The following is a 55969-nucleotide window of genomic DNA, read 5'->3' as shown; positions in this document are numbered from 1 at the left end:
GCTACGTCGCAGGGGAGCGCGCCGGTGAAGAGCGCATCGTCCGGGCGAAGTACGTGGTCGGGTGCGATGGGGCGCGCAGCGGCGTGCGACAGGCGATCGGACGCACCCACGTCGGTGCCAGCGCCGCCCATGCATGGGGCGTCATGGATGTGCTCGTGAACACCGACTTTCCCGATTGGCGCACCAAGTGCGCGATCAACTCGGAGGCGGGCAACATCCTGCACATTCCGCGCGAGGGCGGATACCTCAGCCGGATGTACATCGACCTCGGCGAGGTCGCGGACGACGACGATCACCGTGTGCGGCAGACGCCGATCGAGGAGATCATCGCGAAGGCCAACGCGATCCTCACCCCCTACACGCTCGATGTGAAAGAGGTCGCCTGGCACAGCGTCTACGAGGTGGGTCACCGGGTCACCGACGGCTTCGACGACGTGATCGACGGTTCCGGCCGCACTCCGCGGGTGTTCCTCACCGGCGATGCGTGCCACACCCACAGCGCCAAGGCGGGGCAGGGCATGAACGTGTCGATGCAGGACGGCTTCAACCTCGGGTGGAAGCTCGGATCCGTGCTCACCGGACGGGCGCCTGAGGCACTGCTCGCGACCTACGGGGCCGAACGTCGACCGGTGGCTCAGCAGCTCATCGACTTCGACCGTGAGTGGTCGAGTCTCATGGCCCGCAAACCCTCGGAGATCACCGACCCCAACGATCTCGCGACCTACTACCTCGCCACGGCGGAGTTCCCCTCGGGGTTCATGACGCAGTACACCTCGTCGATGATCACGGGAACGGATGCCCATCAGGCGCTCGCCGCGGGCTTCCCGCTCGGCAAGCGCTTCAAGTCCGCCGAGGTCGTGCGGGTGGGCGACGGCAACGTCATCCATCTCGGCCACCATGCCAAGGCCGACGGGCGCTGGCGCGTGTACGCATTCGGCGGTCGGGATGCGGCGACGCTCGACGCCTGGGCTTCGGAGGCGGGGCCGGTGCTGGCTCGCTTCACGCCGGCGGATGCCGATCAGGATTCCGTCTTCGACGTGAAGGCGATCTACCAGCAGCCCTACGAGGACGTCGAGGTCACGTCGGCTCCCGCGCTGTTCCAGCCGAAGACCGGGCCGCTCGGACTCACCGACTGGGAGAAGGTATATGCCGCGGGGCCGTCGAAGTGGACGGAGACCGACATCTTCGAGGCGCGTGAGCTGTCGCGAGACGGCGTCGTGGTCGTGGTGCGCCCCGATCAGTACGTCTCCGCGATCCTGCCGCTCGATGCCGTCGATGAGCTGGCGTCGTTCTTCGAGGGAGCACTGCTGCCGGCATCCTGAGCGCCCGCGGCATGACACGTGTCATGCCGAGGAGATGACACCGCACTCCGGCGCCGTCGTCGCCTCTTCGGAAGGCTGGAGGCATGAACAACACCTCCGTAGGTCGTCCGGTGGCGCAGGCCGCCGCTCGTCCGGCATCCGACGCCTCGAACGATGATCCGGTCGTGCTCGAGCTGCGCGGCGTCACTCGCCATTTCGGCTCGGGCGACAGCCGCGTGCAGGCCGTGGCCGGAGTCGATCTGTCGATCCGCCGCGGGGAGGTCGTGGCACTGCTGGGGCCGAACGGCGCAGGCAAGACGACCACCCTCGATATGCTCCTGGGGCTCACACGACCCAGTACCGGCACCGTGCAGGTGCTGGGGGTCACGCCGGAGCGGGCCACGTCGAGCGGCGCGATCGGCGCGGTGCTGCAGACCGGCGGTCTGCTGGGCGACCTGACCGTGGGCGAGACCGTGCACCTCATCGCCTCGCTGTACGGAGCAGAAGCCGCCGCACGCATGCCCGAGGTCATGGCCCGTGCCGATCTCGAGAACCTCGCCCGCCGTCGGATGTCGAAGTGCTCCGGTGGAGAGCAGCAGCGGGTGAAGTTCGCACTCGCCATGGTCTCCGACCCCGACATCCTCGTGCTCGACGAGCCGACGGCAGGCATGGACGTCACCGCCCGGCGGCATTTCTGGGACGTCATGCGGGCGGATGCGGATGCCGGGCGCACGATCGTCTTCGCCACCCACTACCTGGAAGAGGCGGAGCAGTTCGCGCGCCGGACGGTGGTGATGCACCGCGGCGCGATCGTCGCGGACGCCCCCACGGCGCTGCTGCGCGCGAGTCTGGGCGAGCGGAGCCTCTCCGCGACCGTCGACTCGGCCCATGCGGTGCTCGTCGCGACCCTGAAAGACACGGACGGCGTCGTCGACGTGCGACTGGACGGGGACCGGCTGAGCCTGCGCGCAGCGGACTCGGACGCCGCTGCCCGCATTCTGCTCGACAACGGCGCCCACGACCTCGAGATCGCCGCAGCCACCCTCGAAACCGCCTTCACAGCATTGACGGAGAACTGACATGCTCGTCTCACCCACCATGCTGCGCATTGAAGGCATCCGTCAGCTGCGCAACCCGTACACGCTCGCTTTCACGCTGGCGATGCCGGTCGCGATGTACCTGCTGTTCGGCGCGGGGATGGGCTATGGCTCGCTCTCTGCCGGCCATGGCAACGTCTCCTTCTACGTGATGACGTCGATGGCCGCCTACGGCACGGCGGTCGCGATGAGCTCGCTGACCTCGCTCGCGGCGACTGAGGCGAAGCAGGGGTGGGGTCGTCAGCTCGCGATGACCCCGCTGACGACCGCGGGCTACGCACTGACGAAGCTGCTCACATCGGTCGCTTTCGCGGCGCTGGCACTGGTCGCCGTCTTCTCCGCCGGCATGATGACCGGCGCACAGGTCGAGGATGCCTGGCGCTGGGTGGCCACCGCGGCCATCATCCTCGGGATCGGCCTGATGTACGGGCTGTTCGGACTCGGCGTCGGCCTGTTCTTCAGCTCGGACTCCGCCGCGGCGCTGGCCTCGATCTCGATGACGTTCTTCGCGTTCTTCGGCAATGTCTTCATGCCGCTCGACGGGGTGATGCTCGACATCGCCCGCTTCACGCCCCTATACGGTTTCGTGGCCCTCAGCCGCTGGCCGTTGACCGACGGTGTCCTCACCACGGGGCAGACGGATGAGCTGTGGATGCTCTTCCTGAACGTCGTCGTGTGGCTGGGACTGTTCGCGCTGCTGGTCACCATGGGTATGAAGCGCTCCCGGTCGCGGCAGTAGGAACCCGGGATCCCTCGGCGTCGATAGGTTGGACGGATGACGCAGCACTCGAAGCGGTTCTCCTCGGAGGCATCCGGGGAGGTGCGGCGATTCGCCGCCCTGGGGGCGCCGACGGCGGCATGGTCGGCTCCGGGAGCGCGCGCCCCACGTGGACCGGTGGGGAAGGATCCCTGGTCGCGGTTCGGCTGGCTGATGGCCGTGATCTGGCTGGTCTTCCTCGTCTATCCGGTGCTGGCGCTGCTGCGCTCCGAGGCGCCGCCCGCGTGGATCGTCGTGGGCTGGATCGCGCTGATCTCCTTCGTGGTGCTGTACGTCACCGGATTCATGCACGGGATGCGCGGCGGCGGCGGGTTGGGGCGACCGCCGTCTGTGCGGCAGTGGGTCACGTTCGTGCTCCTCATCATCTGCGCACTGATCTCCGTGCCGGCAGAGGGCGGATCCGCGCTCAGCTTCCTGCCCTTCATCATGTCGTTCGCCTCCTACGGGCTGACGCGTGTGTGGCATTGGATCACGTCGGTCGCCGCCCTGACGGTCGCGGCGCTGTGCGTCTTCTTCCTCCCCGGAGGCCTCAGCTATCTGTCGGTGCTGGCGATCATCGGACTGCTGGGCGTCGTCAACACGGTGTCGACCTGGCTCATCATCCGTTCGGGTGAGGCCGAGCAGCTCGGACTCGAGTTGGCGACGAGTGCGGGGCGCGAAGCCGTTGCACGCGACGTGCACGACCTGATCGGCCACTCGCTGACGGTCGTCGGTCTCAAGGCTCAGCTCGTGCGCCGACTCATGGACTCCGATCCGGAGCGCGCGAAGGCGGAGCTCGCCGACATCGAGCGGCTGACAGCGGAGGCGATCGCCGGGGTGAGGTCATCGGTGTCCGGTGCGCGGGCGACGACGCTCGTCGAGCAGCTCGCGTCGTCTCGGGACTCGCTCCGCGCCGCCGACATCGAGCTGCGGGTAGACGGCGAGGCCGATGCCCTCTCACCGGTGCAGGCGATCACCGCGAGTTGGATCCTGCGGGAGGCGACGACCAATGCGCTGCGTCATTCACAGGCTCGCACGGTGGGAGTGCTGCTGGCGCCCGGACGGCTGGTCGTCGACGACGACGGGATCGGCATGGCGGAAGGAGCAGGTGACGGCGCGGGCAACGGCATCCGTGGCATGCGCGAGCGTGCGGCGGCAGCAGGAGCAGGTTTCGTGATCACCGGAGCGCGTGACGCCGAACGCTCGGGGACCAGGGTGGAGGTGACCTGGTGACGACCGCGAGCGAGGGCGAAGGCATTCGTCTGCTGATCGCCGACGATCAGGCGCTGGTGCGCGGCGCACTGGGGGCACTGCTCGACCTCGAGCCCGACCTCACAGTGATCGGCATGGCATCAGACGGTGCAGAGGCGCTGCGGCTCGCGGAGGAGCTGCGGCCGGATGTCTGCCTGATGGACATCCAGATGCCGGGCATGGACGGCGTGGAGGCGACGCGTCGGATCCGCGAGGCGAGCCCGACGACGCAGATCCTCATCGTGACCACCTTCGCGCGCCCCGGATATCTGCGGTCGGCCTTGGATGCAGGAGCCAGCGGGTTCATCGTGAAGGACACCCCCGCCGAGCAGCTGGCGGAGGCGGTGCGTAGGGTGAATCGAGGCGTGCGCGTGCTCGACCCGGCGCTCGCCGCAGACAGCCTGTTCGACGGTGCGAACCCACTGAGCGAGCGGGAGCGCCAGGTGCTCCGTCTCGCTGCTGACGGCCGATCGGCCGCTGCCGTGGCGGCCGAGGTGTTCCTGTCGGCGGGCACCGTGCGAAATCATCTCTCCTCGGCGATCGGGAAGACGGGCGCGGCGAACCGGGCGCAGGCCGCGCGGATCGCGCTCGACAAGGGCTGGATCTGACGCTCATCCCTCCGCAGCGGATGCTGTGCGCGCCCGCTGGGCCGCTGCCTGCTTCTGCCGAGCGAGCCAGGTGTGATCGGCGATCGCTGCTCGGATTTCGGAGGAGTAGTCCCTTCCGTCGTCGGGGTATAGGCGGAGGTTCCGCAGGTGGAAGGGGGATCCTTCCCGACGGGGTCCGCTGCTGTCGATGCGCCTGGCGAGGTCGGTGAGGCTGTCGCGGCCCGCTTCGTGGTACTGGCGGCGCTCGGCGTCATCCAGGCGGATCAGACACGAGTCGTCGAGCATCGAGCTGATCGTGTATCGGGAGTCCAGGTACAGGTCGCCGTGCTGTTCGACGAGGAACCATGAGCCTGGCTCGTGGTCGACGTATCGCATCGCCTCTCGCGCCGCGGCGATACGAGCGGCATCGCCCCAGTGCTCGACGGGAGGGATCGCTTCGTGGGGTCGTCGCAGTGCGGCATCCAGAGGGAGATGGTCGAATGTCGGTGAGGAGTCGCGATACAGGGTGAGACATGCGACCCGACCGCACGCGGTGCACGTGACCTGGCTCTCCACCCGCTCCAACAGGGCGGAGGCGTGCAGAGTGAGGAGATCGGCGAGAGGCACGGGCCCGTCCCTGCTCGTGAGCACTCCTGCCTCGATGCCGTCGATGAGGCGGTGGATCGTGCCGTCCAGATCGAAGAGATCGTCTTCGGTGCGTGCGACCAGCTCGCGGCACACCGGGCAGCCGTCGTGGACCGGACGGCACGTGTCTTTCGGGTCTTCCACGGTGAAGGCCACCCGCTGGAGATCACCGGCTCGGCGGCCTCCGTACTTCACGAACTCCGGGCGCAGGTAGGCGGCGTCGAGCACGAAGTAGCGGTCGCCCTCTGCGAACCTCCACGAGACGTCGAAGCTCGCTCTGAAGTCGGCGAACGTCGCGCTGTTGCCGATCCCGGGGATCCACACGTCCAGGTCGAGTCCCCGCGAGGCGAACGGAGTGGGGGTGAGGTGCAGGATCACGGCCGTGACCGTGTCGTCATGCAGCACAATCTCACCACCGGATCCGAATCGCAGGTGCCGCGAGATCACAGCCGGCTCCCCGATGCGATACGCGGCGGTCTCTACCGGTCTGGTACCGAACGCAGCGATCAGATCTCTCACGGCGGCGTCCCCCTCGGGTTCGCCGAGTGCCTCGAGGAGCACCTGCATCCGGTCATGCTCTCGTCGTCGCGTCACCGGACCAGTATCCGTCACCGATGAGCACACGCGCGGCCAGTCATCGGGTTCGTGAGGCGCCACCGCTCTGGCGGGTGTCGGAAGCCCCGCGTACTCTGAGGGCCGATGGGCGAAGGCGCCCACAGCGAGGAGCGCATGATGACTTGGAAGATCGAGCTCATCTTCGTGCCGGTGACCGACGTCGACCGCTCGAAGGAGTTCTACACGAAGATCGGATTCAACCCCGACCACGACCAGGTTCCGTACGAGGGGCTGCGCTTCGTGCAGATGACTCCGCCGGGGTCCGCCTGCTCGATAGCCTTCGGCACGGGGCTCGAGATTCCTCTCGAGCCGGGGCAGCAGAAGACGATCCAGGTGGTGGTGCCGAACGCTGATGAGGCGAAGGCACAACTAGAAGCCGTGGGCGTGACGACCAAGGGCGTCGAAGACCTGGGCTGGGGGCGCTTCGTCTGGTTCGACGACCCCGATGGCAACACCTGGACGCTTCAGGAACTGCCGGACTACAGCGCGCAGGCCTGACGCGGCGGGCGGCCGGCGGTCAGCGCGCGGAGCGTCAGCGTGCGGAGATCGTGCGCAGCCCCTCGGGCGCGCCTACCGGGAACAGCACGCGGATGCCGGACTCGATGTCGGTGATCGGCACCCAGCGCACCGGGCTGCCCTCATCGAGGATGCGGAGCTCGGCGTCGAGAGGCACGGCGTCGAGCTCCGCACAGGTCACCGCGAAGACGTGGGCGATCTCGTGCCCGGGTTCGCCCTCGTAGATGAAGATGTTCTCGAAGACGCCGAGAGGCTCCGCGTCCTGGAGCGAGACGCCGAGCTCTTCCATGAACTCTCGCCCGAGCGCTTCCACCGCGGTCTCGCCGAACTCGATGCCGCCGCCGATCGCGCGGAGGAAGTCGAGTCCGCGCGAGCGGTCGTGTCCTTCGAGGGCGAGCACATGCCCGTCTTTCACGGGCAGACCGACGGCGATGTTGCGGATGGCAGGCATCCCGGAAGGCTAACGCAGGAGGACGGGCGCGCGGCTCAGGGTAGTCGGAACGCCCCGCCGGACACCACGATGCCGCCGGTCGGCGGGATCGTCACGGTGAGCAGACTCGGGCGACGAACGTGCGCGCCCTGGTGGATGCGGACGGCCTGCTCCGCATGGCCGAGATCCCGCAGGTATGCGCCCACGGATGCCGCCGCTGACCCCGTCGCCGGGTCTTCGGTGATGCGGCCGACCGGGAACAGGTTGCGCGCGTCGAAGTCCGCAGGGCTCACCGCGTGCAGCACCGTCACGGTGCCGAGCCACCCCTGTTCGCGCATGAGCGCGGCGACGTCGGCGGGGGAGAAGCGGAACTGATCGAACAGCTCTCGGTCGCGGAGAGTGACGACCGGATGCCAGTTGCCGGCGAACGCCTCCTTCGGAGGGAAGCGCTCGTCGAGATCCGCGACGTCGACGCCCAACAGGCTCAGGAGTCTCTCGAGCACCGAGGGATCGAGATCGCGCACCTGGGGCTCGACGCTCGTGAACGACACGATGATCCGTCCGTCTGCGTCGGCGACCGATCGCAGCGTGACGGCCCCGGCATCGGTGTCGAAGACCACGTCGCCGGTGCCGTCGCGCTCGGCGAGGGCGACGGCGGTGGCCACCGTCGCGTGCCCGCAAAAAGGCACCTCCGCCGCAGGCGACCAATACCGCACACGATAACGAGGAATCGGCGCATCCGCGGCCCGGCCGACGACGAACGCGGTCTCCGAGTATCCGACGTCGGCGGCGATCCGCTGCATCTGCTCGTCGGTCACCCCGCCGGCGTCGAGGACAACCCCTGCGGGGTTCCCGCCCTCGGGGGTTGCCGCGAACGCGCTATAGCGCAGGACACCGTCGAGTTCTGTCATGACGAGGAGCCTACCGAGCACGCGGAGTCACGAGTTCACGCGGATGATCTCCTGCTGGTACGGCGCGATGACGTCGCCCGAGATGCGGAGGTCCAGCAGCAGGAACCGCCGGGTCGCGGCATCCTCCTGTGTCCAGGAGTCGAGCCGGTCGAGATCGGCGAGCGCCTTCACGACGACGCCTTCGGCGCCGACGGCGGCCGCGAAGGCGGCGAAGTCGACCTCGGGGATGCGCATCGGGCCTTCGGCGAGTCCCTTGAGACCGTAGAGGTTCACCTCAGCGCCGTAGGCCGCGTCATTCCAGATCACGGCGATGCCACGGCCCTGAGCGGCGCGGACGGCGGACTCGAGGTCGGCGATCGCCATCAGGCCTCCGCCATCGCCCGACGTCAGTACGACGGTCGACTCTCGGCGGGCAAGCGCCGCGCCGACCACACTCGGCCAGCCCTGTCCGATCGATTGGAACGCGGTGCCGACCATCATCATGCGGTCCGGGGCCTCGACGGGCCAGTACATGTTCGCCCAGCCGATGAAGTGCCCGCCATCCGAGACGACGACGCGATCGCTCGGAAGGAGTTCGGCGATGCGGCGTGCGGCCGATCGGGGATCGAGACGACCATCCGGGGCGAGGGCGTCGCCCTCGTCGTACGTGCGTGCGGCGGCGACGTCGACGGTCTCGCGCCACGGTGCCGTCGTCGTGGCGGAGCCGACCCGGGCGACGAGTTCCTCTGCGGCGAGACGGGCATCCGCTCTGACGAAGCCGCCGACGTGCGGGTGCGTGGCCGCCGGAGCGATGTCGATCTGGAACACGCGGGTGCCCGGCGCGAACAGCTCGCCGAACCGCATCGTGAACTGGTTGAGCGAGGCGCCGAACACGACCGCGACGTCGGCGGTGCGGATCAGCTCCATGGCGCCGTCGGCACCGAAACCTCCGGTCACCCCGAGGTCGTACTGCGTCTCGGCGAAGACCCCGCGACCGAGTGCGGAAGACGCCGTCAGGGCGCCGGTCAGGCGGGCGAGCTCGCCCAGCGCCGGGCCGGCGCCGGCCAGCCAGGCACCTCGGCCGGCGAGCAGGAACGGGCGGGATGCCCCGGTCAGCGCCGCGGCGATCTCGCTCAACGTGCCTTCGGCGAACTCTCCGCGGGGAGCGAGCGGCGCGGGGATGCGCGGCATCGGCGCCTCGGGCACCGCTCCCGCCTCGAAGGATGCGACGTCGTAGGGGATCGCCAGCACCACGGGCACCCGATAGGTCAGCGCGTGCTCGATCGCGATCACGGTAGTCGCTGCGGCATCCGCATGCCCGACGGTATAGGTCCGGGCGCCGACGGCCGAGGCGAGCGCGATCTGGTCGACATCCCACGGGCGCGGTCCGGAGGTGGGCTCGTCGCCCACCACGAGCACGAGCGGCACGTGCGCCTGCACGGCCTCGGCGAGAGCGGTCAGCGTGTTGGTGAAGCCCGCACCGTAGGTCGAGGTCCCGGCGGCGATGCGTCCGGATGCGCGGAAGTGCGCGTCGGCGGCGACGACCGCACCCTGTTCGTGGCGGACGGCGGTGAAGACCGCATCCGTCTGCGTCTCGATGGCATCGAGGAAGTAGGCGTTGCCGTTGCCCATCACGCCGAAGACGGCGTCGATGTGCTGGGCGAGCGTGAGGGCGACGTGCGCGGAGACGGTGGGCATGGGGAAGCCTTTCGAGACAGGGACGGAGAACGTGCGATTCCGTATGTGTCTCGCCCCCGCGTCATCGTGGAGTGCTTCGTGCCTCTTTTTCAGGCACCGGCGCCAGAGTGCGCCGGACGAGTCGATCCTACCGCCGTGGTCGCTGTCGCGGCTCCGTCTCGTGCGCGTAACACCGCCGAAACGGTGGCAGGGAAACATGCGGTCATGGAGTCGCTGTTCAACGGATACACCTCGCGTCGATCACCCGAGCGGGCGGGGGCTGCTCCGTGGGACGAGATGTTCCCCGCAGATGGCTTGCGCGACGGAGGCGGCGTGAGGCTCCCGTACAAGGACATGTATCCGGCGCTCGCCGGCATGGACGATGCCGAGCTGCGGGCCCGCACCGATGCACTGGCCAGCTCGTACCTCGCGCAGGGGGTGACGTTCGACTTCGCGGGGGGAGGAGCGGCCGTTCCCGCTCGATGTGGTCCCGCGCGTGATCGCCGCGGACGATTGGACCTACGTCGAGTCCGGGGTGAAACAGCGGGTGCGGGCGCTCGAGGCCTTCCTCGCTGACGTCTACGGGACCCAGCTGGCTGTGCAGGACGGCGTGATCCCGGCATCGCTGATCAGCTCGTCCTCTCATTTCCACCGTCAGGCGGCGGGGATCGTCGGCGCGAACGGCGTACGCATCCATGTCGCGGGCATCGACGTCATCCGCGATGAGGCCGGGGCCTGGCGGGTGCTCGAAGACAATGTGCGCGTGCCGAGCGGAGTCAGCTACGTGCTCGCCAACCGGCGGGTGATGGCGCAGACGCTCCCCGAGCTGTTCACGAGTCTGCGGGTGCGTCCCGTGGTCGACTACCCCGGACGGCTGCTACAGGCGTTGCGCGCGGCCGCGCCCGCGGGTGTCGACGATCCGACGGTGGTGGTGCTGACCCCCGGTGTGCACAACTCGGCCTACTACGAGCACACGCTGCTGGCCCGCATGATGGGCATCGAGCTGGTCGAGGGACGCGACCTGTTCTGCTCGGGCGGTCGCGTGTGGATGCACACCACAGCGGGCCCGACCCGCGTCGACGTCATCTATCGACGGGTCGACGACGAGTTCCTCGACCCGCAGCAGTTCCGGCCGGACTCCGTGCTCGGGGCGCCCGGGCTGATGCTCGCCGCCCGTCTCGGCAACGTGACGCTCGCGAACGCCGTCGGCAACGGCGTCGCCGACAACAAGCTCGTCTACACGTACGTGCCCGACCTGATCCGTTACTACCTGGGGGAGGAGCCGGTGCTCCCGAACGTCGACACCTGGCGGCTCGAGGAGCCGGATGCTCTCGAGGAGGTGCTGGATCGGCTCGATGAACTCGTCGTGAAGCCGGTCGACGGTTCGGGCGGCAAGGGCCTGGTCGTCGGGCCCGACGCTTCGCGCGAGACACTGGAGGAGCTTCGCAAGACACTGCTCGCGGATCCGCGAGGGTGGATCGCCCAGCCGGTCGTGCAGCTGTCGACGATCCCGACGCTCGTCGAAGACGGCTTCCGGCCGAGGCACGTCGACCTGCGCCCGTTCGCGGTCAACGACGGGCAGGACATCTGGGTGCTCCCCGGCGGGCTCACGAGAGTCGCGCTGCCCGAGGGGCAGTTGGTCGTGAACTCGAGCCAGGGCGGAGGGTCGAAGGACACCTGGGTGCTCGACCCGTCTCTGTTCACCGGGCCCACGACGACCGTGACGGGGGAGGCGGACCCCGCCGCCGACGAGGTGTCGCTCGCCACCGGGGCGATCGCGATCGTGTCGCCATCGCGAGAGGAGCCGCATCAGCCGTTTCTCTCGTCGCCGCAGGACGAGGACCTCGAACTGCGTCACCACCAGCAACAGCAACAGCAGCAGCAGCAACAGCAGCAGCAACAGCAGCAGGGGGGTGCGACGTGCTGAGTCGCATCGCGGAGGCGCTGTTCTGGATCGGGCGATACGTCGAGCGGGCGGACGGCACCGCGCGCATCCTCGACGTGCATCTGCAGATGCTTCTCGAGGATCCCTGGGTCGAGGAGGACACCGCCTGCCGTGCGCTGCTCTCGGTCATGGGCACGACGGCCGATGACGACGCGGTGCTGAGCCGTGACGACGTGGTGCGGCTGCTCGCACTGGATCGGGACCACTCCGCCTCGATCGCGCACTCGATCGCCTCCGCGAGGGAGAACGCGCGCCGCGCGCGCGAGATCATCTCGACGGACCTTTGGGAGACGCTCAATGAGTCGAACGCACGGATGCCGCGGCGGATCGCGTCCGACAAGACGCACCCGTTCTTCCGGTGGGTGCGTGACCGGTCGGCGCTGGCCTTCGGGGTGGTGGACTCGTCGACGAGCAGAGACGAGGCGTGGCACTTCTTCGTGCTCGGCCGCTCGATCGAGCGCGCCGACATGACGGCTCGGCTCTTGGCCACGCGGTCTCTGACGGAGGCAGGGGGCCCGAGCTGGACGACGCTGCTGCGTAGCTGCGGCGCGTACGAGGCCCACCTGCGCAGCCACCGGGCTGTACCGACAGCCGCCTCCGCGGTGGAGTTCCTGCTCGTCGATCGGCTGTTCCCCCGCTCGGTGCTCTCGAGCATCCTGCAGGCCGAGGACTGCCTGCGCGGGATCGATCCGGCCGCCGCATTCGGAGCCCCGGACCGCGCTCACCGTGTGCTCGGCCGCATGCGGTCGGAGCTCGAATACCGACCGATCGGCGACACCGTGCATCGCCTGTCGGAGAGCATGGAGGAGGTCCAGGTGGGGATGTCGATGGCGAGTGACGCGATCAGGGAGCGGTACTTCCCGTCGATCGCGATGCCGGTGTGGATCGGAGAGGCGCTGTGAGCCGGCTCCGGATCGTGCACCGCACGGGCTTCCGCTATGAGCAGCCGGCGACGGCCTCGTACAACGAGGCGCGGATGCTGCCGCACTCGAGGGAAGGGCAGTTCGTGCTGCAGGCGACGCTCGACATCTCGCCGACGGCGACCCAGCACTCGTACGCGGACTACTGGGACACGCGCGTCTCGACGTTCGAGGTGCTCACCCCGCACCAGGAGCTCTCCGTCACGGCGACCAGCGTGGTCGATGTCCGGCCGTCGCCCCACGCGGGTGCCGGGATCGACTGGGACGAGCTCGCCGCGCGCATCCCGCAGTCGCTGACCCTGGCCGAATGCGTGACGCAGACACCGGCCACCGACCCGGATGAGGAGATGCGCGACCTCGCTCTGCGGATCGAGGCAGAGGGCGGAGGGGTCGACGAGACCGCGTTCGAGATCTGCACGACAGTGGGGGAGGCGATGGAGTACCGCAGCGGTGTGACCGGGGTGAGTTCCACGGCTCGTGACGCGTGGCCGACGCGATCGGGCGTGTGCCAGGACATCGCGCACGTCGCGCTCGGCGTGCTCCGGGCGGCAGGAATCCCGGCGCGGTACGTCTCGGGCTATCTGCACCCCGACCCGACCGCGGCGATCGGACAGCCCGTGACGGGGGAGTCGCACGCCTGGGTGGAGTGGTACTCCGGCGAGTGGCGGGGCTACGACCCGACCAACCTCGTCGAGGTAGGGGAGTCGCATGTCTATGTCGGGCACGGACGCGATTATGCGGATGTCGCGCCGCTGCGCGGGGTGTACGCCGGCCCGAGTGCATCCGAGCTCTTCGTGTCGGTCGAAGTCACGCGCCTCGGATGACTCCGGCCCGCGACCGCGGGAGGCTCGGCGGTGGGGAAGAATGAGACGATGACGGATGCTTCGATCGAGCGCGAGACGCTCACCTGGGACGGCTTCGGATCCGCGACGCGAGACCTCGCGCGCCGCATCCTCGACAGCGGCTTCGTGCCCGAGGTCGTCGTGGCGATCGCCCGCGGCGGTCTGCTGCCGGCCGGCGCGATCGCGTACGGCCTCGGTGCGAAGAACTGCGGCGCGATCAACGTCGAGTTCTACACGGGCATCGGCACGGTGCTGGATGCGCCCGAGGTGCTGCCGCCCGAGCTCGACATGGCGTACCTCGACGGGCGGCGCGTGCTGCTCGTCGACGACGTCGCCGATTCGGGGCGCACCCTCGCTTTGGCCGTGCAACTGTTGAAGGACAAGGGTGCCGATGTGCGCTCGGTCACCATCTACACCAAGCCGTCGACGATCATCCAGCCCGACTATGCGTGGAAGGACACCGATCTCTGGATCAACTTCCCGTGGTCGTTCCAGGGCACCGTCCGCGAAGAGGACCTCGGGCTCGCACCGAGCGCCTGAGCTCTTCTCACGCTCGCAGCAACGCGCGCAGCGTCTGGATCGTGTCGGCTCCTGACGGCGTCTTGTCGGGTCGGTAGCCCTTCACGCGAGCGAAGCGCAGCGCGATGCCACCGGGGTAGCGGGGCGATCGCTGCACGCCGTCGATGGCGATCTCGACCACGAACTCGGGGCGCAGGAACACCGTGCTCTGGGTGCGCCGCGTCTCGAACGGCGGAAAGTTCTCGGTCTGCCAGCGCAGCAGATCGTCGGTGAGTCCCTTGAAGGTCTTGCCGACCATCACGAATCCGCCCGGCTCGCCGAACTCTCCGTCGGGATCGAGCGCGCCGAGATGGAGGTTCGACAGCCACCCCTGGCGACGCCCCGAACCCCATTCGGCGGCGAGCACGACGAGGTCGTACGTCAGCACGGGTTTGACCTTCACCCAGGACTTGCCGCGGCGACCCGCGGAGTAGGGGGCGTCGACGCCCTTGACGAGCACTCCCTCGTGCCCGGCTGCCAGAGCATCTCGGGAGAGCTGCTCGGCGGCTGCGGGATCGTCTGTCACGATGCCCGGCATGCGCCATTCGCCCACCACCCTCTCCAGCTCGGTCAGGCGGGTGGAGAGGGGCTCGTCGAGCAGGTCGCGACCGTCGACATGCAGCAGGTCGAAGAACCAGGGCCGCAGCACGAGGTCGCGCGAGACGTCGGCTCCGAACCGCGACATGGTCTCCTGGAACGGGCGGGGGCCGCCGTCCTCATCGAGCGAGAGCGTCTCGCCGTCGAGGATCAGGTCGTCAGCGGGGAGGCCTCGCACGATCTCGACGATCTCGGGCACACGGTGTGTGATGTCGGCGAGGCTGCGGGTGTAGATGCTCACGGCGTCGCCGCTGCGGTGCACCTGGATGCGCGCTCCGTCGAGCTTGTACTCGACCGAGGCGCGTCCTGTGATCTCGAGCGCAGCGGTCGGGGTGGCCGCGGTCGAGGCGAGCATCGGCAGCACCGGGCGCCCGACCACGAGGCCGACCGCGTCGAGCTCGGCCTCGGTGCCGGTGAGGGCGAGGACCGCGGTGTCGCCCAGGTCACCGGACAGCATCGCGGCACGCCGCACGGATGCCGCAGGGCGATCGGAGGCGCGGGCGATCGCGTCGAGCAGCACGCCGCCGAGTGCGCCCGTGCGCAGTTCTCCGAGCATCGCGCGCGACAGGAAATCCCACTCCTCGACGGTGGCACGCGCCGCGAGAGCGGAGAGCAGATCGGTCCGGGCCGCTGCAGACCCTGATCCCGATGAGCCGGCCAGTGCCTCGAAGGCCGCATCGACGTCGCTGATCGACAGTGACGACCCCTCGGCGTGCTGCACGTCGAGGGCGGTGATCCCGCGCCAGCCCACCCCCAGGCGGCCCTGACGCGGTGTCGCGAGCAGCAGGCCGACGAGGGCGGGCACGTCATCGGCCTCCACTCGTGCGAGCAGCCGCGAGACCGCGTCGATCTTGGCGAGACGTGATGAGGTGGCGGCGACCTCTTCGGCGGTGGAGACGAGCTCCGAGAGCAACATGGATGCAGTCTGGCATCGGCATCCGACATCGGCGACGGGCTTGCCTTCGCTCGTTCCGTCGCGGTAGGCAGGTCGGCTCAGCGCCCGCGGAACTCGGGCTTCCGCTTCTCCTGGAACGCCGTGAAGCCCTCGCGGTAGTCGTCGGTGTCGCAGAGTGCGGCCTGCGCGGCGTTCTCGACCTCGATCGAGTCCCACAGGGCGAGCCGCTCGTCGCGGATCCTCGCGACCAGCTGCTTGCTTGCGAGGAATGCCGCCGTGGCCCCTCGAGCCGCACTCGCCGCGGCATCCGTCGTCATCTGCAGCGCCTCGTCGTCGGGGAGAACCCGCGAGAACAGTCCCGACGCCACCGCCTCGGCGCCGCTCATCAGCCGCCCCGTGTAGATGAGGTCGAGCGTCTTGTGCGCTCCGAGCCGCTCGACGAAGAGCGCATGGCCTCCGGAGTCGAGGGTGGCCCCGAGCGCGGCGAACGGCGAGCCGATCTTCGCCGACTCCGCGACGTAGACGACGTCGGTGGCGATCAGGAGTCCGAGTCCGACGCCCAGGCAGGCGCCGTGCGCGACAGCGAAGGTCGGCGCGGGAAAGCGCGACATCCTCTGCAGCAGGGGCGTGACGAGGCCACCGAGATAGCCGATCACGTCATCGTCGCGAGGGTCCACCGCGGAGATGTCACGGCCGGCGCAGAACGCCCGGCCCTCGCCGCGGAGCACGAGCGCCCGCACTCCCGCGGCATCGGCTTCGTCGTAGGCGCGCCCGAGATCGCGCAGCGCCTGCTCGTCGAGCGAGTTCAGCTTCGCCGGTGCGTTCAGAACGACCGTCGCGACGTCGTCCTCGATGGTGAGATCGATCATCGGATGCTCCTCAGACGTCGTAGTCGACGACGACGCGGTCGCTCGTCGGGTGGGACTGGCAGGTCAGGACGTAACCGCGGTCGAGCTCGTCGGGTTCGAGGGCGTAGTTCTCGGTCATCGTCACGCTGCCCTCGATGACGCGGGCGCGACACGTGCCGCAGACGCCGCCCGCGCACGCGAACGGGGCGTCGGGGCGCACCCGCAGTGCGGCGTTCAACACGGACTCGTGGGCGTCGGCAGGGCTTTCGACGGTCGAAGAGACGCCGTCGAGGTTCACCTCGATCCGAATCGTCTTCTCACCGGCCCGCACCTCGACGGGTCGGGCCGCACGTACCGGCTCATCCCCGGTCGTGAAGAGCTCGAAACGGATGTGCTCCCGCGGCACGCCCACGTCGGCGAGCACCTCGCGGCACAGGTCGACGAGCGAGAGCGGTCCGCACAGGAACCACTCGTCGACATCGGTCGGGTCGATGAGCATCCCCAGGATGGTGCGGAGCTTCTCTTCATCGATGCGTCCGGACAGCACCGGGGCCGTGCGCTGCTCGCGCGAGAGCACGTGGTGCAGAGTCAGGCGCGTCGGATAGCGGTCCTTCAGGTCGGCGAGGTCCTCGAGGAACATCACGTCCAGCGTCGAGCGGTTCGTGTAGAGGAGCGTGAAACGGGAGGTGTCTGAGCGCGTCAGCACGGTGTGCGCGAGAGCCATGAGCGGTGTGATGCCCGAGCCCGCGGCGATGCCGACGACGTGGCGCTGATCGAGGTCGTCGAGGCCCGAGGTGAAGGTGCCCTGCGGACTCATCACGTCGATCTCGAATCCCGGGTGCAGCCCCGTCTGCGCCCAGGTGGAGAAGAGCCCGCCTTCGTCGCGCTTCACGGCGACGCTGAGGCGGGTCGGCATCCCGGCTGCGATCTGCTCGTCCGTGCGATGCTCGGGCGCGCGGCACAGCGAGTACGACCGGCGCACCTCGGTGCCTTCGAGCGTCGTGCGCAGCGCCACGTACTGGCCGGGCTGGTGGTCGTAGTCATCGGCCAGCTCGGCCGGAACGGTGAAGGTCACCTCGACCGAGTCGTCGGTGAGCGGCCGCACCTCTTCTACCGCCAAGGTGTGGAAGCGCGCGCGCTTCTTCGTGGCCGACACGGCGGAGCGCGGAGAGGCCGCCGGCGCGGGGCGGGACACAGCGAACAGCGACATCAGTGCACCTTGAAGTGGTCGAAGGGCTCGAGGCAGGCGCGGCATTCGAAGAGCGCCTTGCACGAGGTGGATCCGAAGCGTGAGACCTCGCGGGTGTCGAGCGAGCCGCACCGGGGGCAGCGCACGCTGATGGTCAGGCGGATCGGGCCGGAGGAGATCGCCGACCGTCCGGTCGGCGGGGCGATGCCGTACTGCGACAGCTTCTGCTTGCCGGCATCCGACATCCAGTCCGTCGTCCAGGCGGGGGAGAGCACGAGACGGACCTCGACCTGTGCGTATCCGGCTGCGGTGAGCGCCAGGATGACGTCGTCGCGGATCGTGTCCATCGCCGGGCATCCGCTGTATGTCGGGGTGATGTCGACTCGCACGGTCTCGCCGTCGACGGCGACCGCGCGGAGCACGCCGAGGTCTTCGATCGTGAGCACCGGCACCTCGGGGTCTGCCACGGCTGCGGCGATCCTCCAGGCGGCGGCCTCGGTGTCGTGGTGCAGGATGTCGGTCACCATGATGCTCCCGGATGCCGCCTGGCGAGCACCTGCATCTCGGCGAGCAGGTGGCCGAGGGGTGTCGCGTGCGCTCCCCGTCGGCCGCCGGCGGACGATGCCGCGACGGTGGGCGTCTCGAGCTCCGCCTCGGTGAACACGGTGTCGACGACCGCATCGAAACCGGTGCGCAGAGTCGACGGCCGTACAGCCGCGTCGCCGAGGCGATCGATGAGGGGCTCATCGCGGAAGAGTTCGTCGACGTAGGGCCAGACATCGCCGAGCGCACGGAGGATCCGCCGCCTCGATTCGTCGGTGCCGCCGGCGAGGCGAAGCACCCACTGCACCGCGTGATCGCGGTGGTAGTCGACCTCTTTGAGGGACTTCTCCGCGATCGCGGCGAACGTCTCGTCCGTGCTCGCCCGCAGGGCGGAGTAGAGCTCGAACATGTAGGTCGACACGATGAACTGACGTGCGATGGTCTGCGCGAAGTCGCCGTTGGGCTGCTCGACGATCCAGGCGCTACGGAACTCGGGCTCGTCGCGGAAGTAGGCGAGTTCGTCTTCGGAGCGTCCGTCGTAGGACCCCGCGAAGTGCAGGAACGAGCGGGCGTGGCCGAGCAGATCGAGGGCGATGTTGCCGAGCGCGACGTCTTCTTCGAGCTCCGGTGCACGGGCGATCCACTCGCCGAGCTGCTGCGAGAGGATCAGGGCGTCGTCGCCGAGCCACAGCGCGTACTCTGCGATGTCGGCGGATGCTGCGGCGGCGCCGGTTCCGATGAGCTCCTCGCTCAGCCGCAGCTCATCGACCGAGACGTCGCCGTGCGGGTCGCCGTGCGAACCGGTGGGTTCCTGAGCCTGTCGAAGGGTCACAGGTGCGGCACCCCTTCGGACGCCGTGTAGTAGACGGCATGCCGGTAGTTCTTGCCCGCGGGGCTCTCGAAGTAGGCGCCCTTCGCGTCGGGGTCGCTGGTGGTGATCGCATCCGCCGGAACTGCCCAGATCGACACGCCCTCGCCGCGGCGCGTGTACAGGTCACGGGCGTTGCGGATCGCCATGTCGGCATCCGGAGCGTGCAGGGATCCGACATGCACATGACTCAGACCGCGGTTCGCTCGGACGAAGACCTCCCAGAGTGGCCAGGGCTCGCGTTCGTCGGCTCCCGGCGTCGCCATCACGCCACCGCCTTCGTCTTCAGCGCCTGCTTGCGGGCATACTCGGCCGCGGCCTCGCGCACCCAGGCGCCCTCCTCATGTGCCGTGCGGCGGCGCTCGAGACGCTCGGCGTTGCACGGACCGTTGCCGCGCAACACCTCGAAGAACTCGTCCCAGTCGATCTCGCCGATCACGTACTGGCCGGTCTCGTCGTCGAACCGCAGATCGGGGTCGGGAAGGGTGACACCGAGGATCTCGGCCTGCGGCACGAGCATCCCGATGAACCGCTGACGCAACTCGTCGTTGGTGAAGCGCTTGATCTTCCACTTCATCGACTGGGCGGAGTTGGGGGACTGGTCATCCGGCGGGCCGAACATCGCCAGACTCGGCCAGTACCAGCGGTTCACGGCATCCTGTGCCATCTGCCTCTGTTCGTCGGTGCCCTGCATCAAGGAGAGCAGTATCTCGAAACCCTGGCGCTGGTGGAACGACTCCTCTTTGCAGACGCGCACCATCGCGCGGCCGTAGGGCCCGTACGACGCGCGGCACAGCGGAACCTGGTTGCAGATCGCGGCTCCGTCGACGAGCCATCCGATCGCACCCATATCCGCCCATGTGGGGGTCGGGTAGTTGAAGATCGACGAGTACTTGGCCTTGCCGCTGATGAGCTGGTCCATCATCTCGTCGCGCGTGATCCCGAGGGTCTGCGCGGCGGAGTAGAGATAGAGGCCGTGCCCGGCCTCATCCTGCACCTTGGCCATCAGGATCGCTTTGCGCTTGAGGCTCGGCGCCCGGGTGATCCAGTTGCCCTCCGGCTGCATGCCGATGATCTCCGAGTGCGCGTGCTGCGAGATCTGACGGATCAGCGTCTTGCGGTACGCGTCGGGCATCCAGTCGCGAGGCTCGATGCGCTGCTCGTTCGCGATGAGCTCGTCGAACAGGCGCTCGTCATCGGAGAGCTCGTCTGCGACGAGGGAGAGATCTGCGGGGCTGGTCATCATCGACTCCTCGGTGTCTCACCGGCTTTACTGACCGGTCGTTAGGTAATTCTGACACGGAGGTCGTCGGCGCGCAAGGCAGGGCGATCAGCGCGAGCGCGAGACGAGGTCGAGAAGCGCTCGACCGTAGGCCTCGGAGGGGTCCGGATGCTCGAACCGCAGTGTCTCTCCGGCGATCTCCACCTCGACGACGAACGCATCGGAGACGCGGGTCAGGGCGCGGAAGGTGCCTCGCAGCAGCTCGCGCAACTGGTCCTCGCGGGGGAGCCAGACGGCATCGGCGAGGGTGACGGCATCGAGAGCCCACTCGGTCGTACCGTTGAAGGCCAGATCCGTGCCGCTGGGCGTCTGGCGAGCCTCGATCGTCATCTCGCTGACCGTGAAGACGTCGGCCTCGGCCTCGAGCTCGACCTCGTTCGGCAGATCGAGCTGAAAGCGATCGCCCTCGGTCGGATGCCACACGAGACCGGCGTCGCGCAGAGATACGGCCAGTTCTCGGGTGATCATCTCTCTACGGTAGACGACGTCGTCGAGGGCCGGCGCGGATCCGGCTGTGGATGAACGGGGCCAGGCTGTCGGTGGCATGAGGCACAGTGGAGACATGACTTCCCCCGCCGCTGTCGACACCCGCACCGCTGCGCTCTCGGCGCTCCGCGAGCTGGTCGGTCGTCCCGATGCCGACTTCCACGACGGTCAGTACGAAGCGATCGAGGCCCTCGTCGAGGGTCGGCGCCGGGCGCTCGTCGTGCAGCGCACCGGGTGGGGCAAATCGGCCGTGTACTTCGTCGCGACGCTACTGCTGCGGCGGCAGGGCGCCGGCCCCACCGTGCTGGTCTCGCCGCTGCTCGCACTGATGCGCGATCAGATCGCCGCGGCCGAGCGTGCGGGCGTTCGTGCCGTCGCGATCAACTCGACCAACGCGCATGAGTGGTCGGAGGTGATGGAGCAGCTCGACCGAGACGAGGTCGATGTGCTGCTCGTGTCTCCCGAGCGACTCAACAATCCTGCGTTCCGCGAGCAGCAGCTGCCGGCGCTCGTGCGAAGGATCGGGATGCTGGTGGTCGACGAGGCGCACTGCATCAGTGACTGGGGGCATGACTTCCGTCCCGACTATCGGCGGTTGCGCGACCTGATCGAGCAGATGCCGCCTCAGGTGCCGGTGCTCGCCACCACGGCGACGGCGAACAGCAGGGTCGTGGCAGACGTCGCAGAGCAGCTCGGCACAGGCGGGGCGGAATCCGTGGACGACCGACCCGAGGTTCTGACGATCCGCGGCCCGCTCGCCCGCACCTCGCTGCGGCTGGGCGTGCTGCGCCTGCGTGATTCGGCGAGCCGTTTGGCGTGGTTGCTGAGCCACATCGACGACCTCCCCGGCTCCGGGATCATCTACACGCTCACCGTCGCCGCGGCGGTCGACACCGCGAGGCTGCTGCGCGATCACGGCCACGAGGTGCGCGCCTACACCGGGCAGACCGACACCGATGAGCGCACCGAGTCCGAGGGGATGCTGAAGCGCAACGAGGTCAAGGCGCTCGTCGCCACGAGTGCACTCGGCATGGGGTTCGACAAACCCGACCTCGGATTCGTGCTGCACCTCGGCGCTCCGTCATCACCGGTCGCGTACTACCAGCAGGTCGGTCGTGCGGGTCGTGCGAGCGAGAGCGCGGATGTGCTCCTGCTCCCGGGCGTCGAAGACCGCGACATCTGGCACTACTTCGCGACGGCGTCGATGCCCGATCGTGAGCGTGCCGAGCGCGTGATCGGGGCGCTCGGAGACCAGCCGATCTCGACCCCCGCTCTCGAAGCGATGGTCGACATCCGGCGCACGCCTCTCGAGCTGCTGCTCAAGGTGCTCGACGTCGATGGTGCGGTACGCCGAGTGCAGGGTGGGTGGGTCGCGACCGGGCAGCCGTGGACGTACGATGCCGAGCGCTACGAGCGCATCGCGGTCGAGCGCCGGGCCGAGCAGCAGCACATGATCGACTACGAGCAGACCGACGGATGCCGGATGGAGTTCCTCCAGCGCTCCCTCGACGACGACACCGCGGCACCCTGCGGCCGGTGCGACAACTGTGCGGGTATCTGGTTCCCGAGCGAGATCGGCGAGTCAGCCACCACGCAGGCCGCGGAGTCGCTCGATCGTGTGGGCGTCCCCGTCGAACCGCGGCGTGCCTGGCCGACAGGGGCCGACAAGCTCGACATCCCGGTCAAGGGGCGCATCGCGCCGGGGGAGCAGGCGGGCGAGGGGCGTGCTCTCGCCCGACTGACCGACCTCGGCTGGGGCGGCACCCTGCGGGAGCTCTTCGCCGCGGGGGCGCCCGACGCAGCGGTGACCCCGCAGGTGCTCGGCGGGTGTGTGCGCGTCCTCGCCGGCTGGGGGTGGACGGAGCGCCCCGTCGCGGTGGTCGCCATGCCGTCGCGGTCGCATCCGCTGCTGGTCGACTCTCTCGCCCGCGGGATCTCCGAGATCGGGCGGCTGCCGTACCTCGGTGCGCTCGATCTCGTGAACGGCGGACCGACGGGGCAGCCCGGCGGCAACAGCGTCTTCCGTCTCGCCGGTCTGTGGGACAGATTCAGCGCGCAGGGCCTCGACATTCCCGAGGGCCCGGTGCTCCTCGTCGACGACCTGGCCGACAGTCGGTGGACCCTCACCGTCGCCGCACGCGCGCTTCGTCAGGCCGGTGCCACCGAGGTGCTTCCGTTCGTGCTCGCGCTCCGCGGCTGAGGTCGGTGTCAGAAGCATCCGTCAGTGCTTCGTCGATGCGTCCGTTTCTCTCGACTTCATCCGCCGAACAGCTGTGGCAAGCAGCGGGATATCGGTGCGCGCTGTCGTCATGACGATGGCGTGGGTGGTGTCGAAGTAGCGGTGCGCGAGGTAATCACGCATCCCGGCGATCTCCGCCCACGGGATGCCGGGCTCAGTGGCGGTCGCGGCTTCACTGAGATCCTTCACCGCCTCGCCGATCTCGATGAGCCGGGCGCGTATGGCATCGAAGACGATCTCGTCATCGCTGTCCATCCGTCGCTCATAACGAGCGATCGCGTCACAGGCGGCCTCGATGTCCTGAAGCCTCTCGGAGGTGTGCCGGTTCACAACGTGACGGCTTCACGTTCGACTGCCTCTGCCACTGCGGGTTTGAGGCCGTCGAAGGGGACGAGGTCGACCGGCCGGTCGAGGATCCGCTCGGCCACTCGCCTCATCCGCAGCAGATCGAACACGCCGACAGTCGGCGCGACATCGACGGCCAGATCGATGTCGCTCGATGCGCTCTCGTCGCCGCGAGCGACGCTGCCGAAGAGGCGGATGCGTCGCGCCCCGAGCGGCTCGAGTGCGTGCCGGAGTTCGCCGGACAGCGCGATCACGTGGTCGCGCGCGCTGTGCTCCTCCGCAGTGCGCGGGGTGACCTCGACGACAAGCCCGGCGGCCGAGATCAACCTGTCGACGGCGTCGAACGACGGTTCGCGCCTGCCGTTCTCGTATTCGCTCACGACGCTCTGCGTCACGCCGGCGAGCCGGGCCAGCGCGGATTGTGTCAGCCCACTCTTGCGGCGGGCGTTGCGGATCAACTCGGCGGCGCGACTCATGCAGTGATGATATCGCTTATCCGCGATATCGCGGTTAGGCGATTGACCTCTCAGCGCAGGTCGTACACGCGCTTGTACTTGCCTTCGCTGCGGGGCAGCGTGCCGGGCTCCTCGACCTTGACGTCGACGCTCGTGCCGATGTGCATCTTGATGCGCTGGTGGAGCACCGCGGCAGCGGCATCGCACTCCTCGGCGCTCAACGACGGATGCCGCTCGATGCGCACGGTCATGGTGTCGAGCTGCGCGACGTGGTGCAGCTCGAGCACGAAGTGCGGCGTCAGCGTCTCGATGCCCATCACGAGCTCCTCGATCTGCGTGGGGAACAGGTTCACGCCGCGCAGGATGATCATGTCGTCGTTGCGCCCGGTGATCTTCTCGATGCGCCGCAGCGCGGGGTAGGTCGTGCCGGGAAGGAGTCGCGTGAGGTCGCGTGTGCGGTAGCGGATGACGGGGAACGCCTCCTTGGTGAGCGAGGTGAACACCAGCTCACCGAGCTCGCCGTCCACGAGCCGCCCACTGGTGTCGCCGTCGATGATCTCGGGCAGGAAGTGGTCCTCCCAGATGTGCGGCCCGTCCTTCGTGAGCACGCTCTCGCTCGCGACACCCGGCCCCATGACTTCGCTGAGTCCGTAGATGTCGACCGCGTCGATGTTCAGCCGACGTTCGATCTCGCGCCGCATCTCGTTCGTCCAGGGTTCGGCGCCGAGCACCGCCACCCGCAGCGAGGTCGTCGTCGGGTCGATCCCTGCCGCCTCCATCGCGTCCGCGATCGTGAGCAGGTAGCTGGGGGTGCACAGGATGGCATCCGGCTCGAAATCGGTGATCAGCTGCACCTGCCGGGCCGTCTGGCCGCCGGACACGGGGATCACCGTGGCACCCAGGCGCTCGATACCCGCGTGCGCGCCGAGTCCGCCGGTGAAGAGTCCATAGCCGTACGCGTTGTGCACCTTCATCCCGGCGCGGATGCCGGCCGCGTGCAGCGACCTCGCGATCAGGTCGCTCCACCTGTCGAGGTCGCCCTCCGTGTACCCCACCACGGTCGGACGCCCGGTCGTCCCGGATGACGCGTGGACGCGGCGGACGTCGGCCATCGGCACCGCGAACATCCCGAACGGGTAGCTCTCGCGCAGGTCGGCCTTCGTGGTGAACGGAAGCTTCTGCACGTCGTCGAGGGTGCGGATGTCGTCGGGGCGCACGCCATGCTCGTCGAACTTGCGGCGATAGGTCGGCACGTTCTCATAGGCGTGGTGCACCGTCCACTGCAGACGCTCCAGCTGGAGTCGAGCGAGTGCGTCCGGCGAGTGCAGTTCCCTCTCGGTCCCGATCTCCGTGCGTTCCTGGTTCATCGTCGACTCCTTCGTCGCGGTCATGAGCATGGGTCGGGTCGCCCCTCCTGCGAGCGGTTCGTCGTGAGCGAGCGGCCGCGCACCTCGGCGACGACGTCACCGGACTCGTCGGTGACCGACACGTCGTACAGCCCGTTCCGGCCGCTGACGACCCGACGCACGGCGCGTGCCGTCAGCCGCTGGCCCGCGGTCGTGGACTTGAGGAACGTGATGTCGGCGCCGCCGGCGACGGTGACGCGCTCGTCCTCATTGCAGGCGATCGCGAAAGCGGTGTCGGCGAGTGTGAAGACCAGCCCACCGTGCGTGATCGCGAAGCCGTTCAGCATGTCGTCGCGCACCGTCATTGAGACCACCGCCTCTCCTGGCTCGTCGAGCTCGACGACCATGCCGAGCATCGCCGAGGCGGCGTCGCGCTGCATCATCGGCCTCATGCGGCCACACCCTCCGGTGTCTGCTGCTTGTTCACCAGCGTGAGCACGTCGTAGGTCGCCACGAGCTCGTCGCTCTGGTTGCGGATCACTGCGTCCCAGCGCACCTCGCCGTACTCGTCGGTCTCGCGCGGGGTGATCTGCTTGGCCGTGAGCTCGACGCGGATCGTGTCGCCGGGGGAGACGGGGGTGATGAACCGCAGGTTCTCCAGGCCGTAGTTCGCGAGCACCGGCCCCGGCTCGGGGTCGACGAAGAGGCCGGCCGCCCACGACACGAGCAGGTAGCCGTGCGCCACGCGTCCGGGGAAGAACGGGTTCGCGGCGGCGGCAGCCTCATCCATGTGCGCATAGAACGTGTCACCTGTGAAGTGCGCGAACGTCTCGATGTCTGCCAGCGTCACCTCGCGCGATGCCGAGACGATCTGGTCGCCGATCCGCAGCTCCGCGAGCGACTTGCGGAACGGATGCCGCCCGTCGCTGTGCGCGGCGGCCCCCGCGTGCCATACCCCTGTCAGTGCTGTGAGCATCTCGGGAGAGCCCTGCACCGCGGTGCGCTGCATGTGGTGGAGCACCGCTCGGATACCGCCGAGCTCCTCGCCGCCGCCGGCCCGGCCGGGGCCGCCGTGCACGAGGTTGGGGAGCGGGGAGCCGTGACCGGTCGACGATCGCGCGTCGTCGCGGTCGAGCAGCAGCATGCGGCCGTTGAAGGGCGCGATGCGTGCGGCCAGGTCCACTGCCTGCGCCGGGTCGTGCGTCGCGATGCTGGTGACGAGCGAGCCGCCGCCCCGAGCGACGAGCGCTGCGGCGTCGGCGGTGGTGTCGTACGTGAGAAGCGATGACACCGGACCGAAGGCCTCGATCGAATGCGCCGCGTCGGTCTGCGAGTCGTCGAAGCGCAGCAGCAGCGGCGAGACGAACGCCCCGTCGGGAGAGAGGCCCGTGCTGCCGTCGGTGAGCCGTACCTCGGGAGCATCCGTCGATCCCACGACGATCTGTCCCCCCGCCGACTGCAGCCTGCCCACCTGCCGCAGCACCTCGTCGCGCTGCGCGGTCGAGGCGAGAGGGCCCATGGTGACGCCCTCGGCGCGCGGGTCGCCCAGCACTGTCCTGTCGGCGATGCGCGCCTGCACGGCGGCGATCACGGCATCCGCCGATCCGGTCGGAACGATCGCGCGGCGGATGGCCGTGCACTTCTGGCCGGCCTTGGTGGTCATCTCGGTGACGAGCTGGCGCACGTACGCGTCGAACTCGGGCGTGCCCTCGATGGCGTCCGTGCCGAGCACCGAGGCGTTGATCGAGTCGGTCTCGGCCGTGAAGCGCACCCCGCCGGTCTGCACCGCCGGGTGGGCCTTGAGACTCTCCGCGGTCGACGCGCTGCCCGTGAAGCCGACGATGTCGCCGAGTCGCAGGTTCTCGAACAGGTCGGGCACACTGCCGCTCACCAGCTGCAGAGATCCGTCCGGCAGCAACCCGGATTCGACGAGGATGCGCACCATGGCCTCGGCGAGATAGCCCGTGGGGGTCGCGGGCTTCACGAGGGTCGGCATGCCCGCGAGGAACGCCGGCGCGAACTTCTCGAGCGATCCCCACACCGGGAAGTTGAACGCGTTGATCTGCACGGCCACGCCGGGCAGCGTCGTGTAGACGTGGCGACCGAGGAACGAGCCGTCCTTCGAGAGCGGTTCGACCGGGCCGTCGACGTGCACGCGACTGTTGGGCAGCTCGCGCCGCCCCTTGCCGGAGTAGGAGAACAGCACCCCGATCCCGCCGTCGATGTCGACCCACGAATCGTTCTTCGTCGCGCCGGTGCGGGCGGACAGCGCATACAGCTCGTCTTTGCGCTCGGTGAGGGCGAGAGCGAACTGCTTGAGCAGCACCGCTCGTTGGTGGAACGTCAGCGCGCCGAGGCTCCGCTGTCCGACCGCGCGCGCGTGCTCCAGGGCCCCCGAAAGATCCAAGCCCTCGGTGGAGACGAGCGTGACGACGTCGCCGGTAGACGCGTCGCGGACCTCGGCGGAGCGTTCGGGCGACGACGGCGTCCACCACTCGCCCTGGACATAGCTCGGCAGATACTCGGTCATCTCTCCTCGTTCCATGTGTAGAACCCTTCGCCGCTCTTGCGGCCGAGCTTTCCTTCGGCGACCATTCGTCGCAGCAGCTCCGGCGGGGCGAACCGCTCGCCCAGTGCGCGCTCCAGCTCCTCGGCGATGCCGAGCCGCACGTCCAGACCGACCACGTCGGTGGTGCGCAAGGGGCCCATCGGGTGTCGGTATCCGAGTGTCATGGCCGCATCGATGCCGGCCGCCGACGCGACGCCCTCCTCGAGCATCCGGATGGCCTCGAGGCCGAGCATCACACCCAGTCGCGAAGACGCGAAGCCGGGGGAATCGCTGACCACGATCGGTGTCTTGCCGAGCGCGGACACCCAGCCGCCGGCGCGGTCGGTCACCGCGGGGGCAGTCGCCGTCCCGTGAACGATCTCGACCAACGCGGAGGCGGGAACCGGGTTGAAGAAGTGCAGGCCGAGGAAGAGCTCCGGGCGCAGGCGGTTCGCGGCCAGGTCATCGATCGAGATCGACGACGTGTTGCTCGCCAGCGTCGCATGTGCGGGCATCGCCGCTTCGGCGCGGGCGAGGGCCTGCTCCTTGAGTTCGCGATCCTCGGGCACCGCCTCGATCACGAGATCGATGTCGGCGAACGACGCGATGTCGCTTCCTGTGGTGAGACGGCCGACGATGTCGGCCTCCTGAAGGGAGAGGTCGCGGTCGACGGATCTGCGGATGCTGTCGCTGACGCGTGCCAGGGCTGCATCCGCGCTCGCCGCGTCGCGCTCGACCACGGTGACGTGCGAGCCGGCGAGCAGGAACGCGTGCGCGATTCCGGCTCCCATGCGCCCTCCGCCGAGAACCCCGACCCTGCGCGGTGCCTCCGCTGGCTCGCTCATCGGTTCTTCCTCTCGAGGAATGCGGTCATGCGGCGGTGCTTCTCGGGCGACTCGAACAGCTCGGCCTGCAGCTCGAGCTCGATCGCCGGATGCTGCGCGCGTGGCGCGCGCAGTGCGCGTTTCGTGTACTGCGTCGCGAGCGGGTCGTTCGCCGTGATGCGGTCGGCGATCGCATGCGCCGCCGAAAGCAGCTCGTCGGAGGGATGCAGCGACGAGACGAGTCCCCACCGCAGCGCCTCTTCGGCGTCGAGGGCGCGCCCGGTGAGAAGCAGTTCGCTCGCCCGTGCGTCGCCGACGATCTCGGGCAGGCGCCATGTCGCACCTGCTGCGGCGATGATCCCGAGTCCGGTCTCGGGATTCCCGATGCGCGATGACGGCGTGGCGATGCGGATATCGGCCGCGTAGGCGAGTTCGGCGCCGCCTCCGAGCGCATAGCCGTCGATCGCCGCGATCACCGGCATCGGCAGTTCGCGCACGCGGATGAAGGCCATCGCGTTGATGCCGCGCCTGGCGTCGTCCGCAGTGCGGTCGCGCAGCTGGGCGATGTCGGCGCCCGCCGCGAAGATCCCGTCGGAGCCGGTGACGATGAGTGTCCGCGGCGACGCCTCGAGCGCGGCGCACAACTCGTGCAGGGCGTCGATGGTCTCCTGGTCGATCGCATTGCGCTTCTCGGGGCGGTCGAGCGTGGCGACGACCCGGTCGTCGCGCTCCTCGATGTGCAGGGTCACGTCAGACGCTCCACGATCATGGCCGTGCCCTGCCCGACGCCGACGCACATCGTGGCGAGTCCGTATCGAGCCCCTTCGCGTTCGAGTCGGCCCAGCAGGGTGACGATGAGCCGTGATCCGCTCGAGCCGAGCGGGTGACCCAGCGCGATGGCTCCGCCGTCCGCGTTGACGATCGCGGGGTCCAGCCCCAGGCGGCGGATGCAGGCGAGAGACTGCGAGGCGAAGGCCTCGTTCAGCTCGACGGCTCCGAGGTCGCCGATCTGCAGGCCCGCCTTCGCGAGCACCTTCTGCGTCGCCGGCACCGGGCCGAGGCCCATGATCTCGGGAGCGAGCGCGGCGCTCGCCGACGCGATGATCCGCGCGCGAGGCCGCAGTCCATGCCGATCGACGGCCTCGGCGCTCGCCACGACGATCGCCGAGGAGCCGTCGTTCAGAGAACTCGAGTTGCCGGCTGTCACGACCTCGCCGCCGGCGACCACAGCGCGCAGCGTCGCGAGCGCGTCGAGAGTGGTGTCCCGCCGTGGCCCCTCGTCGGTGTCGACGAGTCCGCGGCTCGTCTCCACTCCGACGATCTCGGGGGCGAAGCGCCCCGCGTCGATCGCGGCGATCGCTCGCTGATGGCTCCGAAGAGCGAAGGCGTCGGCATCTGCGCGGCTGATCCCGTCGACCCTGGCCACCTCTTCGGCTGTCTCGGGCATCGAGAAGGTCGCCTTGTCTCGAGCGCTCAGTCGCGGGTTCGTGAACCGCCAGCCGATCGACGTGTCGAAGGCGGCGCCGGGTTTCGCCCACGCGCGCTCCGGCTTCGCCTGCACCCAGGGTGCCCTGGTCATGGATTCGACGCCGCCGGCGACGATGAGATCGGCATCTCCCGCGCGCACGGCGTTCGCGGCGAGTGCGATCGCCGACATTCCGGAGGCACAGAGGCGGTTGACGGTCAGGCCGGGGATCGAATCGGGGAGCCCCGCGAGCAGCACGGCCATGCGTGCCACGTTGCGATTGTCCTCACCGGCCTGGTTGGCGGCACCGAGGATGACCTCGTCGATCGCCTCGGCGGGTACGCCCGCCCGACGGACGGTCTCACCCACCACGAGGGCGGCGAGGTCGTCGGGGCGGACGGACGCGAGCGCGCCTCCGTACCGGCCGACGGGGGTGCGGACGCCATCCACGAGATAGGCCTCGGACATCGTCATCCTCTCGATCACCAACGCTGGCGATAATTTCAGACCGATCGGTCAGGAATACGATCTCAGATCGCAGAGCGAATGGCAACTCACCGGGAATGACAGACTTGGCCCATGGTGCAGCCCCGATCCGACGCGCCGGCCCCCAGACGAGGCCGGCCAGGTTATGACCGCGAGCAGGTGCTCGCGGTCGCCGTCAAGGTGTTCAACGAGCAGGGCTACGACGCGACCAGTGTCGCGGACCTCAGCGCGACGCTGGGGCTCACCAAGTCCGCGCTCTACCACCACTTCGAATCGAAGTCCGCGATCCTCGAACTCGCACTGAACGACGCCCTCGACGCGCTCGAGGCCGTCGTCGACGACGCGACAGCCCGGCATCCGCTCGCCTCCGACCGTCTGCGATCGATCATCCGCGGCGCGGTGCGCGTGCTCACCGAGAAGCTCCCGTCGGTGACGCTGCTGCTGCGGGTGCGTGGCAACGGAGAGGTCGAGACTGCGGCGCTCGTGCGTCGTCGCGCGTTCGACCAGCGCGTGACCGCGATCGTCACCGAGGCGCAGACCGAGGGGCTGATCCGCGACGACGTGGATGCCGCCGTCGCGACGAGGCTCATCTTCGGCATGATCAACTCGGTCGTCGAGTGGTACCGGCCCGGTGGACCGGTCGACCCCGACGAACTGGGCGAGGACATCCTCCGCGTGAGCCTGGACGGGCTGCAGTCGCGCTGAGTCCTGATCCGTGGCGTTCAGTCGTCGGCGGGCGCGACGCGCGGCGGCCAGGACGTCGCGCCGAGCTCCCGCGAGATGTTGCGCGCCGTCTCGCGCAGCGCGTTGAGCACGGCGTCGGATGCCGGTGTCTGCGACGTCGGCATCACGACGGCGACCGCCGCGACGATGTCGTTCGACGCGTCGGCGACGGGGGCGGCGATCGAGGACTCGCCGAGCACGGCCTCGTCGGTCTCCGAGGCGCTGCCACGTTCGGCGATGGCGGGCAGTTCGAGTGTGAGCCGTGCGACGTCGGTGATCGTGTCGCCCGTGAGGCTGGGCAGCGGGCGCTCGAAGACGGTGCGCTGGAAGCCGAGATCGTGTGCGAGCAGCACCTTGCCCATCGCCGAGGCGTGTGCGGGGATCGCGACGCCGGTCTCGAGCATCTGCTGACTGTCGTCGGGACGCAGATCATGATGGATGACGAGGACTTCGTGGAAGTGCGGGGCGCCGAGACGCACCGGCAGGTTCGTGCGACGCGCGAGCTCCTGCGTCCACCGCATTGCCCGGGCCCGTACGTCGAGCGTGTCGAGGTACACATTGCTGAGCCGAAGCAGCGTCGGACCGAGCATGTAGCGCTGCCCACCGCGCTCCTTCGCGACCAGCCCGTGCTCGCGCAGGGATTTGACGATCCCGTGCACGGTCGACGGGGGAAGGCCGAGCGCGAGCGAGAGATCGGTGATGCCGAGATGGCGTGCGCCCTGCAGCAGTTCGAGCACTTTCGCGGCGCGATCGATGGCCTGGATCACGATGGCCTCCTCCTCCGGTTCGTCGTCGAGCCGGGCAGTCGCGTCGGTCGTCTGAGTGGACCTTGACAACTCGACTGCGCCCGAGCATATTCGACATTGACGAATAACTTTCCAATATTGCGAAAGTTCGCCACCGCAGAGATCAAGGGAGATCGAACGATGAAGAAGCTCATCAACAACCCCGCCGATGTGCTGGCCGAATCGCTGCGGGGCGTCGCCCTCGCGCATCCGGAACTGTCGGTGGACTTCGATAATCACGTCATCACGCGCGCGACGCCGAAGGCGGAGGGAAAGGTCGCCGTGGTCTCGGGCGGAGGATCCGGGCACGAGCCGCTGCACGGCGGATACGTGGGCGTCGGGATGCTGGACGCCGCCGTCGCGGGCGAGGTCTTCACCTCTCCGACGCCTGACCGCGTGCAGGCCGCCACCAAGGCCGTCGACCGCGGCGCGGGCGTGCTGCACATCGTCAAGAACTACACGGGTGACGTGTTGAACTTCGAGATGGCCGCCGAGCTCGCCTCGATGGAGGGCATCGACGTCGGCACCGTCATCGTCGACGACGATGTCGCGGTGCAGGATTCGCTCTACACCGCCGGACGCCGAGGCGTCGGGCTCACGGTCCTGCTCGAGAAGCTCGTCGGCGCGGGCGCGGAGGAGGGGCAGGACCTCGCATCCGTCGTGGCACTCGCGAGGCGGATCAACGCCCAGGGCCGCTCGATGGGCATGGCGCTCACGAGCTGCACAGTCCCCGCCGCCGGCAAGCCCACGTTCGATCTCCCGGAAGATCAGATGGAGATCGGCATAGGCATCCACGGCGAGCCGGGGCGCCACCGTGAACCGCTGGCGCCGGCATCCGAGATCGCCCGTCAGCTCGTGGAGCCGATCCTCGCTGACCTCGACATGTCGGGGCCGGCGATCGTCATGCTGAACGGCATGGGTGGATCGCCCCTGATCGAGCTGTACCTGATGTACGGCGAGGTGGCCGCGCTGCTCGAGAACGCCGGAGTGCAGATCGCCCGCAACCTGGTCGGCGACTACATCACGTCGCTCGACATGGCCGGCTGCTCGCTCACGGTGCTGAAGGCCGACGATGAGCTGCTGCGGTTGTGGGATGCTCCGGTCAACACTCCCGGCTTGCGGTGGGGAGCATGATGGCGAGCATCGACACCGCAGCACTCGTCGACTGGATCCACCGTTTCCGTGACGCCGTCACCGAGAAGCGGGACTGGCTTACCGAGCTCGACTCGGCGATCGGCGACGCCGATCACGGGGCGAACATGGCCCGAGGGATGGACGCGGTCGTGGCGAAGCTCGATGCGGGAGCGCCGGCCACCGTCGACGAACTGCTGAAGACCGTCGGGATGACCCTGGTGAGCTCGGTCGGCGGCGCGAGCGGTCCGCTGTACGGGACTCTGTTCCTGCGCATGGGGATGGCAGCCGGGCCGGTCACGGAGCTGGATGCCACCGCGCTCGCGGCATCGTTGCGAGCAGGACTCGACGGCATCGTCGCTCGCGGCAAGGCCGAAGCAGGCGACAAGACCATGTTCGACGCGATGGCGCCGGCGGTCGACGCGCTCGACGCGGCCATCGCCGGGGGTGCTGATCTCGGCGCGGCGACGCAGTCGGCCGCTCAGGCGGCGGCCGGCGGCCGCGACGCGACTCTGCCTCTCGTCGCCCGCAAGGGGCGCGCGAGCTATCTGGGAGAGCGCAGCGCGGGTCACCTCGACCCCGGGTCCGCATCGACGACGCTGCTGTTCGAGACGCTCGCGCAGGCGACCGCGGAATCGTCCTGATGATCGGCATCGTCGCCGTCTCCCACAGCGCTCGGCTCGGAGAGGCGGCGCTGGAGCTCGCCCTGCAGATGGTTCAGGGTGGGGGAGCCCGGGTGCGGGTGGCCGCCGGTGCAGGATCGGATGCCGAGGGCACGCCGATCCTCGGAACGGATGCGGTCGCGGTGGCCGCGGCGATCGACGAACTCGCGACCGACTGCGATGGGGTGCTCGTGCTGATGGACCTGGGGTCGGCCGTGCTGAGCGCGGAGCTGGCTCTCGAGCTCCGTGTGAGCGAGGTGCCCGTCCGTCTCGCGCCCGCCCCCTTCGTGGAGGGGCTGCTGGCTGCGGTCGTGTCGGCGGCGGCGGGCGGATCGCTCGAGGTCGTCACCCAGGAAGCATCGGCAGCCCTCGGCGCGAAGACCGGGCAGCTCGGAGAGGCGAGCGTCGACATATCAGCCGAGGACGGCCCGCAGAATCGCCCGGATGCCGTCGTGCGAGTGGTGGCGGTGAAGAACCCGCTGGGCATCCATGCGCGTCCGGCGGCGCTCATCGCCGAGGCGTCCGGCGGAACGGACGTGCGACTCCGGTTGCTGCCGGACGGGCCCGGTGCGTCAGCGGCAAGTCTGTCGCGGATGCTCATGCTCGGGGCGCGACAGGGCGATGAGGTCGAGCTGTCGGCGGCGGGGCCGCACGCCGAGAGTGCCGTGGAGCGCGTGGCCACGCTCTTCGACGATGGATTCGGCGAGGGGACGGACACGGAGCCGGCGACGGCGATGATCCCTGCACCGCGACCGGACACGCGACGGAAGGCGTCGACGGCGAGCGTGCCGCCGGTGCCATCCGGCTCGGTCCTGCGGGGGCGGGGAGTGAGTGCGGGAGTGGGGGCCGCGCCTGCGGTGCTTCTTGCAGCACCGCTTCAGGAGCCGGACGCCCACGACATCGTCCCGGAGGCGAGGCGGCAGAATGCGGTGTCGGCGATCGAGCGGGCCACCGTGGCCGTGGCCGATCACCTGCGGGCTCGGAGTTCTGCGGCGGACGGTGAGGCGCGAGACATTCTCGATGCCTCGCGCCTGCTCGCGTCCGACCCCGAGCTCCTCTCGGAGGCCTCTGCGCTGGTGCGCGTCGAGGGGCGCACGGCCGCACGTGCGGTCTGGGAGGCTGCCGTCGCGCATGAGCAGGGCCTGGTGGCTCTCGGCGGGCGGATGGCCGAGCGGGCGGCCGACATCCGCGATGTGCGTGATCGCATCATCGCCGAGATCCTCGAGGTCGACCTGCCCGGCATCCCGGAACACGACCGCCCCTTCGTCCTCGTCGCATCCGATCTGTCCCCCGCCGACACCGCGGCACTGGGCGGCAGTCGTTGCGTCGCGCTCGTCACGGAGCAGGGCGGACCCACATCGCACACCGCGATCATCGCTCGCTCGCTCGGCATCCCTGCGGTGGTCGGCGTTCCCGGTGCGACCGGTATCCCTGCGGGGGTCGACGTGCTCGTCGACGGCTCGCGGGGCACCGTGGAGATCGATCCGGGTGATTCCCGCGTCGCCGCAGCGAGGTCAGCGAGCAACGACATCCCGTTCGCGGGCGCGGGCGTGCTGGCCGACGGCCGACGCATCGCCCTGCTCGCCAACGTCGGCGGTGCCTCCGACGCTGCCGCGTCGGCTGCGGCGGGAGCAGAGGGCGTCGGACTCTTCCGCACCGAGTTCTGCTTCCTCGATCGGGTCGAGGCGCCGTCGATCGACGAGCAGGTCGAGGCGTACCGCGGTGTGCTCGCAGCGTTCCCGGGGCGTCGGGTGGTCGTGCGCACGCTGGATGCGGGCAGCGACAAGCCGCTGCCGTTCGCGAACGACGACTCTGAGCAGAACCCGGCCCTGGGAGTGCGAGGTCTGCGCATCGCCCGTCGCTCACCCGAGCTGCTCGACGATCAGCTGCGCGCCCTCTCGATCGCCGCCGAGGCCGAATCGGCGGTCGTCGAGGTGATGGCGCCGATGGTCGCGACGGTCGACGAGGCACTCGATTTCGCGGAGCGAGCGCGGGCTGCGGGGCTCGCAACGGTGGGGGTCATGATCGAGACCCCGTCGGCGGCTCTGCTGGCATCCGAGATGCTCGAGGTCGTCGACTTCGTCAGCATCGGCACCAACGACCTGGCCCAGTACGCGCTCGCGGCGGATCGGATGCTGGGGGAGCTCGGCGACCTGAACGACCCGTGGCAGCCCGCGGTGCTGCGTCTGATCGGTGCCGCGGGGGCAGCCGGTCGCACGTGGGACCTCCCGGTCGGCGTGTGCGGAGAGGCCGCCGCCGATCCGACTCTCGCGCCCGTGCTGATCGGCCTCGGCGTCACCTCGCTCTCGATGTCGCCTCGCGCTCTGGGCCGGGTCGCCGCCGCGCTCGGCGGCGTCAGCGAGGCGCAGTGCCTCGCAGCCGCCGAAGCCGTGCTCCGCTCGGCGACCGCGGCGGAGGCGCGTGCGGTGGCGTCCGAGATCCTCGGCCTGTGAACGCGGAAGGGGCCGGTCGCAGGACCGGCCCCTTCGGCGTTCGTCCGTGACTCTCTCAGGCGTGCAGGTCGATGCCCTTCGGCTCCTTGACCATCGATACTCCGATGAGGGAGATCACCGCGGCGATCGCGATGTACACGCCGATCGTCCAGGCTGCCTGGAACTGATTCATCAGCGATTCGGCGATCATCGGGGCGAAGGCCCCGCCGAGGATGGCGCCCAGCGCGTACCCGATCGAGACGCCCGAGTACCGCACGTTCGCAGGGAACATCTCCGCATACAGAGCCGCCTGTGGGCCGTACGACAGGCCGAGCGCGAAGGTCATCACGAACAGCGCCACGAAGTACCAGAGGATGTTCGCAGTGTCGATCAGGAACCACATGGGCACTGCCCAGAGGGCCAGGGCGATGTACCCGATCTGGAACGTGCGGACGCGCCCGAGACGATCCGACAGGTGCCCGCCCCAGAGCGTGAAGATCAGCCACCCGAATGATGCGAGCGTCGTGGCCAGCAGCACGGGAGGACGCTCCATGCCGAGAGCGGTGACGGCGTACGTGGCGAAGAATGCGATGAGCAGGTAGCCGGCGGCGTTGTTGCCGATGAAGATGAGCGCGGTGAGCACGACCTGCTTGGTGTTCTTGCGGAACAGACGGCCCAGCGGTGCCGAGGCCTCCTGCCGGCGACGACGGAGATCTTCGAAGACGGGGCTCTCGTCGACCGCACGCCTGATCACATAGCCGACGGCGATCAGCACGATCGACAGCAGGAACGGGATCCGCCACCCCCACTCGAGGAACGCCTCGGGCGACATCGAGCTCGTCAGCACCCAGAGCGTGGCCGTCGCGAGGATCATGCCGATCGGGACGCCGATCTGCGGGAATGCGCCGAAGAGTCCCCGTCGGGTGGTCGGCGCGTGCTCGACGGCCATCAGCGCCGCTCCACCCCACTCGCCGCCGGCCGAGAACCCCTGCAGGATGCGCAGGACGATGAGCAGGATGGGTGCGGCGACTCCGATCGCGGCGTACGTCGGGAGCAGCCCGATCAGCGAGGTCGACAGGCCCATCATCACGAGCGTGAAGACCAGCATCTTCTTGCGCCCCAGCTTGTCGCCGAGGTGCCCGGCGATGATGGCTCCGAGTGGACGGAAGAGGAAGGAGATGCCGATGGTCGCGAAGGAGAGGACCTGTGCGAATCCCTTGTTCTCCTCGGCGATCGGCGCCAGGAAGAGCGGGGCGAGCACCAGGCCCGCGGCCTGGGCGTAGATGAAGAAGTCGTACCATTCGATCGAGGTGCCGACGAGTGTGCTGGCAAGGACGCGTCGCTCCTCGGCGGGCATTCGCCCTGTCGAGGTGCGAGCGGAGACTGCTGACGTCATGAGAACTCCGTTGTTCTGCGGTGGGGGACGAGCGACGGCGGGTCGCGTCGCTGCACTTACCGAATGATCGGTCAGTAAAGGTCGAGCGTAGCGCATGAGGGGATGCGACCCAAGGTCTGCACTGTATGCGCTCGATGGCATGTGACTTCTCACATTCTCGCATCGACATGCATTCTGCTCTCGACCGGAGGATCGGCACCACCGTACTCTCCAGATGGGGCGTCGGATCTCGACGTGATGAACGATTCGGAGGAACGTCATGCGTGTTCGGATTCGTGGTCGGGCGCGTGCCGCGCTCGGAGTCGTCGGGATCGGAGCGCTCCTCGCGCTCTCCGCTTGTGCGCCCTCGGTGGAGCCCTCGACGTCAGCGTCACCGACGCCAGAGGTCTCCTCGCCAGAGCCGTACACCGGACCCGTGTCATTCGTCGGCGACGAACTCTCGTGGCTCTTGCCCTCCGCCGACGACATCCTCGCTCTGATCCCCTCGGCGACGGAGGTGAGCGCACCCTCCGATGCTCTGGAGCAGATCTCCGACGGTGGTGGACCGGAGTTCACGCCGGCGATCTGCGGTGTGCTCTACATGGAGCAGTCGCTCGCTTCTCTGGGAGCGCGGACGATGTCCTGGTCGATGCCGAGCGACAGCGAATACACCCCGAACAGCGTCATCGCCATGCAGTTCGCCGATGAGGCTCACGTGACCGCGCGGATGGACCAGCTCGAGCGTGCTGCGTCAGAGTGCGGCGAGTTCGACTACGGCGGTCCCCAGACCTTCGCGTCGGTCGTCGCGGATGGCGAGGACGGTGCCCGGGCGCTGGCGGGAACACTGAACGCCGACCCGTCCTCGGACGGCTGGAGGGTCTTCCACGGATTCGCGGCAGTGGGGAACACACTCGTTCACCTGACGACCTCTCTGCCCGATGCCGCACCGATCGACGCGGAGGCCGCGGTCGAGCTGCTGCAGACGACCGCTGTCGGTGCGAAATCCGAACTCGTGGAGAGTCTGACGTCGACCCCTCCGGCAGGGACGACCGAGCCCGAGGGCGATGCATCCGTGCCCTGGGCCGAGTGGTCCATCACGGGGTCGGGTGCCGGCCCGATCCGCCTCGGCGACACCTACGACGTCGTCGTGGCTGTGCTGCCGGATGCTGCGGTGACTCCACCCTCGTACCCGGGTGGTCCGTCGACCTTCACGAGCCCGGACGGCACCGCCTCGCTCATGGTCACAGCGACCGAGGACGGGACGATCTCCGAGATCACCGCCGGCGCTCGCTCTGATGAAGAGGATGCCGGAGTCGACGGCATGGCGGCACCGCACGCGCTCGAGGTGCGTATTGGTGACCCGGTCTCGTCGGCGCTCGCCGCGTTCCCGTCGGGAACTCGAGTGCACATCTCGTCTTCGGGGCAGTGGGCGTACTATGCCGCCGACAGAGAAGGACGACTCCTCACCTTCCACACCACTCGGGACGACACCGACTCCACGGAGGCGCGGATCATCGGCATCACAACCGCCGACACCACCCTGCGAGGAGACCTCACCGTGGAGTGAGGGTCTCGTGGTGCCGCCCCGTGCCGGGCATCGTCACACTCGCCCGAACGCGCGCAGCGGATGCTCGATCAGCGCGGTCACGCGCCGGAGGAAGCTCGCGGCGTACCCGCCGTCGCACACGCGATGATCGAACACCAGCGACAGCTGCGCGATGCGGCGAGCGACGACCTGACCGTCGACGACCCACGGGCGCTCGATGATGCGGCCGATGCCGAGGATGGCGACGTCGGGGTGATTGATGATCGCGGCCGAGCCGTCGACACCGAGCCCGCCGTAGTTGTTCAGGGTGAAGGTCGAGCCGCGCAGGCGCTCGGCTGGCATGGCCCCCGACCGGGCTGTCGCCGTGAGGTCCCGCAGCGCCGCGTCGAGCTGCTCGACGGTGAGTTCGTGCGCGCGGGGGACGACGGGCACCAGGAGTCCGCGGTCGGTGTCGGCCGCGACGCCCAGGTTGACGCCGTCGAAGGAGATCAGCTCGGATGCGTCATCGCTCAGTCGTGAGGCGAGGACAGGATGCTCTTCGAGAGCGAGAAGCACGAAGCGCGCGATCAGAGCGGTGATGGAGGGCGCCCTGCTCCCTTCCGGCGCCATCTGCGATCGCAGTTCCCACAACTCGGTCGCATCGACGTCGACCCAGACCGTCGCTTCGGGGATCTCGGAGCGACTGCGAGTCAGTCGGGCGCTCACGGTTCGGCGCAGCGGCGACAGGCGTTCACGGGAGGCGACGCACAGGCCGTCGAGCGTGTCCGTGTCAGTGCTCGTGCTCGCATGACGGTGCTGGGCGGTGGCTCCGACGACGGCGTCGTCGACCGCGGCAGCGAGGACGTCGGCGCGTGTGATGGCGCCGTCATGTCCCGAGGGGACGATCGCGTGCACGTCGAGTCCGAGATCGCGTGCCAAGCGCCGGACGAGAGGGGAGCGGACCGCAACGGGACCCTGAGCTCGAGCATCCTGCGCCCGATTCTCGGGCACGGGCGTCTCAGGAATGGGTACCTCGGGCACGGGCGTCGCGCTGCGGGACGTCTGGGGGGTGGTCTCCGTCAGCGAGGGCGAGGGCATCCTTCCGGAGGTCACTCGCGGACGGCGGCGTCCTGACCGGCCACGCTCGGTGGTGCCGTATCCGATCAGGACGTTGCCCGAGCCGGCACGTTCCTCGTCGCGGTATGCCTCGTGCTCGACGGCGGCCGAGGGATCCCTGCCGCTGAAAGGGGCGCTGTCGGCGACCTCGAGCACGGGGGCGCCGACGTCGATGGTGTCGCCGGGTGCACCGTGCAGCGCCGTCACGACTCCCGCGAACGGCGACGGCAGCTCGACGATGCTCTTGGCCGTCTCGACCTCGGCTATCGCCTGATCCGTGACGATGCTGTCGCCCACAGCGACGAGCCACTGTACGAGGCCCGCTTCGGTCAGCCCCTCACCGAGATCCGGCAGACGGAAGACATGGGTGGTCAGCGCGGTCATGACGCACCTTCTTCGTGCTCGGCGTCCTCCCAGTGCAGCGAGTCGATCGCGTCGAGGACGCGGTCGACATCGGGCAGGTGCCAGTGCTCGAGCTTCGGCGGCGCGTACGGGATGTCGAACCCGGTGACTCGACGCACCGGCGCCTCGAGGTACTCGAAGCACCGCTCGAAGACACGGGCCTGGATCTCGGAGGCGACGCTCACATAGCCCGGCGCCTCGGCGATCACGACCGCTCGCCCGGTCGACCGCACCGCGGAGGTGACGATCGCGTCGTCGAAGGGCGACAGCGAACGGACGTCGATGACCTGCACACTGCGTCCTTCGGATGCGGCGACGTCGGCGGCCTCCAGCGCCAGAGGCACAGACGCGCCGTAGGCGAGAAGTGTGACATCGGTGCCTTCGCGCGCGATGCGGGCGGTGCCGATGTCGGCGGCGACCGCGGTGTCGACCTCGCCCTTGGTCCAGTACAGCTTCTTGGGTTCGAGGAAGATCACGGGATCCGGCGAGGCGATGGCTGCGCGCAGCAGCGAATACGCGTCCTGCGGCGTCGACGGACTGACGACGGTGAGTCCGGGCGTGTGTGCGTAATAGGCCTCGGACGAGTCGCAGTGGTGTTCGACACCGCCGATTCCGCCGCCGAAGGGGATGCGGATGACGATCGGCATCCGCACCGCGCCGCGCGTGCGGTTGCCGATCTTCGCGACATGGCTGACGATCTGCTCGAAGGCCGGCAGAGCGAAGGCGTCGAACTGCAGCTCGACGACGGGACGCATGCCGTTCATCGCCATGCCCACCGCGGTGCCCACGATGCCCGACTCTGCGAGCGGGGTATCGAAGCAGCGGTCCTCTCCGAACCGTGCGGTGAGGGCGTCGGTGATCCGGAAGACCCCGCCGAGCGCTCCGACGTCCTCGCCGAAGACCACGACGTCGGGATCGGTCTCGATCGCGTCGGCGAGTGCGAGGTTCAGTGCGGCGGCCATGCTCATGGTCGACACCGTCGTCGGGTGCTCCTCCACGCGGCGGTCGTCGTGTGCGATGGTCATCGGATGCCTCCTGGTGCAGCGTCGGCGGTCCGCTCGATCTCTCCACGCAGCATCTGCCACTGATCGTCGAGCTGTGGCGACCGCGTCTCGGTCACGAAGCGGAAGAGATCTTCGGGGTCGATGTCGGCATCCGCATTGAGCGCCTCCCGCATCGCCGTCGCGGTCTCGTCGGCGGCGGCCGCGTACTCCGCCTCGAGCTCGGGTGTGAGTGCTCCGGTCTCAGTGAGGTGAGCATGCAGGCGGGTGAGCGGGTCGCGCGCGACCCAGGACTGCACCTCGGCGCGCTCGCGGTAGCGGGTGTCGTCGTCGGCATTGGTGTGCGCCTGCATCCGATAGGTGTGTGCTTCGACCAGGCTCGGTCCGCCGCCCGATCTGGCGCGGTCGACGGCCTCGCCGAGCACGGCCAGGACCGCCGCGACGTCGTTGCCGTCGACGCGTTGGCCGGGCATGCCGTAGCCGATCGCCTTGTGGGCGAGTGACGGTGCCGCGGTCTGCCGACTGAGGGGAACGGAGATCGCGAATCCGTTGTTCTGCACGAAGAACACGACGGGCACGTGGAAGACGGCGGCGAAGTTCAGAGCCTCGTGGAAGTCGCCCTCGCTCGTGGCGCCGTCGCCGCAGAGGGCGAGGACGACAGTGTCTTCACCTCGCCGCTTGGCCGCGTAGGCGAAGCCCACGGCGTGCAGCAGCTGCGTCGCGAGGGGAGTGGCCTGCGGGGCGACATGGTGGGAGCGGACGTCATAGCCCGAGTGCCAGTCTCCCTTGAGGAGGACGAGGGCCTCATCGGCCGGGACGCCCCGCTCGATGACAGCGACCGAGTCACGGTATGTGGGAAAGAGCCAGTCGTCGGCGGCGAGAGCGAGGGCCGCACCGACCTGGCAGGCCTCCTGGCCGTGCGACGAGGGGTAGACGGCGAGGCGGCCCTGGCGTACCAGAGCGCTCGCCTGGTCGTTGATGCGGCGGCCCTCGACGAGCCCGCGATACGCGGCGAGAAGGGTGTCGGTGCTCGGCAGGACGAACTGGTCGTCAGCCGTCGCTGTGCCGGAGGCATCGATCAGCTGCACAGGTTCATCCCGCGGCAGGAACCGTGCCTCGTGTCGTTCGTCGCTCATACGTCCGCCCTCCTTGCCGAACCCGATGACACGAGCATGCGCTCGCGGCGGCAATCGTCCAAGGGCTACCCGAGAATCCTGAACGACTGAGGTTCCGATGGAGATCCTGTGCGCAAAGTGTCAGAATTCTGGCACCGGACGAAGGGGTTCCAGAATCATGCTCGATGACACCGATCACGCCATCCTGCGCGAATTGCAGCGCGATGCCCGGGCGTCAATGACGGCGATCGCCGAGGCGGTGCATGTCTCTCGAGCGGGAGCTCACGCGCGCATCAAGCGACTCACCGATGCCGGGGTGATCACCGGCTACACCGTGCGCACCGACCCGGTGCGGCTCGGGCACCACGCGAGTGCGTATGTGACTCTCGCGATCGAGCAGGCGACGTGGCAGGAGGTGAGTGCGCGGTTGCGGGCGATTCCCGAGATCGAGCACATGGCCCTGGTCGGCGGGGACTTCGACGTCATCCTGCTCGTTCGGGCCAGCGATGCGCGCGACCTTCGTCGCATCGTGCTCGAGGACATTCAGGCGATTCCGTCGATCCGCTCCACGCGCACGACACTCATCTTCGAGGACTTCGCGCTGATCTGACCTGGCCTCGTCACCGGGGCTGAGCTGGACTGGGCTGTCCTGATCTCGTTGCCGGCGCCATGAGGGCATCGGTGGGATCGCCGTCTCCGAACGGGCGGCGGATGGCGGCAGGTGCGCCTGACCTCTCAGCCGATGACGAGATCGAACCCGCGGTCCGTCGCCACCACCCGCACCTGCGTCAGGTCGTCGACGTGATACTCCGGGTCGTGCGCGCGGGCGTGCGAGCCGACTCCGACGACCCGCATCCCCGCGGCGTGCGCGGCCTGGATGCCGGCCGCCGAGTCCTCGAAGACGACGCAGTCCTCAGGCTCGACTCCGACCAGCTTCGCACCGAGCAGGAAGCCCTCGGGGTCAGGTTTCGACGCGCTGACGTTCTCTGCCGTCACCGCGAGGGGCGGCACCGAGAGTCCGGCCGCCTGCATCCTGGCCGTCATGAGCCGCAGGTCTGCCGAGGTGACGATCGCGTGCGCGTGCTCGCGAAGGCTCGAGAGGAAGACCGCAGCTCCGGCGATCTCGATCACGCCGTCGACGTCGCTCGCTTCCCGCGCGAGCATGTCGCGGTTCTCGCTGAGGTTGATGGCGTGGTCGCGGTCGGGGAGCATGATCGCCATGCTCTGGTGCCCCTGACGCCCGTGCACCACCCGGAGCACGGTAGCCGGATCGATCGCGTGGGGCTCCGCCCAGGCGAGCCAGAGCCGCTCCACCACAGCGGTCGAATCGACCAGGGTGCCGTCCATGTCGAGAAGAGCGGCGCGGGCGGAGATCGTCTCGGTCATCGTTTCAGCGTAGCGCCGGGATCCGAGGATCCATCGAGTGCGTGCTCCGTACGCGTGAAGATCCCCACGGCGCGGGCGCGACCCGACATACTTCAAGGAGAATACTCGGAAGGGGGAGCCATGAAAGCCATCAGCGCGAAGGCCATGGGCGTTCTGCGGCAGCTGCGTGGCCCCGACACGGCCGATGCCGTCTTCGAGGCGACGGCCCTCATCGTCGGCACCGTCTTCCTGCTCGTGGGGTTCGCGGTGGCCTTTCCCGTATTCTGGGGACGCGAACTCGCCATCAGCGGTCCCGGGTCGATCGGCGTCTTCGCCGCGATCGGCGGGGCCGTGACCGCGATCCTTGCGTTCGCAGCCGGGCGCTTCGCGGTTCGGCCCGGCGAGATCGATCCGACTGCGGTGCGCGACGGCTTCAGCGTTCCGGGTGACCGGCTGCGCTGGTACGACCTGGCAGCTATCGCGTTCGCGCACGCCGCGATCGCCTATCTCGGGTGGATCGGAATCGCCGAGCTCCTCGAACGCAGCTTCACCGGCGCACCCGTCTTCGCCTTCCCCGGGGCCGTGCTGGTGGCCGTCGCCTTCGCTCTCACCGCGTACGTCTCGTTCCTCAGCTCCGTGGCGCTGACGCCCGTGGTGCTGTCACTCGTGCTGGCGGTCTTCCTGGTCGTCGGTGCGTTCGCGGCGATGCTCGCGTCCAGCGACGTGGACTGGTGGAGGGACAACCTCTCGGCTCTGGGAATGAGCAGCAACAGTGCGTCGCTCGCCTTCAATCTCACCCTCATCATCGCCGGCATCATGGTGACGACCATCGCACGCTACGCCACGGCCGGGCTGCCCGCGGCCGCCCCGCAGGACCGGCGCGGCCGCACCGTCGTCCGTGGCGGTCTCATCCTCATGGGGATCTTCCTCGCGTGCGTCGGCGTCTTCCCGGTCGACGAGTTCTTCCTCGTGCACAACTCCGTCGCCACCGGCATGGTCGTCGTGTTCGCTGTCGTCGTGGTGGGCCTTCCCTGGTTCCTGCCCACGATCCCGAAGGTCTTCGTCGCGTTCGGATGGGCCTTCGTGCTGGTGATCGTCCTGCTGGCGGTGTTCTTCGCGACGGGGTACTACAACCTGACGGCCGTCGAACTCATCGCGGCGGTGCTGATCTTCAGCTGGATCATCGTGTTCCTGCGCACCGCGGGTTCCGTCGTCTCGGTGGACGGACTCGAGCCCGTCCGACCGTGATCGTCAGTCTGCGTCGGCGGTGTGCAGCGGCTGCGTCGCCTGCGAGGTGCGCTGCAGCGCATCGACCGTGGCGTCGTGGCGTCGCTGCCCGATACCGACGAACAGGCAGTCGACGACCGCGAGCTGGGCGATGCGACTGACCATCGCCCCCGCGCGCAGTCGAGGCTCGCGTGCATGCGTCAGCAGCGCATGATCGGCGTCGGCGACGAAGGGGGAGGCCGCATTCCCGGAGATGGCGATCGTGACGCTCCCTGCCGAGCGCGCCGACTGCAGGAACGTCACGGTCTCGCGAGTGGTGCCGGAGTGGGAGAGTCCGATCGCTACGGACCTTCGCGATCCCAGCGCGGCGACCGCCGTCGCCTCATGCGAGTCCGATGCGACCACGGCGAGCCGCCCGATGCGCAGCAGCTTCTGGCCGAGGTCGGCAGCCACCAACCCGCTCGCGCCGACTCCGAAGAGGACGATCCGGTCGGCGATGTCGACGGCCTCGACCGCTCGCGCCAACGCGTCGTAGTCGAGGGCGGCGATGGTCTCTTCGATCGCGAGCAGTTCGAGGGCGGCGATCTTCGCGGTCGCCTGGCGCAGCGAATCCGCGGCGGAGATCTCCGAGCCGAACCCCGACGAGGCGCGGAACTGGGCCGATTCGCGACCGAGCTCGGCCGCCACCGCCCTGCGCAGAGTGGCGTAGCCGTCGATCCCGATCGCGCGACAGAAGCGGATCACGGATGCGACCGAAGTCTCGCATGTCGAGGCCAGCTCGGTGATGGTGCTGTCGACCACGATCGAAGGCGTCTGCGCGATCACTCGGGCGATGCGGGCGAGTGATGGCGGCAGGGTGTCGCTCGCCGCGGCGATCGTCGTCTGGACGCTCATCGGTCTCCTGCCTGGTCGTGTTTGAACAATTCTTTCACGGAGGCACCCCCGTGCGTAGACTATTTTCATGCCCACCGATTCCGCCGTGCTCGCTGTCGACCTCGGCAAGTCGCGGTGTCGTGCGGTCCTGTTCGATTCCGAACGCCGTCTCGTGTTCGATGGCGCCGGGGCTCCGGGACTCGCGGCCCGAGACGGCGTCGCGGCAGCGCTCGCCGCTGTCCTGCCCGCGCTCGACCGCGTCCGCACCTCCTCGATGGCGCTGACCGCCGTGTCGGTGGGCGCCGCAGGTGCCTGGGCGGCACCCGCCGCGGCTGCCGAATTCGCACGTCGGCTCGCCACCGCAGCAGAAGTCCGCTCCGTCGTCGCCTCGGACGTGGTCTCGGCGCATGTCGGGGCGCTCGGAGGGGGACCCGGTGTGCTGCTCATCGCGGGAACGGGGGCAGCCGCCCTCGGCATCGAGGCCGAGAGTGCGCGCCTGATCGACGGATGGGGACCCGAGCTCGGCGACTTCGGCAGCGGATCGTGGCTGGGCCGAGAGGCCCTCCGCGCCGTGCTGCGCGCAGCCGCGGGGCAGGGTGAGCGCACGTCTCTGGAGCGCCTTCTGAGGCCCGCGGTGGGCGAGGCCTCCGACATCCAGTCGTGGATGTCGCACGAGGGTCCGCTCGCACGCCGACTCGCCTCGCTCGCACCCGTCGTCCTCGACGCCGCCGAGGCCGGTGACGCTGTCGCGTCTCGAATCGTGCGCGAAGCCGCACGGCTGCTCACCGGCTCGGCTGAATCCGCGACCGCGCTCTCGGTCGGAGTCGCCCTGCACGGCGGCTTGACCGATCACCCGTGGTTCCGTTCCGAGCTCGAGCGAGCGCTGGTCGCGGCAGGCCGCGATCCCCTCGCGCCGCGGGGTGACGCCCTCGACGGCGCCCGGCTCCTCGCCGAGCGCTCCGATCTCCCTCACGAAAGGTTCGTGCACCGTGCCGACTGAAGATCCGCGCCTGAACGCCCTCCTCGATGTGCTCTCGAGCCTCGGCACCGAGGCCTCGACCACCGACCGCGGCGACCTCGACCTGCTCGACACGACCGACCTCGTGCGCCGCATGAACGAGGAGGATCGGCGTGTGCCCGAGGCGGTCGCCGCGCGCGGCGCGGAGATCGCCGCCGCCGTCGACGGCATCACCGAGAGGTTCCGCAGCGGGGGACGCCTGATCTACATCGGAGCCGGCACCGCCGGGCGAGTGGGGGTGCTGGACGCGAGCGAGTGCCCACCGACCTTCGGCACCGATCCGTCGATGGTCGTGGGGCTCATCGCGGGGGGTGAGGCGGCCATCCGCTCGGCGGTCGAGAACGCCGAGGACGACGAGGACGCAGCAGGGATCGCTCTGCGCGAGCTCGATCTCTCAGCCCTCGACACGGTCGTGGGCATCTCGGCATCGGGACGCACGCCGTACGTCGTCGGCGGGTTGCACGCCGCTCGTGAGAAGGGTGCGCTGACGATCGCGATCGCCTCGAACGCGGCGTCGGAGATCGGAGCGATCGCCGACATCGCGATCGAGGTGGTGACCGGCCCGGAGTTCATCTCCGGCTCGACGCGGCTGAAGTCGGGCACGGCGCAGAAGCTGGTCGTGAACATGCTGACGACGCTGTCGATGATCAAGCTCGGCAAGACCTATCAGGGCGTCATGGTCGATCTGCTCGCGACGAACGAGAAGCTCCACGCCCGATCGATCCGCACGGTCACCGAGCTCACCGGGGCGGACGTGCCGACGGCGGCGAGGGCGCTCGCCGAGGCCGACGGGTCGGTCAAGCTCACGACTCTCATGCTGTCCACGGGGGCGTCCGCGGATGCGGCGAGGGAGGCGCTGCGCGAAGCCGACGGCATCCTCCGGGTCGCGATCGACGCGCTGACCCGCAGCTGAGATCGGCGCGTCGATCAGCGGAGCTCAGTGCGTTCCGCCGAGCTCGATCATCGCGACGCCGGCGCCGATGAGCACGACGCCGATCGCCATGAGAACCGAGAAGTGGTTCTTGAAGATCACTCGGCCCAGGACCGCCGTGATCGCGACTCCGGCGGCGGCCCACACGCCGTAGGCGACGCCCACCGGCATCCCCATCGCGAGGATCGTGCCGAGCAGGGTGAACGCCGCGAGGTATCCGACCACGATCACGGGGATCCAGCGTCTGCGGCGCAAGCCCTCGGAGGCCCGCAGGCTGAGCGTCGCGGTGACCTCGCTCGCGATCGCGAGGGCGAGGAGGAGCCAGGTCACGATACGGCCTCTGCCGTCGTCTCGCGGGTGTGGGATCCGAGCTCGACGAGCAGCACTCCCAGCACGATCGCACCGATGCCGATGATCTGCACCGGCCCCAGCAGCTCGCCGAACAACACGGTTCCCATCACCGCGGTGAGCACGACACCGAACGCCGACCAGATGCCGTAGGCGACTCCCACCGCCATGCCGCGTTCGAGGACGACCGACAGCAGCCAGAGCGAAGAGGTGTATCCGATCACCACGGGAATCAGCCACAGCGGATGCGTGAAACCCTCTGCGGCCCGCAGCGAGAGCGTGGCGGTCACCTCGAGCGCGATCGCGATCAGCAGCGGTGGCCATGCCGACGGGTGGGGGCGGTCTGTCATCGGAGGCCTTTCGACGCGGGTCTGCGTGGGGGAGAACGCCTCGGACACTCGCACGATTCCCTGTCGCAGAGGTGAACGGCCGCGAGACCCGGCGATTTCGGAACACCGCCGCGCGACGCGTACCCTGGATGGCATCCCCCGAAGCTCACCCGGCAATCTCGCGCGCCGGCGACCTCGGCGCGCTCACACATGCAAGGACGCAGATGAACGTTATCGCCGCACCCCACGACGACTGGACCGCGAAAGAGGAGCTGGCCGAGCGGATGATCCCGCTGATCGGCACGCTCAAGCGCGAGCACGACGTCGTCACCTCGTTGCACGGCCACCGGCTGCTCGGCCTGTCGGCCACCGGCATCGTCGAAGTGCACGATCGGGTCACCCAGCTCGGGCACGAACAGCTCGCACTCGACGACACCCTCGCGGTGCTCGAAGCGGTCGCCGAGCTCGCCCCCGGCGCCTCGTCGCTCGACCTGGCACGCCTCGCCGAGGGACATGCAGACAGCGATCGCCCGCTCGACGCCTACCTCGCAGAGGTGCTCGCCCCCGCGATCGATGCAGTGGCGGCTGAGCCCACCGACGTCGTGTTGTACGGCTTCGGGCGCATCGGCCGCCTGCTCGCACGCATCCTGATCGCGCACAACGGCGGGGGCAGCGGCCTGCGTCTGCGAGCGATCGTCGTGCGCCGTGGGTCTGAGAACGATCTCGTCACGCGCGCCTCGCTGCTGCTGCGCGACTCGGTGCACGGGCGCTTCGCGGGGTCGGTCACGGTCGACGAGGACGCCGAGCAGATCATCGCGAACGGCACGCGCATCCAGGTCATCTACTCCGACGACCCTTCGACCATCGACTACACCGCCCACGGCATCGACGATGCGATCGTCGTCGACAACACCGGTCGCTGGCGGGACGAGGCGGGGCTCAGCCGTCACCTCGAGTCCACCGGTGTCGCGCGCGTGCTGCTCACGGCTCCGGGCAAGGGCGCGCTGAAGAACATCGTGCACGGCATCAACGACAGCAGCATCGCGCCCGACGACCGCATCATCACCGCGGCCTCGTGCACCACGAACGCGATCACCCCCGTGCTCAAGGCGATCGACGAGGCGTACGGCATCGTCCGAGGCCACGTCGAGACGGTGCACTCGTTCACCAACGACCAGAACCTGATCGACAACTTCCACAGCGGCGACCGACGAGGGCGCTCGGCCGTGCTGAACATGGTGATCACCGAGACCGGTGCCGCGAAGGCCGTCGCCCGCGCGCTTCCCGAGCTCGAGGGCAAGCTCACCGGTTCCGCGATCCGCGTGCCCACTCCCGACGTCTCCCTGGCGGTGCTGCACCTCAGCCTCGAGCGCCCCGCGGTCAGGGACGAGCTGAACGACTACCTGCGCCGCGTCTCTCTGCACTCGAAGCTGCGCCAGCAGATCGACTACGTCGAGAGTCCCGAGGTCGTCTCGACGGACTTCGTCGGATCGCACCGCGCCGGCATCGTCGACGGACTCGCGACCATCGCGAACGACCGAGACGTCGTGCTCTACGTCTGGTACGACAACGAATACGGCTACTCGTGCCAGGTGATCCGCGTGCTCGAGGTCATGGCCGGTTCGCACCCGGTCGTCCTGCCGGAGCGGCGCGAGGTGACGCTGCACGGCTGAGGATCGTCGCGAGCCGGAGAACGGAGGCGAAGGCGATCGGGCTCGGCGTGTCTCGTCTCGACTCGCCGACGGATGGCCAGGCGGTCTGCGTTCTCCGGCGCATGTCGCGGGTTCCGGGCATGATGAGGGCATGAAGACCGGGATACTGCGCACCGAGCGGCTCCGTTCGCATCGGCTCAGCGCTCCGGCGCGTTCTGTCACGGATGCCGCTGGCCACATGCTCGCCGTGCAGAGCCAGGACTTCACGGCCGGTCGGTGGGCTCTGGCATCGCGCACCCGAGGGGAACCGACGCTGCGCGCGGTCGATCGCGCCTTCGGCCGGGGCGATCTCGTGCGGGCGTGGACCATGCGCGGCACTCTGCACATCATCCCTGCACGCGACCTCCGCTGGGTGCTGTCGGTGACGTCCGCACGGCAGCGGCAACAGGCGGCAGGCCGACGTCGCGACCTCGGCATCGATGGGGCGATGGTCGAAGCCGTCGTGGCGGCAGCCGTGCCGAGGCTGCGCGACGGCGGCCTCACGCGCGCCGAGATGTTCGAGGTCTTCGCGGGCATCGGCATCGAGCCGGGCGGGCAGCGCGGCATCCATCTGCTGAGCGAGCTGACGCTCGACGGACTGATCTGCCAGGGGCCGGTGGTCGTGCGCGACGGTGTCAGCCGCGAGCAGCGTTTCGTGCTCGTCGAGCAGCACATCCGCGAGCATGCGGCACCGGACGACCCGCTCGCCGAGCTCTTCGTCCGTTACATCGACGGGCATGGCCCGGCCGGGGTGACCGACTTCGCCTGGTGGTCGGGCCTGACGCTCGCGCAGTCACGTGAGGCACGAGACCGTGCAGCCGAGAGGGTCGTCGAGATCGAGCAGGGCGTCTACGTCGCCGCGGTGCGGCCCCGACGTGCGTCGGATGCGCGAGACGTGCTCGCGCTCGGCGCCTTCGACGAGTACTACATCTCCTATGCCGACCGCACGGCGGTCTGTGCTCCCGAGAACCTCGCCGCAGTAGGTCCGGGCAAGAACGGCATGGTGCGGGCGACCATCATCGCGGGCGGTCGCGTGATCGGATGCTGGACGCACGCGAGCGCCTCGCTGGGGTCTCCACCCGAGCTCTTCGATCACGATGGACGCGACGGGCCGGCCGACGACGAAGCGGTGCGCGCGGCCCTCGCTCGCTTCACGCGCTTCCTCGACGGCTGACACCGACCCGCGTCACTCGCTCGCGTGACGCCCGAGGAAGTTGTAGACCTCGTTGTCGTCGACGCCGGGGAAGGCGCCGCGGGGGAGCGGGGAGAACATGTGCGTGTGCACGCGCGCGCTCGGCCACGCCCGACCGTTCCAGCGCTCGGCGAGATCGGCCGAGGGGCGACGGCAGCACGCCTCGTCGGGGCACGTCGAGACGGCCCGGTCGACGGTCTCGCGTCCACGCCACCAGCGGGCGTCGTCGAACGGGACCCCCACCGTGATCGAGAACTCGCCGTCCGTCGAAGCGCCCGTCTGGGTCGAGCACCAGAACGTGCCCGAAGGGGTGTCGGTGTACTGGTGGTGCTCGGTCGTGCGGTTCTGCTGAGTGAAGGCGCCTCGAGCCTGGAACTTCCGGCAGACGCGCTGACCCTCGACGGCCCCCGTGACGTCCATCGGCAGGGGGAGATCGTCGTTCTCGTACACGCGGGTGATCGCGCCCGTGGCATCGACGCGGAGGAAGTGCAGAGACATGCCCACATGCTGTGTGAGCAGGTTGGTCATGCGCATCCCGGCCGCCTCGTGCGTCACTCCGAACGCGTCGCGGAAGTCCTCGACTGCGAGGTTCCGGTCTTTCTTCGCCTGCGCGAGGAAGGCGACGGAGGCGGTCTCGGGCATCAGGCAGCACGCGGCGTAGTAGTTGATCTCGAGCCGCTGCTGCAGGAAGTCGGCGTAGTCGGTGGGAGGGGTGTGACCGAGCAGGCGGTGCGCCATCGCCTGCAGCGCCATCGACCGCAGGCCGTGCCCGCCGGGGATCGAGGCCGGCGGCAGGTAGATGCGGCCGTTCTCCAGGTCGGTGACCGACCGGGTCGAGTGGGGCAGGTCGTTGACGTAGATCAGCTCGAAGCCGAGCTTCTCGGCCATGATGCTCACGGTGCGGTGGGTCAGGGCGCCCTGCACGTGCCCGGCGGACCGGAGCTGCTTCTCGGCGAGCTTCTCGATGTCGGCGAGGTAGTTGTGCTGTGCGCGCATGCGCAGTCGCAGCTCGGTGTTCGCACGACGGGCCTCTTCAGGGGTGGCGATGGCCTCGCGCTCGCGCCGCTGGAGCTCGCGGTGCAGGCCGAGCACCGACTCGATGGTCTCATCGCTCACGCCCTTGGTGACCCGCACCGGCGCGATGCCCAGCTGACGGAAGACCGGGCTCTCCTGCGCGCGTTCGAGTTCGATCTCGAGGGCGGCGCGCCGGTTCGGCGGCTCACCCGAGATGAGGTCGGTCACCTCGGTGCCGGTCGCCTGTGCGATCGCCTGCAGAAGTGAGAGCTTCGGTTCCCGCTTGCCGTTCTCGATCAGGCTCAACTGCGACCCGGCGACGCCGACCGCCGCACCCAGCTCGTCGAGCGTGAAGCCCTTCTCCAGGCGGTGATGCCGGATGCGATGACCGAGGGTGGTGAGGTGGATGCCGCTGGTGACCATTCCTTGATGATATCGAAAGATTGTCGATTCTTATGCAAGATATCGCCCGAAAGTCCGGCAAGGATCGGGAGAAGATGGATCAAACGCCCCCTACTTCAAAGGAGCAGTCATGGCGATCGCCGAAGTCTTCACCCCTCGCACCTCCTCCGTCGCACCGGTACGCACGTTCGGAACTGCTCCGACGTATGACACCCCTGCGATGGACGAGCTGGTGGCGTGGGTGGACGAGATCGCCGCACTCACGAAGCCTGCGTCGGTTCACTGGGTCGACGGCTCGCGTGCCGAGAACGACTGGCTCCTGCGCGGACTCGTCGAGGAGGGCAAGCTGATCAAGCTGAATCCCGAGTGGCGTCCCGGCTCCTACCTCGCCCGCTCGCACCCCAGCGACGTCGCCCGCACCGAGGGGCGCACGTTCATCTCGTCGGAGAACGAAGAGGACGCCGGACCCACGAACAACTGGGCTCCGCCCGCGCAGATGCGCGAGAAGATGACCGAGATCTTCGAGGGGTCCATGCGCGGTCGCACGATGTTCGTCGTCCCGTTCTCGCTGGGACCTGTCGGCGGCCCCCTGTCGCACATCGGCGTGCAGGTCACGGACAGCGCGTACGCGGTCGCATCCATCGGCATCATGACCCGCGTCGGCGACGCCGTCACGCGTCAGATCGCCGACGGGGCGCCCTGGGTCAAGACGGTCCACTCGGTCGGCGCACCTCTCGCCGCCGGCGAACCGGATGTCGAGTGGCCGTGCAACGACGAGAAGTACATCGTGCACTTCCCCGAGACCCTCGAGGTCTACTCGTTCGGCTCCGGCTACGGCGGCAACGCGATCCTCGCCAAGAAGTGCTTCGCGCTGCGCATCGCCTCGGTGATCGCGCGCGACGAGGGATGGCTCGCCGAGCACATGCTGCTCATCCGTGTCATCGACCCTGCGGGCAAGGCGTACCACGTCGCTGCTGCGTTCCCCTCGGCGTGCGGCAAGACGAACCTGGCCATGCTGCGACCGACCATTCCCGGATGGCGCGTCGAGACGCTCGGCGACGACATCGCGTGGATCCGCCCCGGAGAAGACGGTCGCCTCTGGGCGATCAACCCCGAGGCGGGCTTCTTCGGCGTCGCACCGGGCACCGGCGAATCGACGAACGTCACCGCGGTCGAGACCCTGTGGGGCAACACGATCTTCACGAACGTGGCGCTCCGTCCCGACGGCGACGTCTGGTGGGAGGGACTGACCGATCAGGCGCCCGCCCACCTGACCGACTGGGAGGGCAACGCCTGGACGCCCGACTCGGGTCGGCCTGCTGCCCACCCCAACTCCCGCTTCACGGTCTCGGCCGCGCAGTGCCCGCAGATCTCGGAGGACTGGGAGGCCGCGGTGCCGCTCGACGTCATCCTCTTCGGCGGACGCCGCGCGACCAACGTGCCGCTCGTCGTCGAGGCGACCGACTGGACGCACGGCGTGTTCCTGGGATCGAACATCTCGTCCGAGCGCACGGCTGCAGCCGAGGGCACGGTCGGCGAGCTGCGCCGCGACCCGTTCGCGATGCTCCCGTTCTGCGGGTACAACATGGCCGACTACTTCGGTCACTGGCTGAGCGTCGGCCGCGGTCTGCGTTTCGACCGGGCACCGCGCATCTTCCAGGTGAACTGGTTCCGTCGCGGTTCCGACGGACGGTTCCTGTGGCCCGGTTTCGGCGACAACTCGCGTGTCGTCGACTGGATCATCCGCCGCATCTCCGGCGAGGTCTCCACGGTCGACAGCCCGATCGGACGACTGCCCATCGTCTCGGACCTCAACCTCGACGGCATCGACGTGCCGCAGGCCGATCTCGACGAGCTGTTCTCGGTCGATGCGGAGGCCTGGAAGACCGAGGCCGACCTCACCGAGGAGTTCTANTCGGCCGCGGTCTGCGTTTCGACCGGGCACCGCGCATCTTCCAGGTGAACTGGTTCCGTCGCGGTTCCGACGGACGGTTCCTGTGGCCCGGTTTCGGCGACAACTCGCGTGTCGTCGACTGGATCATCCGCCGCATCTCCGGCGAGGTCTCCACGGTCGACAGCCCGATCGGACGACTGCCCATCGTCTCGGACCTCAACCTCGACGGCATCGACGTGCCGCAGGCCGATCTCGACGAGCTGTTCTCGGTCGATGCGGAGGCCTGGAAGACCGAGGCCGACCTCACCGAGGAGTTCTACGACACCTTCGGCGACAAGGTTCCGGCCGCACTGCGTGCGGAGCTCGCCTCGCTGCGCTACCGGCTCGACAAGGCCTGACCACCGGGCCCGGTCACAGACCGGCGCCGGTTCGGGGGAGCCGGCGCCTCATCCCTTTCCCAGACCCGCGAAGGCGGGAAGTCAGAGACGAACCCATGGCTGAGTGGTCTCCGGCATCCCGCCTTCGCGTACTTCGTTGTCGACCCGCAGGATCGATCAGGCGAGCAGCTGGTGTCGTGCCAGATCGCGGTAGAGCGGCGTCGACTCCACGAGTTCGGCGTGCGTGCCCTGACCCACGACGGTGCCGTCCTGCAGTACGACGATGATGTCGCTGTCGACGACGGTCGACAGGCGGTGGGCGATCACCACGAGCGTGCGGTCGGTCGAGACCGCATCGATGGCTTCGCGCATGCGCTGCTCGTTCACGCCGTCGAGTGACGACGTGGACTCGTCCAGCAGCAGGATCGGCGCATCGGTGAGAAGAGCGCGGGCGATCGCGAGGCGCTGACGCTCGCCGCCAGACAGCATGACGCCGTCTTCGCCGACCGGCGCCTGGAGTCCGAGTGGATTGCGCTCGAGGACCTCACCCAGGTTCACCTGTCTCTTACACACATCTGACGCCGCCGACGCTCT

Annotated in this window: 53 protein-coding genes and 2 pseudogenes (1 of these 55 cut by a window edge); 24 read left to right on the top strand and 31 right to left on the bottom strand. The window is 68.9% G+C overall.

The features are described from left to right. The 5 genes from IXW21_RS15795 to IXW21_RS15775 all read left to right on the top strand — a co-directional run. On the top strand, positions 1-1322 hold the 3' portion of the coding sequence (locus IXW21_RS15795; RefSeq protein WP_194765200.1) for an FAD-dependent monooxygenase. The gene continues 550 nt to the left of window position 1, outside the view; only the last 1322 of its 1872 coding nucleotides appear in the window; the start codon falls outside the window, past its left edge; it ends in the stop codon at positions 1320-1322. Between the two features lie 83 nt (positions 1323-1405). Continuing rightward, on the top strand, positions 1406-2380 hold the full coding sequence (locus IXW21_RS15790) for an ABC transporter ATP-binding protein (protein WP_194765199.1): 975 nt from the start codon (positions 1406-1408) through the stop codon (positions 2378-2380). A 1-nt stretch (position 2381) separates the two neighbouring features. Then, a complete protein-coding gene (locus IXW21_RS15785) occupies positions 2382-3137 on the top strand; it encodes an ABC transporter permease (protein ID WP_194765198.1) in 756 nt (251 codons plus the stop codon). A gap of 36 nt (positions 3138-3173) precedes the next feature. After that, positions 3174-4388 carry a histidine kinase gene (locus IXW21_RS15780; protein ID WP_194765197.1) on the top strand — a complete coding sequence of 405 codons (1215 nt, stop codon included), beginning with the start codon at positions 3174-3176 and terminating at the stop codon, positions 4386-4388. Continuing rightward, positions 4385-5014 carry a response regulator gene (locus IXW21_RS15775; RefSeq protein WP_194765196.1) on the top strand — a complete coding sequence of 210 codons (630 nt, stop codon included), beginning with the start codon at positions 4385-4387 and terminating at the stop codon, positions 5012-5014. Before IXW21_RS15780 ends, IXW21_RS15775 begins: the two co-directional genes overlap by 4 nt. A gap of 3 nt (positions 5015-5017) precedes the next feature. Here the strand turns inward: IXW21_RS15775 and IXW21_RS15770 are convergent, their stop codons facing one another. Further along, the gene (locus IXW21_RS15770) at positions 5018-6232 is read right to left on the bottom strand and encodes a hypothetical protein (protein ID WP_194765195.1); all 1215 of its coding nucleotides are present in this window, start codon (positions 6230-6232) and stop codon (positions 5018-5020) included. A 138-nt stretch (positions 6233-6370) separates the two neighbouring features. Between IXW21_RS15770 and IXW21_RS15765 the strand changes: the two genes are divergently transcribed. Beyond that, the gene (locus IXW21_RS15765) at positions 6371-6751 is read left to right on the top strand and encodes a VOC family protein (RefSeq protein ID WP_056311863.1); all 381 of its coding nucleotides are present in this window, start codon (positions 6371-6373) and stop codon (positions 6749-6751) included. Between the two features lie 34 nt (positions 6752-6785). On the opposite strand, the gene IXW21_RS15760 is transcribed toward IXW21_RS15765, so the two are convergent. The 3 genes from IXW21_RS15760 to IXW21_RS15750 are packed head-to-tail and all read right to left on the bottom strand — an operon-like array spanning position 6786 to position 9787. Next, positions 6786-7220, bottom strand: coding sequence for an NUDIX domain-containing protein (locus tag IXW21_RS15760; protein ID WP_194765194.1), 435 nt, complete (start codon positions 7218-7220; stop codon positions 6786-6788). 35 nt (positions 7221-7255) lie between these two features. After that, positions 7256-8110, bottom strand: coding sequence for a PhzF family phenazine biosynthesis protein (locus IXW21_RS15755; RefSeq protein ID WP_194765193.1), 855 nt, complete (start codon positions 8108-8110; stop codon positions 7256-7258). Positions 8111-8137: 27 nt separating this feature from the next. Further along, positions 8138-9787 carry a thiamine pyrophosphate-binding protein gene (locus IXW21_RS15750; protein WP_194765192.1) on the bottom strand — a complete coding sequence of 550 codons (1650 nt, stop codon included), beginning with the start codon at positions 9785-9787 and terminating at the stop codon, positions 8138-8140. A 204-nt stretch (positions 9788-9991) separates the two neighbouring features. Here IXW21_RS15750 and IXW21_RS15745 point away from each other — a divergent pair. The 4 genes and pseudogenes from IXW21_RS15745 to IXW21_RS15730 all read left to right on the top strand — a co-directional run bounded on the left by IXW21_RS15745 (position 9992) and on the right by IXW21_RS15730 (position 14013). Further along, a pseudogene (locus IXW21_RS15745) lies at positions 9992-11693 on the top strand (circularly permuted type 2 ATP-grasp protein). Then, entirely contained in the window at positions 11687-12613 is a 927-nt protein-coding gene (locus IXW21_RS15740; RefSeq protein ID WP_194765191.1) for an alpha-E domain-containing protein, read from the top strand. The pseudogene IXW21_RS15745 and the gene IXW21_RS15740 overlap by 7 nt, the downstream one beginning before the upstream one ends. Then, on the top strand, positions 12610-13455 hold the full coding sequence (locus tag IXW21_RS15735; protein WP_194765190.1) for a transglutaminase family protein: 846 nt from the start codon (positions 12610-12612) through the stop codon (positions 13453-13455). Before IXW21_RS15740 ends, IXW21_RS15735 begins: the two co-directional genes overlap by 4 nt. Before the next feature lie 48 nt (positions 13456-13503). Continuing rightward, positions 13504-14013 (top strand): phosphoribosyltransferase, encoded by a 510-nt coding sequence (locus IXW21_RS15730; protein WP_194765189.1) that lies wholly within the window; start codon positions 13504-13506, stop codon positions 14011-14013. Positions 14014-14020: 7 nt separating this feature from the next. On the opposite strand, the gene IXW21_RS15725 is transcribed toward IXW21_RS15730, so the two are convergent. From IXW21_RS15725 to IXW21_RS15690, 8 genes are all read right to left on the bottom strand, one after another. After that, positions 14021-15544, bottom strand: a complete 1524-nt coding sequence (locus IXW21_RS15725) for an ATP-dependent DNA ligase (RefSeq protein WP_194765188.1) — start codon at positions 15542-15544, stop codon at positions 14021-14023. A 77-nt stretch (positions 15545-15621) separates the two neighbouring features. Beyond that, positions 15622-16392 (bottom strand): enoyl-CoA hydratase/isomerase family protein, encoded by a 771-nt coding sequence (locus IXW21_RS15720; RefSeq protein ID WP_194765187.1) that lies wholly within the window; start codon positions 16390-16392, stop codon positions 15622-15624. Positions 16393-16402: 10 nt separating this feature from the next. Next, positions 16403-17581, bottom strand: coding sequence for a 1,2-phenylacetyl-CoA epoxidase subunit PaaE (gene paaE, locus IXW21_RS15715; protein ID WP_194765186.1), 1179 nt, complete (start codon positions 17579-17581; stop codon positions 16403-16405). Continuing rightward, positions 17581-18087 (bottom strand): 1,2-phenylacetyl-CoA epoxidase subunit PaaD, encoded by a 507-nt coding sequence (gene paaD / locus IXW21_RS15710; protein WP_194765185.1) that lies wholly within the window; start codon positions 18085-18087, stop codon positions 17581-17583. Before paaD ends, paaE begins: the two co-directional genes overlap by 1 nt. Next, positions 18081-18935, bottom strand: coding sequence for a 1,2-phenylacetyl-CoA epoxidase subunit PaaC (gene paaC, locus IXW21_RS15705; protein ID WP_194765184.1), 855 nt, complete (start codon positions 18933-18935; stop codon positions 18081-18083). Before paaC ends, paaD begins: the two co-directional genes overlap by 7 nt. Continuing rightward, positions 18932-19237: a 1,2-phenylacetyl-CoA epoxidase subunit PaaB gene (gene paaB / locus IXW21_RS15700; RefSeq protein WP_056308954.1), complete on the bottom strand. Its 306-nt coding sequence runs from the start codon at positions 19235-19237 to the stop codon at positions 18932-18934. Before paaB ends, paaC begins: the two co-directional genes overlap by 4 nt. Next, positions 19237-20214 (bottom strand): 1,2-phenylacetyl-CoA epoxidase subunit PaaA, encoded by a 978-nt coding sequence (gene paaA / locus IXW21_RS15695; RefSeq protein ID WP_194765183.1) that lies wholly within the window; start codon positions 20212-20214, stop codon positions 19237-19239. The genes paaB and paaA overlap by 1 nt, the downstream gene beginning before the upstream one ends. Positions 20215-20301: 87 nt before the next feature. Next, complete coding sequence (locus IXW21_RS15690) at positions 20302-20721, bottom strand: pilus assembly protein CpaE (protein ID WP_194765182.1); 420 nt, start codon at positions 20719-20721, stop codon at positions 20302-20304. A 94-nt stretch (positions 20722-20815) separates the two neighbouring features. Between IXW21_RS15690 and IXW21_RS15685 the strand changes: the two genes are divergently transcribed. Further along, a complete protein-coding gene (locus IXW21_RS15685) occupies positions 20816-22939 on the top strand; it encodes a RecQ family ATP-dependent DNA helicase (RefSeq protein ID WP_194765181.1) in 2124 nt (707 codons plus the stop codon). A 21-nt stretch (positions 22940-22960) separates the two neighbouring features. Here IXW21_RS15685 and IXW21_RS15680 read toward each other — a convergent pair whose 3' ends face one another. Genes IXW21_RS15680 through IXW21_RS15645 form a run of 8 tightly spaced genes read right to left on the bottom strand, consistent with a single transcriptional unit; the run spans position 22961 to position 30429 of the window. Further along, positions 22961-23308, bottom strand: a complete 348-nt coding sequence (locus IXW21_RS15680) for a DUF86 domain-containing protein (protein WP_194765180.1) — start codon at positions 23306-23308, stop codon at positions 22961-22963. Further along, positions 23305-23799: a helix-turn-helix domain-containing protein gene (locus tag IXW21_RS15675; RefSeq protein WP_194765179.1), complete on the bottom strand. Its 495-nt coding sequence runs from the start codon at positions 23797-23799 to the stop codon at positions 23305-23307. The genes IXW21_RS15680 and IXW21_RS15675 overlap by 4 nt, the downstream gene beginning before the upstream one ends. A gap of 50 nt (positions 23800-23849) precedes the next feature. Next, complete coding sequence (gene paaK, locus IXW21_RS15670; RefSeq protein ID WP_194765178.1) at positions 23850-25145, bottom strand: phenylacetate--CoA ligase PaaK; 1296 nt, start codon at positions 25143-25145, stop codon at positions 23850-23852. Positions 25146-25165: 20 nt separating this feature from the next. Continuing rightward, on the bottom strand, positions 25166-25576 hold the full coding sequence (paaI, locus tag IXW21_RS15665) for a hydroxyphenylacetyl-CoA thioesterase PaaI (protein ID WP_228528642.1): 411 nt from the start codon (positions 25574-25576) through the stop codon (positions 25166-25168). Then, on the bottom strand, positions 25573-27654 hold the full coding sequence (gene paaZ, locus IXW21_RS15660; RefSeq protein WP_194765177.1) for a phenylacetic acid degradation bifunctional protein PaaZ: 2082 nt from the start codon (positions 27652-27654) through the stop codon (positions 25573-25575). The genes paaI and paaZ overlap by 4 nt, the downstream gene beginning before the upstream one ends. Further along, complete coding sequence (locus tag IXW21_RS15655) at positions 27651-28517, bottom strand: 3-hydroxyacyl-CoA dehydrogenase family protein (protein ID WP_194765176.1); 867 nt, start codon at positions 28515-28517, stop codon at positions 27651-27653. Before IXW21_RS15655 ends, paaZ begins: the two co-directional genes overlap by 4 nt. Next, positions 28514-29245: an enoyl-CoA hydratase/isomerase family protein gene (locus IXW21_RS15650; RefSeq protein ID WP_194765175.1), complete on the bottom strand. Its 732-nt coding sequence runs from the start codon at positions 29243-29245 to the stop codon at positions 28514-28516. Before IXW21_RS15650 ends, IXW21_RS15655 begins: the two co-directional genes overlap by 4 nt. Then, positions 29242-30429, bottom strand: coding sequence for a thiolase family protein (locus IXW21_RS15645; protein WP_194765174.1), 1188 nt, complete (start codon positions 30427-30429; stop codon positions 29242-29244). The genes IXW21_RS15650 and IXW21_RS15645 overlap by 4 nt, the downstream gene beginning before the upstream one ends. 111 nt (positions 30430-30540) lie before the next feature. Here IXW21_RS15645 and IXW21_RS15640 point away from each other — a divergent pair, with 111 nt between their 5' ends. Further along, on the top strand, positions 30541-31152 hold the full coding sequence (locus IXW21_RS15640) for a TetR/AcrR family transcriptional regulator (protein WP_194765173.1): 612 nt from the start codon (positions 30541-30543) through the stop codon (positions 31150-31152). A 17-nt stretch (positions 31153-31169) separates the two neighbouring features. On the opposite strand, the gene IXW21_RS15635 is transcribed toward IXW21_RS15640, so the two are convergent. Further along, positions 31170-32006 (bottom strand): IclR family transcriptional regulator, encoded by an 837-nt coding sequence (locus IXW21_RS15635; RefSeq protein ID WP_228528641.1) that lies wholly within the window; start codon positions 32004-32006, stop codon positions 31170-31172. A 90-nt stretch (positions 32007-32096) separates the two neighbouring features. Here IXW21_RS15635 and dhaK point away from each other — a divergent pair, with 90 nt between their 5' ends. Genes dhaK through ptsP form a run of 3 tightly spaced genes read left to right on the top strand, consistent with a single transcriptional unit; the run spans position 32097 to position 36201 of the window. Then, positions 32097-33089, top strand: coding sequence for a dihydroxyacetone kinase subunit DhaK (dhaK, locus tag IXW21_RS15630; protein WP_194765172.1), 993 nt, complete (start codon positions 32097-32099; stop codon positions 33087-33089). Next, positions 33089-33730 carry a dihydroxyacetone kinase subunit DhaL gene (gene dhaL / locus IXW21_RS15625; protein WP_228528648.1) on the top strand — a complete coding sequence of 214 codons (642 nt, stop codon included), beginning with the start codon at positions 33089-33091 and terminating at the stop codon, positions 33728-33730. Before dhaK ends, dhaL begins: the two co-directional genes overlap by 1 nt. Beyond that, the gene (ptsP, locus tag IXW21_RS15620) at positions 33730-36201 is read left to right on the top strand and encodes a phosphoenolpyruvate--protein phosphotransferase (protein WP_194765170.1); all 2472 of its coding nucleotides are present in this window, start codon (positions 33730-33732) and stop codon (positions 36199-36201) included. Before dhaL ends, ptsP begins: the two co-directional genes overlap by 1 nt. Before the next feature lie 55 nt (positions 36202-36256). On the opposite strand, the gene IXW21_RS15615 is transcribed toward ptsP, so the two are convergent. After that, positions 36257-37576, bottom strand: a complete 1320-nt coding sequence (locus tag IXW21_RS15615; protein ID WP_194765169.1) for an MFS transporter — start codon at positions 37574-37576, stop codon at positions 36257-36259. A 415-nt stretch (positions 37577-37991) separates the two neighbouring features. On the opposite strand from IXW21_RS15615, the gene IXW21_RS15610 reads away from it, so the two are divergent. After that, positions 37992-39122: a sensor domain-containing protein gene (locus tag IXW21_RS15610; protein WP_194765168.1), complete on the top strand. Its 1131-nt coding sequence runs from the start codon at positions 37992-37994 to the stop codon at positions 39120-39122. A 33-nt stretch (positions 39123-39155) separates the two neighbouring features. Here IXW21_RS15610 and IXW21_RS15605 read toward each other — a convergent pair whose 3' ends face one another. Genes IXW21_RS15605 through pdhA form a run of 3 tightly spaced genes read right to left on the bottom strand, consistent with a single transcriptional unit; the run spans position 39156 to position 42735 of the window. Beyond that, positions 39156-40580 carry a dihydrolipoamide acetyltransferase family protein gene (locus tag IXW21_RS15605; RefSeq protein ID WP_194765167.1) on the bottom strand — a complete coding sequence of 475 codons (1425 nt, stop codon included), beginning with the start codon at positions 40578-40580 and terminating at the stop codon, positions 39156-39158. After that, a complete protein-coding gene (locus tag IXW21_RS15600) occupies positions 40577-41623 on the bottom strand; it encodes an alpha-ketoacid dehydrogenase subunit beta (protein WP_194765166.1) in 1047 nt (348 codons plus the stop codon). The genes IXW21_RS15605 and IXW21_RS15600 overlap by 4 nt, the downstream gene beginning before the upstream one ends. Beyond that, positions 41620-42735 (bottom strand): pyruvate dehydrogenase (acetyl-transferring) E1 component subunit alpha, encoded by a 1116-nt coding sequence (gene pdhA, locus IXW21_RS15595; protein WP_194765165.1) that lies wholly within the window; start codon positions 42733-42735, stop codon positions 41620-41622. Before pdhA ends, IXW21_RS15600 begins: the two co-directional genes overlap by 4 nt. Positions 42736-42892: 157 nt before the next feature. Between pdhA and IXW21_RS15590 the strand changes: the two genes are divergently transcribed. Continuing rightward, entirely contained in the window at positions 42893-43324 is a 432-nt protein-coding gene (locus IXW21_RS15590; protein ID WP_194765164.1) for an Lrp/AsnC family transcriptional regulator, read from the top strand. Positions 43325-43449: 125 nt separating this feature from the next. Here IXW21_RS15590 and IXW21_RS15585 read toward each other — a convergent pair whose 3' ends face one another. Continuing rightward, positions 43450-44100, bottom strand: coding sequence for an HAD-IA family hydrolase (locus IXW21_RS15585; RefSeq protein WP_194765163.1), 651 nt, complete (start codon positions 44098-44100; stop codon positions 43450-43452). Between the two features lie 120 nt (positions 44101-44220). On the opposite strand from IXW21_RS15585, the gene IXW21_RS15580 reads away from it, so the two are divergent. Next, positions 44221-45327, top strand: a complete 1107-nt coding sequence (locus tag IXW21_RS15580) for a DUF998 domain-containing protein (protein WP_194765162.1) — start codon at positions 44221-44223, stop codon at positions 45325-45327. Between the two features lie 3 nt (positions 45328-45330). On the opposite strand, the gene IXW21_RS15575 is transcribed toward IXW21_RS15580, so the two are convergent. After that, the gene (locus IXW21_RS15575) at positions 45331-46200 is read right to left on the bottom strand and encodes a MurR/RpiR family transcriptional regulator (protein ID WP_194765161.1); all 870 of its coding nucleotides are present in this window, start codon (positions 46198-46200) and stop codon (positions 45331-45333) included. 67 nt (positions 46201-46267) lie between these two features. On the opposite strand from IXW21_RS15575, the gene IXW21_RS15570 reads away from it, so the two are divergent. Together IXW21_RS15570 and murQ are read left to right on the top strand one after the other, a co-directional pair. Beyond that, positions 46268-47179, top strand: a complete 912-nt coding sequence (locus tag IXW21_RS15570; protein ID WP_194765160.1) for an N-acetylglucosamine kinase — start codon at positions 46268-46270, stop codon at positions 47177-47179. Next, positions 47169-48110, top strand: coding sequence for an N-acetylmuramic acid 6-phosphate etherase (gene murQ, locus IXW21_RS15565; protein ID WP_194765159.1), 942 nt, complete (start codon positions 47169-47171; stop codon positions 48108-48110). Before IXW21_RS15570 ends, murQ begins: the two co-directional genes overlap by 11 nt. A 24-nt stretch (positions 48111-48134) precedes the next feature. On the opposite strand, the gene IXW21_RS15560 is transcribed toward murQ, so the two are convergent. Further along, the gene (locus tag IXW21_RS15560) at positions 48135-48458 is read right to left on the bottom strand and encodes a DMT family transporter (RefSeq protein WP_194765158.1); all 324 of its coding nucleotides are present in this window, start codon (positions 48456-48458) and stop codon (positions 48135-48137) included. Next, positions 48455-48826 (bottom strand): DMT family transporter, encoded by a 372-nt coding sequence (locus tag IXW21_RS15555; protein WP_194765157.1) that lies wholly within the window; start codon positions 48824-48826, stop codon positions 48455-48457. The genes IXW21_RS15560 and IXW21_RS15555 overlap by 4 nt, the downstream gene beginning before the upstream one ends. A 203-nt stretch (positions 48827-49029) precedes the next feature. Between IXW21_RS15555 and IXW21_RS15550 the strand changes: the two genes are divergently transcribed. Together IXW21_RS15550 and IXW21_RS15545 are read left to right on the top strand one after the other, a co-directional pair. After that, positions 49030-50478 (top strand): glyceraldehyde-3-phosphate dehydrogenase, encoded by a 1449-nt coding sequence (locus tag IXW21_RS15550; RefSeq protein WP_194765156.1) that lies wholly within the window; start codon positions 49030-49032, stop codon positions 50476-50478. A gap of 130 nt (positions 50479-50608) precedes the next feature. Beyond that, a complete protein-coding gene (locus IXW21_RS15545; protein ID WP_194765155.1) occupies positions 50609-51670 on the top strand; it encodes a winged helix DNA-binding domain-containing protein in 1062 nt (353 codons plus the stop codon). Between the two features lie 12 nt (positions 51671-51682). On the opposite strand, the gene IXW21_RS15540 is transcribed toward IXW21_RS15545, so the two are convergent. After that, positions 51683-53125, bottom strand: coding sequence for an XRE family transcriptional regulator (locus IXW21_RS15540; protein ID WP_194765154.1), 1443 nt, complete (start codon positions 53123-53125; stop codon positions 51683-51685). A 109-nt stretch (positions 53126-53234) separates the two neighbouring features. Between IXW21_RS15540 and IXW21_RS15535 the strand changes: the two genes are divergently transcribed. Together IXW21_RS15535 and IXW21_RS15530 are read left to right on the top strand one after the other, a co-directional pair. After that, positions 53235-55067, top strand: a complete 1833-nt coding sequence (locus IXW21_RS15535; protein WP_194765153.1) for a phosphoenolpyruvate carboxykinase (GTP) — start codon at positions 53235-53237, stop codon at positions 55065-55067. Next, positions 55022-55396, top strand: a pseudogene (locus tag IXW21_RS15530) (phosphoenolpyruvate carboxykinase domain-containing protein); the annotation flags it as partial. The gene IXW21_RS15535 and the pseudogene IXW21_RS15530, both read left to right, overlap by 46 nt. A 156-nt stretch (positions 55397-55552) precedes the next feature. On the opposite strand, the gene IXW21_RS15525 reads toward IXW21_RS15530, so the two are convergent. Beyond that, positions 55553-55969 (bottom strand): ATP-binding cassette domain-containing protein (locus tag IXW21_RS15525; protein WP_194765152.1); only part of this gene is annotated, 417 nt, incomplete at its 5' end.

The sequence above is a fragment of the Microbacterium sp. UFMG61 genome (assembly GCF_015354505.1).
Classification (GTDB): Bacteria; Actinomycetota; Actinomycetes; order Actinomycetales; family Microbacteriaceae; genus Microbacterium.
The sequence above is the reverse complement of the archived record's forward strand: the minus strand, read 5'-3'. Positions and strand labels throughout refer to the sequence as shown.

What these genes read in the sequence shown, in the direction of transcription:
- IXW21_RS15545 (WP_194765155.1), top strand. Translation starts at nt 50,609, where the DNA reads ATGAAGACCGGGATACTGCGCACCGAGCGGCTCCGTTCGCATCGGCTC.
- IXW21_RS15605 (WP_194765167.1), bottom strand. Translation starts at nt 40,580, where the DNA reads ATGACCGCGCTGACCACCCATGTCTTCCGTCTGCCGGATCTCGGTGAG.
- IXW21_RS15600 (WP_194765166.1), bottom strand. Translation starts at nt 41,623, where the DNA reads ATGACCATCGCACACGACGACCGCCGCGTGGAGGAGCACCCGACGACG.
- IXW21_RS15765 (WP_056311863.1), top strand. Translation starts at nt 6,371, where the DNA reads ATGACTTGGAAGATCGAGCTCATCTTCGTGCCGGTGACCGACGTCGAC.
- IXW21_RS15730 (WP_194765189.1), top strand. Translation starts at nt 13,504, where the DNA reads ATGACGGATGCTTCGATCGAGCGCGAGACGCTCACCTGGGACGGCTTC.
- paaK (WP_194765178.1), bottom strand. Translation starts at nt 25,145, where the DNA reads ATGAACCAGGAACGCACGGAGATCGGGACCGAGAGGGAACTGCACTCG.
- IXW21_RS15755 (WP_194765193.1), bottom strand. Translation starts at nt 8,110, where the DNA reads ATGACAGAACTCGACGGTGTCCTGCGCTATAGCGCGTTCGCGGCAACC.
- IXW21_RS15760 (WP_194765194.1), bottom strand. Translation starts at nt 7,220, where the DNA reads ATGCCTGCCATCCGCAACATCGCCGTCGGTCTGCCCGTGAAAGACGGG.
- paaD (WP_194765185.1), bottom strand. Translation starts at nt 18,087, where the DNA reads ATGGTGACCGACATCCTGCACCACGACACCGAGGCCGCCGCCTGGAGG.
- IXW21_RS15725 (WP_194765188.1), bottom strand. Translation starts at nt 15,544, where the DNA reads ATGTTGCTCTCGGAGCTCGTCTCCACCGCCGAAGAGGTCGCCGCCACC.
- paaB (WP_056308954.1), bottom strand. Translation starts at nt 19,237, where the DNA reads ATGGCGACGCCGGGAGCCGACGAACGCGAGCCCTGGCCACTCTGGGAG.
- IXW21_RS15615 (WP_194765169.1), bottom strand. Translation starts at nt 37,576, where the DNA reads ATGACGTCAGCAGTCTCCGCTCGCACCTCGACAGGGCGAATGCCCGCC.
- IXW21_RS15720 (WP_194765187.1), bottom strand. Translation starts at nt 16,392, where the DNA reads ATGATCGATCTCACCATCGAGGACGACGTCGCGACGGTCGTTCTGAAC.
- IXW21_RS15590 (WP_194765164.1), top strand. Translation starts at nt 42,893, where the DNA reads ATGCTCGATGACACCGATCACGCCATCCTGCGCGAATTGCAGCGCGAT.
- paaZ (WP_194765177.1), bottom strand. Translation starts at nt 27,654, where the DNA reads ATGACCGAGTATCTGCCGAGCTATGTCCAGGGCGAGTGGTGGACGCCG.
- IXW21_RS15785 (WP_194765198.1), top strand. Translation starts at nt 2,382, where the DNA reads ATGCTCGTCTCACCCACCATGCTGCGCATTGAAGGCATCCGTCAGCTG.
- IXW21_RS15575 (WP_194765161.1), bottom strand. Translation starts at nt 46,200, where the DNA reads ATGAGCGTCCAGACGACGATCGCCGCGGCGAGCGACACCCTGCCGCCA.
- paaI (WP_228528642.1), bottom strand. Translation starts at nt 25,576, where the DNA reads ATGAGGCCGATGATGCAGCGCGACGCCGCCTCGGCGATGCTCGGCATG.
- IXW21_RS15640 (WP_194765173.1), top strand. Translation starts at nt 30,541, where the DNA reads ATGGTGCAGCCCCGATCCGACGCGCCGGCCCCCAGACGAGGCCGGCCA.
- dhaK (WP_194765172.1), top strand. Translation starts at nt 32,097, where the DNA reads ATGAAGAAGCTCATCAACAACCCCGCCGATGTGCTGGCCGAATCGCTG.
- IXW21_RS15570 (WP_194765160.1), top strand. Translation starts at nt 46,268, where the DNA reads ATGCCCACCGATTCCGCCGTGCTCGCTGTCGACCTCGGCAAGTCGCGG.
- IXW21_RS15585 (WP_194765163.1), bottom strand. Translation starts at nt 44,100, where the DNA reads ATGACCGAGACGATCTCCGCCCGCGCCGCTCTTCTCGACATGGACGGC.
- ptsP (WP_194765170.1), top strand. Translation starts at nt 33,730, where the DNA reads ATGATCGGCATCGTCGCCGTCTCCCACAGCGCTCGGCTCGGAGAGGCG.
- IXW21_RS15780 (WP_194765197.1), top strand. Translation starts at nt 3,174, where the DNA reads ATGACGCAGCACTCGAAGCGGTTCTCCTCGGAGGCATCCGGGGAGGTG.
- IXW21_RS15540 (WP_194765154.1), bottom strand. Translation starts at nt 53,125, where the DNA reads ATGGTCACCAGCGGCATCCACCTCACCACCCTCGGTCATCGCATCCGG.
- IXW21_RS15550 (WP_194765156.1), top strand. Translation starts at nt 49,030, where the DNA reads ATGAACGTTATCGCCGCACCCCACGACGACTGGACCGCGAAAGAGGAG.
- IXW21_RS15655 (WP_194765176.1), bottom strand. Translation starts at nt 28,517, where the DNA reads ATGAGCGAGCCAGCGGAGGCACCGCGCAGGGTCGGGGTTCTCGGCGGA.
- paaE (WP_194765186.1), bottom strand. Translation starts at nt 17,581, where the DNA reads ATGTCGCTGTTCGCTGTGTCCCGCCCCGCGCCGGCGGCCTCTCCGCGC.
- IXW21_RS15690 (WP_194765182.1), bottom strand. Translation starts at nt 20,721, where the DNA reads ATGATCACCCGAGAACTGGCCGTATCTCTGCGCGACGCCGGTCTCGTG.
- IXW21_RS15750 (WP_194765192.1), bottom strand. Translation starts at nt 9,787, where the DNA reads ATGCCCACCGTCTCCGCGCACGTCGCCCTCACGCTCGCCCAGCACATC.
- paaA (WP_194765183.1), bottom strand. Translation starts at nt 20,214, where the DNA reads ATGACCAGCCCCGCAGATCTCTCCCTCGTCGCAGACGAGCTCTCCGAT.
- IXW21_RS15580 (WP_194765162.1), top strand. Translation starts at nt 44,221, where the DNA reads ATGAAAGCCATCAGCGCGAAGGCCATGGGCGTTCTGCGGCAGCTGCGT.
- IXW21_RS15555 (WP_194765157.1), bottom strand. Translation starts at nt 48,826, where the DNA reads ATGACAGACCGCCCCCACCCGTCGGCATGGCCACCGCTGCTGATCGCG.
- IXW21_RS15685 (WP_194765181.1), top strand. Translation starts at nt 20,816, where the DNA reads ATGACTTCCCCCGCCGCTGTCGACACCCGCACCGCTGCGCTCTCGGCG.
- pdhA (WP_194765165.1), bottom strand. Translation starts at nt 42,735, where the DNA reads ATGAGCGACGAACGACACGAGGCACGGTTCCTGCCGCGGGATGAACCT.
- dhaL (WP_228528648.1), top strand. Translation starts at nt 33,089, where the DNA reads ATGGCGAGCATCGACACCGCAGCACTCGTCGACTGGATCCACCGTTTC.
- IXW21_RS15645 (WP_194765174.1), bottom strand. Translation starts at nt 30,429, where the DNA reads ATGTCCGAGGCCTATCTCGTGGATGGCGTCCGCACCCCCGTCGGCCGG.
- IXW21_RS15790 (WP_194765199.1), top strand. Translation starts at nt 1,406, where the DNA reads ATGAACAACACCTCCGTAGGTCGTCCGGTGGCGCAGGCCGCCGCTCGT.
- IXW21_RS15675 (WP_194765179.1), bottom strand. Translation starts at nt 23,799, where the DNA reads ATGAGTCGCGCCGCCGAGTTGATCCGCAACGCCCGCCGCAAGAGTGGG.